The organism is Alkaliphilus hydrothermalis, from assembly GCF_016908555.1.
GTDB classification, from domain to species: domain Bacteria; phylum Bacillota; class Clostridia; order Peptostreptococcales; family Natronincolaceae; genus Alkaliphilus; species Alkaliphilus hydrothermalis.
Genome location: NZ_JAFBEE010000021.1, coordinates 1 through 50,340 on the forward strand (window position 1 = coordinate 1; position 50,340 = coordinate 50,340).

A 50,340-nucleotide genomic window follows, 5' to 3' on the forward strand; every position below is an offset into this window, starting at 1 on the left:
GTTATGTAAATGGTGAAGTGAAGAGCCGGATGCCTTAATAGGGCAAGTCCGGTTCTGTGAGGGGTTGGAATTGCAAGGTTCCAGCCTACTCGATTCTTTGACTCTACCCTATATTTAAACAAGTATTTTAAGAAGTAACCTACGCTTGAGAGACTAAACGTTTAACTATAATGCAAAATTTTAATTTAAAATAATAAAGAAAACCTATAGGACAAGTACTATACTTGATCCTATAGGTTTTCTTTATTTTGTGCAATCCTACAGATTTTTGATTTATTGTATATAAAATTCTTAAAGTGTAAAAATATAGAAGTGTGAAGATTATATAGAAATAATTAGAAAAGCAGGTGAAGAAATGCAAATGTACTTAGAGAGACTAGATGGCTTGTTTAATAGCTTTATTTTATTTGTCATTGTGTCTATTGGTATTATCACATTGCTGGCGGATGTGCCAAAGTTGAAGAGGCGGAAACTTATGAAGGAAGTGAAACTAGCTAGAGGAATAAGCCTGTTTTATATTTTCGGGGGACTATTAAGCTATATTGCACTAAGGATATTGTTGTAGAGGAGAGGGTACCATGGGACTTTGGAAAAAGATATTTGGAGAAAAGAAAAAAGAAGCAAAGGCTGGTAAGACCATGCCCGATAAAAAGCTAGATAAAAACCTCGAGACAATAAAGGCAATGCTAAAGGATTGTGATGATATTGTCTATCGGGAATTTGAAATAGGTGTGGATCAGGATTATAAGGCTGCCCTTGTCTATGTGGACGGGATGGCGGATAAAATTCTGATTAATAATTTTATACTGAGCACATCTATGGTGGCCACAAGAATCGTAGAGCCCACTGCTGAAGAACTCAAACAGCAGTTAAGTCAGCATATGAAGGACCATACTTTTGCTGTGACGGAGGTCAGTGAGCAGGAGACCATGGAGGATGCTGTTAAATTTGCCTTAAGTGGAGATACAATAATACTTCTAGACAACTGCGAAAAAATCTTTACTGTTGGCTCCAAGGGGTTCCCTGCAAGGGGAGTATCGGAGCCTGTGACAGAGGCAGTTATCCGTGGACCAAGGGATGGATTTACGGAGGTCTTTCGATTTAATACAGCCCTGATTCGTAGAAGAATAAGAGATACAAAACTAAAGGTAAAACAGATGCAACTGGGGGCTAGGTCCAAAACCGACGTTGCAATTATGTACATAGAAGATGTGGTGAATGAGGGGGTCCTCAAGGAAGTAAAGAGAAGATTAGATACCATTGATATAGACATAATATTAGACAGTGGTTATGTAGAGCAATTTATAGAGGATGATTGGACATCTCCCTTTCCTCAGATTCAAAATACTGAAAGACCCGACGTGGTGACAGCCGCCCTATATGAAGGTAGGGTGGCAATTGTAGTGGATAACAGCCCCTTTGTTCTAATTGTACCAGGTACCATTAATGCCATGATGCAGTCGGCGGAGGACTATTATGAGAGGTGGAGTATTGCAACAGCTGTAAGACTGTTAAGGTATTTTGCAGCCACTTTGTCTTTGCTTCTACCCTCTTTGTATGTTGCTTTTACCTCCTTTCATCCCCAGATGATGCCTACTCAATTAACTTTGGCGCTGGCAGTAAATCGGGAGGGTGTGCCCTTCCCTGCTATAGTAGAGGCTTTGATTATGGAGACCACTATAGAGATTCTAAGGGAGGCAGGGGTTAGGCTTCCAGGTCCTATTGGGGCCACCATTGGTATCGTTGGAGGTCTTGTAATCGGACAGGCGGCAGTTGAGGCAGGTTTAGTTGCTCCATTGATGGTAATCGTGGTGGCGGTAACGGCAATTTCTTCTTTTGCTATTCCTAGATATAACCTAGCAATAGGTTTTAGATTACTAAGATTTTTGTTTATATTTGCAGCAGGTGCTTTAGGTCTGTATGGCATCATGCTGTCGCTCCTGTTGGTTTTAATTCACTTAGCAAGCTTAAAGAGCTTTGGTGTTCCTTATTTATCACCCTTTGTTACCTTTATTGAAGAGTCAGGGGATATAGGAGATACCTTTGTGAGGGCCCCCCTCCTTTCTATGAATAATAGAAATGCCCACGTAAATCCAAACAATAGAAATCGTATGGATGATCGTAGAAGAGAAAATTTCGGTGATAAGGAGGAGAAATAAATGAACTTTAACAATAATAAAGTTTCTGCCCCCCAGCTGGGGAGTATCATTCTGTTGACGGTTGTTGGGACTGGAATATTGACTCTGCCTAGAGCCTTAGCAGAGAATGTTGGATCAGATGGATGGCTCCTCATTCTTTTAGGAACCCTCCTCAGTGCTGCTGTGGTGTTAATCCATAGTCACATCGTTAAATCCTTCCCCAACAAAGGGTACATGGAGATTATATCCACTTGCCTTTCCAAGCCGGTGGCATATATCGTAGTTGCCCTACTGGTGGTTTATTTTATAATCTTAAATGGTTTTTTAGTAAGATTATTCGCAGAGGTTGTAAAGCTTTTTTTATTACTACGGACCCCTATAGAGATTATTATATTTAGTTTATTACTATTGGGGGCATATTTAGCTAGACAAGGAATTGAGACCTTGGGAAGACTGGCAGAGTTATTAATCCCCATTGTTCTTGTTCCATCGCTAATTTTATTTTTATTATCCCTTGAGGGGGGAGACTTAGGAAATCTCTACCCGATATTAAAGACACCCATACCTAATATATTAAAGGAGATGCCTACTATTTTGTTTAGTTTTTTAGGGTTTGATGTGCTATTGATTTTTGGTTTGTATGTTAATAAACCTCAGAAAATAGCAAAGTCAGCCACTAGAGCAATTCTTTTCATAGGAGCCTTGTATCTAGTACTAAACTTGTCAGTAATTGTAAAATTTGGCGTGCCACAAACTACTCACCTAATATGGCCGACTATTAGTTTATTTAAAACCATAGACTTTCCCGGTCTTTTTATAGAAAATGTAGAGGGGGTAGTGATGGGAATATGGGTATTGATTGTATTTATGTCCATTGCCCCCATATTATTGGTAAAGGTTATTTTGTTGCAGGATTTGTTCAGTGTAAAGGACAATAAATGTTTTGCTCTACCCCTACTACCACCCTTATACTTTGTTGCCCTTTGGGGAGCCAGTTTAGCAGAGTCATATGCCTATCTAGACAAATTTGTTACCTATACAGCTCCTATTGTCACACTGGGGATACCGGGCTTGATTCTAATCGTAATGACATTCAAGAAGAAAAACAAGAAGGAAGGTGAGCCAAATGCATAGGAGGAAAGTAAAATGTATGATGCTTACTTTGATCATAACCTTATCCATGTTTTTGACCGCCTGCTGGGACAAAACGGAAATAAATGACCGGGCCTTTGTGTTGGCCCTTGGAATAGACCATATACCTCCTTCAGAGCAACCCAAAGAGGATCGAGAGCATAAGGCGTTGGAGAAGGTGCTAGGGGAGCACGCCCCCCACTATCGGATGACCTATGCATTTCCAAAGCAGATGTTGGCGGGGGGAGAACCCACTGTAGAAAATATCATCATGAGTAGTGTTGGCGAAAACATCTACATTAATGAAAGACAAATGAAGGCTAGAGTTGATAATCAATTATTTCTAGGACATCTCAAATCAGTGGTGCTGGGGGAAGAAGTGGTCAAGACCCCCCAAATGTTCCGTGAAGTGTTGGATGCCTTAGAGAAGGACCCCCTCATCAGTAGAAAGGTAAACCTTGCAATTGCAGTAGGAGAAGCTAAGGAGGTACTAAATGTTGAACCAAAGCAAGAATCCATCTCTGGACAGTTTATAACAGATTTATTTATGGGGGAAGACCGTACCAATCGTGCGCCTGTAGCAGATTTAGACCAGTTGTTTATCTCCCTTCATGACAATAGTAATGCGGCCATCCCCCGATTAACCGGTGCTGAGGAGGAACTAAAGCTGGGGGGAGCAGCCATTATCAAAAACTATGAGTTTGTGGGCTGGATAGGAGAACTAGAATCCATGGGGTTAATGATTTTAAAAAATGAGACGGACATTTTTGTAGTAACCATTAATGCAGACGGTATTAATATTCCCTACCAAGTCACTGAAATTAAAACGGTTTATACTATACAGCAGAAGGATAAGGAAATAAAAATGCTTATCGAAATTGAAGCAGAGGGAGATATTGTGCAGTATTTCTTTGACCCAGAAGAAGATGTGCTAGATCCAGCCCTGTTAGAAAAATTAGAACAGGAAGTTGAGAAGAAGCTACAGGGTATTGTGATGCATACGGTGGAAAAGCTTCAAAAAGACCTAGAGACCGACGTCCTAGGGTTTGACACCTACATTAAAAGACATAATCCAGACCTTTGGGCTCAAGTAGGTAAGGATTGGGTGGAAATCTTCCCTACGGTAGAAGTAGAAGTCGTGGTGGATGCGAAAATCAGAAGAGTCGGATTAACTAAATAAGGCAATATAAATACCATAAAATTACATTTTTATCATTAAAGAAAATGTTATATGAATTGTATATTTTTTCCCCTGCTTGTACATAATGAGAATATAAGAATGAACTGGAGATTGAGGGGGAAAAAAAATGTATAGAAAATTACTAATGATGGTTTTGGTGGCAGTGATCACTCTAGGAAGTTTAAGTATCTTTAGCTCAGGGGAGGATTTAACCCTTCAAGCTCAACAGGAGAATAACTTGATACGTTTTCATGTATTAGCAAATAGTGATTCTCCAGTGGATCAAGCCTTAAAGCTAAAGGTAAGGGACCGTATCATGAAGGATATGGCTGAGATTCTAGAGGATGTTGCCAGTATCGAAGAAAGTAGAAATTTAATTATTGAGAATATAGATAGAATACAAGAAATCGCATTAGAGGAATTACAACTGAATGGTTCTGACTATCCAGTAAAGGTTGTATTGAAGGAACATGTTTTCCCAACAAGACGGTATGGTAATATGGTGTTTCCTGCTGGAAAATATGAAGCATTGAGGATTTTAATCGGAGAAGCAGAGGGGCAAAACTGGTGGTGTGTAATGTTCCCACCCCTTTGCTTTATAGACGTGAAGAGTGGATTGGTGGATGAGGGGACCAAGCAGAAGTTGAAGGGTGCCCTATCGGAGGAAGAGTATCAATTAATCTATGCAGAAGTAGAACAGCAGGAGGAGATTCCTCTACAATTGAGATCAAAAATATTTGATTTCATCAAGTATTCTAAAAATCATATCAACAAAATGGCATCAATTTTTTAATAATGCTTATTTTCGACCCCTTTAAATAGATTGCCCCCCATCATATAGCTAATATGCTGGGGGGCATTTTTACTCTACTTAAATATTTTTTAAAAGTTAAATTTGCCCAGTTGGCAGTAGGTGTTATTAGTTCAAAAGGATATAAATGGTAAATCAAGGGGAGAAATTAAAATTAATTACAAGGAAATAAATAATAGTTGTGGATAAAAGTTGAATAATACTATCAACAGGAGTAGAATATTAATAGTATTAATGAAAGTAGGTGAGAAGATGAAGAAGCTAAATGTTTTGGTGGTTTTCGGAGGGAAATCTGGAGAGCATGATGTTTCCTTAATGTCAGCAGCTTCAATTCTGCGGGCCATCGATCAAGAGAAATATAATCCAATTCCCGTAGGTATTACAAAGGATGGAACATGGAAATTGTGTAACTGTACCATAGATGAGATAGAATCTGGTAGTTGGGAGGGGGAGTCTAACCTTCTAGCAGAAAATATGAAAGAAACCCCTAAGATTTCATTGCTCCCCACTGAAAAAGGGGGAGGGTTTATTCAAACTCCAAATGGAAGTGTTGAAGAAATCGATGTCGTATTCCCTGTGCTCCATGGCCCCTTTGGGGAGGATGGAACACTACAGGGCTTGATGGAGATGATGGACCTTCCATATGTGGGGGCAGGTGTGTTGGCTTCTGCAGTGGCGATGGATAAAGGAATGGCTAAGAAATTATTCGAAGCAGATGCAATTCCCCAAGCAAAGTATGTATTACTTAATAGGAAAAGATACTTTACTGAACCAGACCGGGTGCTGCAGGAAGTGGAAGAGGCCTTTGGATATCCTGTGTTTGTGAAGCCTGCAAATCTAGGCTCCTCTGTTGGAATCTCAAAAGCAAAGGATCGAGGGCAATTGATGGTGGCAATTGAAGAGGCGGCAAAGTATGATAGACGAATCGTCGTTGAAGAATTTATAAATTGTCGAGAGATTGAATGTGCAGTACTAGGAAATGATGAACCAATCGCTTCTCTTCCAGCAGAAATTATTCCTTCCCATGAATTTTACGATTATCGAGACAAATACTTTGATGGAACTAGTCAATTTGTGATTCCTGCTGAGATTTCAGAGGAAATGATAAATACAATTAGGGAAATGGCAATCGAAGTATATGGCCTATTGGATTGTACAGGACTGGCAAGGGTGGATTTTTTTGTGGAGAAGGAAACAAATCGAATCTTAGTAAATGAGGTTAATACAATGCCAGGATTTACTAAAATTAGCATGTATCCTAAAATGTGGGAAGTCACAGGATTGCCCTATAAAGAATTGATTAGTCGTTTAATTGAATTGGCAATGGAGCGATATGAGGATAGAAAATAACAATAAAAAATGTAAAGGTTGAGGGAAGATGGAAAAGCGAATGATTAAGGTGCTGGGGACTCAAACGGACCTAAAAGGAGAAAAAAATACAATAGAACTCACTACAGAGGGGAAAGTCTACGAAAAGAACAACCATATGTATATCGTATACGAAGAGACGGAGATTTCAGGTATGGAGGGGGCAACCACCACCCTTAAAATTGAAGGGGATCATAAAGTATCCATGAAAAGATATGGAGGAATGGATTCCCAACTTGTATTTGAAGAAGGTAAACACTTCACCAGCCAATACAAAACCATGTTTGGAAACTTTAGAATGGATGTAAAGACTAGCACCCTAAAGGTGAATCTATCACGACAAAATCAAAAAGGTAAGATAGAGATCGTCTATGATGTAGTGATTTCTGGCTTGACGGAGACAAAAAACACGCTGGAAATCAGTGTGATGTAGTTAGGTGGAGGATCAGGATGGTACTGGAAAAACTTAAAAAAGAGATGTATGGATTATTAACACAGAAAATCGATGTTTCCTTTGGAATTAAGTATACGGATTTTACCATTACTAAAAATCAAAAAGAAGGCTATGGGGATTTTACTTCCACCGTAGCCTTTTCCTTAAGTAAGGTATTGAAAAGACCCCCAATTGAAATCGCTGAAAAATTGACTGTGGAAGAAATTACAACACAATCCCTAAAGCTACGGATAGAAGCAGTGGCACCTGGTTTTCTAAATATATACCTTCTGCAGGACTGGAGGTTGATGTTGGTTGAGGGTATACAGAGGGGGAACTTTAAAGCAGAACAGCTCCACGACCTTCTAAATACCAGTGGGGAGGATTGTTCTGTCCTAAAAAACAAAATGGAATATATTGTCTTCCGTACTAAATGGGTCTTGGAGGTACTTGAGGGGGAGGGTATTGAAGCTGACATGTATTTAAGTAGGGGGAACTATACTCCTACTTGTTTGGAAATGGCTTTGGTTGATGGAATGGTATCCCTGTTGGAATTACAAGAACCAGCAGTTCTTCAACAGATGGTGGAGACTTTTGAGAGATATCAAAATGCTATTGTTCTTAGGAAGTTGGAGGGACATTATAGGTCATTTGTATTAGGGTTATTTTTAGCTATAAATAATTTATTTTCATATTTAATTGGGTAAAATAAATATAACTGATAAATAATAGGGATTATTGTGAAGATGATATGAAGGGGGGATTTAAATGGAAGAAATAAAAAGAAGAATAGACATAGCTGCCGGTAGAATAAAACCTCAGTTGGTACTAAAGGGCGGTAAAGTCATCAATGTCTTCAGTGGAGAGGTTTACGAAGGAGATGTGGCGATTGATAATGGTAAAATTGTAGCCATTGGCGAGTATGAAGGGGAAAAGGAAGTTAATGTAATCGGCAAGATTGTCGCTCCTGGTCTAATTGATGGACATTTACATATTGAATCAGCAATGGTAACCCCCCCACAGTTTGCACGGGCTATTGTACCCCACGGCACCACCACCATCATAGCAGACCCCCATGAAATCGCCAATGTTTGTGGACAAGAGGGAATCAAATACATATTAGAGGCAAGAAAAGGACTACCATTAAATATCTATGTGATGTTACCCTCCTGTGTACCCTCCACCTCCTTCGAAAGCTCTGGGGCTGTCTTGACAGCAGTAGAGCTGGGGGAAATGATTGGGGAGGATGGGGTACTGGGATTAGGAGAGATGATGAACTACCCAGGGGTAATCCATAAGGAGGAAGATGTCATTGCAAAATTAGAGATGGCAAAGGGTAAAATCGTCGATGGTCATGGACCGGAGCTGGTGGACAAAGATTTAGCAGCCTACGTAACGGCTGGGATCAGAACAGAACATGAGTGTTCTACGGTAGAAGAAATGCAAAGTCGTCTGAGGGCTGGGATGTATATCCTGATTCGAGAGGGGTCAGCCGCTAGAAACCTAAAGGAACTAGTCAAAGGAGTAAAGAAAGAAAATGTTCGTCGTTGTCTTTTCTGTACAGATGACAAGCATCCAGAGGATTTATTGAGGGATGGACATATAGACCACAATATCCGTTTGGCCATCGGTGAGGGGATGGACCCCATCATGGCGATTCAAATGGCTACAATTAATGCCGCCGAATGCTATGGGCTAAAAAATTTAGGGGCTATTGCACCAGGATATGATGCTGATTTGATTGTAGTAGATGGGCTGGAATCCTTCAATGTAGAAAAGGTGTTTAAAAAGGGTGAGCTGGTGGCGGAAGATAGCAAACCTTTATTTGATGTTGTAAAGTCTGACTATAGCAGGGTGGTTGATACCGTCAGGATTAAACCTGTGTCGGTGGAGGATCTAAGAATTCCTCTGGATTCCGATATTGTTAATGTCATCCGTCTCCTACCCCATAGTCTATTGACTGATGCAGTGGTAAGGAGGGTGTTGAAAAAGGATGGGTGCTTCCAATTCCATCCTAGCTTGGACATTTTGAAGATGGCGGTGGTGGAAAGACACAATGCCACAGGTAATATAGGGCTAGGGTTAGTAGAGGACTTTCAATTAAAGGGCGGTGCTATTGCCTCCACCATTGCCCATGACTCCCACAATATCATTGTGATTGGTGATAATGACGGGGATATGCTAACCGCCATCAAGGAAGTATCAAACCATCAAGGTGGAATTGCGATTGTATCTAAAGGTAAGGTGTTGGAGAGCCTACCATTGCCAATAGCAGGGCTAATCTCCTTTGAAAACATGGAGGTGGTAAACCAACAACTTAATAGGATGTTAAGAATAGCCTACGAAGAGTTGGGGGTTAATCAAAATATTGATCCTTTTATGACCCTATCCTTTTTAGCTCTACCCGTAATTCCAGAGATTAAGCTGACGGATCAGGGATTGTTTGATGTTAGTCAGTTTAAGTTTAAATCTTTGGAGGTTTAATTTTACATCCTACGATCATCATAGCTAGTACCGTCTAATCTGAATGAATTTGTATAGATTGGATATAAATAATATACATACTTATTATTAAACGTATTGCTACAAACCAATAGAAGGAAGGTGTATATAATGAAGAAAATACTGAGTTTGCTATTAGGGATTTTTTTATCGGTAAATATATTGGGATGTCAGCCCAAAAATGAGGCAACTCCAACACCACCAGTAGATAATCCTCCTGTAGTGGCGGAGTATCCCTATGACAAATTACAGGAAGGGGATATAACAGGGGTTGAAGTGCTAAAAAATGGTGAAAAGAGCAAAGTGATAGAAGATGAAGTGGTCCTTCAAGAGATTGTTAGTCTTATTCAAGATGCTGAGTTTTTTGAAGTCAATAAAGACCAACCAGGAGAAGTGCAGTTGGGTATGGTTTTATATCTCCAACAAGAAATTCTTGAAAGTAATCAGATAAGTGTATCTTATGTTGGTGGAGGTAACAAGTTAGCTATTGGACCCAATGGACAGGAATATTTAATAGAGTCGCAGGAATTGGTGAACTATATTCAAGACTATCAGCTAGGTAAAATTGTAATGGTAGAGGAAAAGGATATTTCTGAGGGGGCTAGGGCTTGGTTTGGTCAATTCCTACAGGAAAAGGGAGCCTATATTTATCAGCACCCCGATGCCACCTATGTTAAGGTGGTAACAGAGCAAAAGCCTACAGGGGGGTATCGTATTCACCTCAGAGCTTTTGAAGAGGTTGAGTATCCTCGACAAATAATAATTGAGATCAAAAAGCCAGGGGCCAATGAATTGGTGACGGAAGCCATTACTTTCCCAACAGCTTATTTTAAGATTGAATCCGATCAGGCGGACCAATATGAGATAAAAACCACAGATGGAGAAGTGTATCAATCAGAAAACAAGTTGATTTTTGCAGGTTTGGAAGCCCCACAAGAAAATTCAAAGATTGATAACCCTGTAAGGATGAAGGGGAAAATTATAGCCTTTGAGGGCGCCTTTGTGGTAAGGATATTGGATAAAGATGGAAAATTAATCCATGAAGAAAATCTACAGGCGGATCATGGGGGGCCTAACTGGGGCACCTTTGATGTAGAAATTGGCTACCCTGAGCCAACAACCCCCCAAGGAAGTATAGAATTAGGGGAGTATAGTGCGAAGGACGGAACTTATCAGCTACGGGAAAAAATTGAGGTGAGATTTAAGTAGTGTTGGTGGATTTATCAAAGAACTAAAGAGGAAGGGGCTTGGATATCTCCAATAGCTCCTTCCTTTTTTAGTTTAAGATAAAGTCTCCTGTAATTGACTGGAGTTTTATTTTAGCTTTATTTGACTCTATGTTTGTGGAAGAACCAATCGGGAAAGAAGTGTTGAACTTTCCTGTGATGGTTTGGTGGGATAACGATATTTCCTCCTTAACATGTCCTTTGATTTCAGTATTGCCTGTTGTTGAGGAGATGTGAAGGTCTTTGAAATCCCTGTTCAGGTTGATTTTTATATCCCCAGAAATGGTTTCTATTTTAACGCTTCCCTTTGCTTCTTCAACCTCAACTTTACCTGATACAGACTTAATAACGCTAGTCTTTGCTAATAGCTGGTGTAGGTGGAGGTCACCAGAGATCCCCTCTAGATAAAGTTCTCCTGCATTTAACTCCTTAATCTTAACAGGACTACAAATAGTTTGTAGATTGATTTTTTTCTGATAGCTGTTGGGTATGAAGAGACTAAAACTAAGATTTTCGATGTGGCCATATCCCAAGCCCTCTAGATGAAGAAGATTAGATGTCAGCATACCATCCTTGAATGAAGCGACTTTGATTGCAGGAAGATCTGGGTCTGTGTTAGTAAGGGCCCCCTTGAGTCTAATTAAGAGATCATCCCCTGTTGTAGAGTATATCTCTATTTTGCTTCTTCGAGCATTGATGGAAATCTCTTGAATGTTTTTGATAGAATAATGTTCCTCGACGTCTACTAGGTGATTGTAAATAATTCTTTCAATGACGTCGGTGGGGACTGCCCCAGAGGAATTCTTAACAAAGGGTAAAGATCTCTTTTTCTTGTTTTGATTAACATGGATATCCATTAAAATAAGCCTCCATTATACTATATTCTAGGTAATCTTTGAAAAAATCTTTCTTTCATCACTGTAAATATCAATATCCCTACGTTTATATATACTCAGAGTCGTTATAAACTATTGTGCTACCGTTCCTTGGCTGATGTATTATATATTAGAAAAAAAGTAGTAAATTCCTGCTTAATTAATGAAAAATATTCTCTTACGCTGTTATTTACTGTATTTATGCTGTAGGACATTCGTCTGCTACCTTCATTGTTTTCTCTTGTACCATAGAAAACTTCTGATATAATAAAACATAGTAGATTAACGATAGGAGGATATTTATGGATCAAGAAAGAAAAGAACATATTTTAAAGTCCTATAGCTTAGGAAGAAAACGATATATATTTGTACATGGGGTTTTTAATTGGGGATTGAGTACTGCGTTGATTTATAGGGCCTTCATACTGGTTGCAACCCATGGATGGTCTTTGGGAGAAGTTGCAAGGGGTATATTTACGTGGGAAACACTAAAGGCAATAGGTCTATTTGGATGGGTAGGACTGCTGTTTGGTCACTTTATGTGGAAATGGATTGAAAAGCAAGCTAACGCCATACAATCAGAAGCTGCTAGTGGAATTAAAAAAGAAGCTAGAGGCCTAAAAGGTAAGAATAAAAAGAAACAATAAAAAGGTGTCCTTAAGGACACCTCTATATATTGTAGTTACAGGAACCGTTATTGAAGGAAGTTGGAGAAGAGAGAGATGATTCCTGAGGATGTTTATTCTTATTCTCTTGATAAATACTATATACAGTAATGGCTAATAATAAAATTAAGGTAAATATAAATAGTCGAACTTTATCTTGTTTCATAATCAGCCTCCAATCTTTCTATTCTAGAATATAGTGATTTAGATATGTATACGACGATAGAGGTGGAAATATACGTATAAAAACATTATAACTTACATAAGGGAGATAAAAAAGGAAAAATATACTACAATATAAGACACAAAACAACAATTAACTGCAAAAATAGGAGGAACAGTATGGATAAAATACAATTGATTGCTACAGCTGCCTTTGGATTGGAAGCAGTGGTGGCAAGGGAAATCAAAGATTTAGGTTATGAGGACGTACAAGTAGATAACGGAAAAGTCACCTTTACGGCAGACTTAATGGGGATTTGTAAAAGTAACCTATGGTTAAGAACTGCTGACCGTGTCCTATTAAAGGTGGGGGAATTCAAAGCTAGAACCTTTGATGAATTATTTGAAAAGACAAAAGCCCTACCTTGGGGAGATTGGATTCCAGAGGATGGGGAATTTCCTGTAGATGGAAAATCCATCCGCTCTCAGCTTGCCAGTGTACCCGACTGCCAAGCCATTGTTAAAAAAGCAGTGGTGGAGAAAATGAAGCTAAAATACAAAAGGGATTGGTTTGAAGAGACTCAGGGAAGATATCGTATCGAAGTAGCGTTATTAAATGATATTGCAACATTAACCATCGACACCAGTGGAGCAGGACTACATAAACGGGGATATCGTACTCTATCAAATAAAGCACCTCTAAAGGAAACCCTAGCGGCGGCACTAATTATGTTAAGCTATTGGAATCCTGACAGGGTTTTAATAGACCCCTTCTGTGGCTCGGGAACAATACCTATCGAAGCAGCCATGATTGGAAAAAATATCGCTCCAGGAATGAATCGTTCTTTCTCGGCGGAGGAATGGCCGGTGATTCCAAAGGAATTTTGGAGGGACGCAAGAAAAGAAACCCATGACTTAGCTGAGTGGGATAGACCTTTAAGAATTTATGGTTCAGATGCAGACGGTGAAGTTTTAAAACTTGCGAGATATCATATTGAAGAAGCCATGTTGGAGGATGAAATACATGTACAAAAGCTACCTGTACAGGAACTAGCCTCCCGTTTTGAGTATGGATGTATTGTATGTAATCCCCCTTATGGAGAACGTCTTGGGGAAAGGGAAGAGGTAGAAAAGCTTTATCGCGACATGGGCAAGGTCTTTGGAAAGATGGACACTTGGTCCCACTACATCATCACCTCCAACCCAGAATTTGAAAATCTATATGGAAAAAAAGCAGACAGAAGAAGAAAACTCTACAATGGTCGTATTGAATGTACCTATTATCAGTACTATGGTCCAAGACCACCGAGACAGACTAAGAAGGAAGATGGGGAAGAGTAACGTAGGACTAAAAAAGAAACATTGATAAATAATGAAAGTTTTTTAAAAACACTCTATTGATATTATTCGGTAGGGTGTTTTTATGTGGGGCAAATGAAAAAGGATAGATTATAGAGGAAATTGGAAATATTTATAGAATTTTACTAAAAGCACTTTGGAAAATGGGAAATTATTCTATAGATAGAAGGAGCTAATGATATGAATTGCAAGCAGTTGGATAGATGGAGAAAAATACGTGAAAAAGGAAAGGTGAAGTATATACTTCAGCATGGCATTTTATATTGGGGAATCCCTATGGGGATATTTATTGTATTCTTTAGCACAATCAAAGATGATGGAATCCAATATTTCAGCAGTTGGATAATTATTGCAGTACACTTTATAATTGGTATCCTATATGGTTTAATAATTGGAACAGTCTATGGTTCTTTTTCATGGAGATTAAATGAGAAAGAATGGCTTAAGAAAATAAAATATTAGCAATGGATGGTACAGCTTGTTTTAATATAAAACCGAAGTATTTATTATACTAAAGGGGGAAATCAAATGGATTTATACAACACATCAGCACTATTCAATCAAAATATGTCTAAAGAGCAACAGGACAAATTTCAAGAGTTCTACAAAAAAGTATTCAGTGAATATGACATCACCACCATTCACGATTGCTCTGTCGGGGCAGGGGGGACTACCATACCCTTTGCAAGACTTGGATATCAAGTATCAGGTTCTGACTTAAGCGAAAACCTACTAAACAAAGCAAAGGAAAACTTTAAAAGAGAAGGATATGATGTGGAACTTTTCCCATGTGATTTTAGAAAACTGGGGGAGGTATTACCCAATACATACGATTGCATCATTTCAACGGGAAATTCTTTGCCCCATGTGAATAATCAAGACGTGCATGAGTTTATTAAGAATATTGCTACCAAAATCAATAAAGATGGGCTTTTATTCTTGGACATGAGAAACTGGGATAAGATTCTGAAGGAAAGACCAATATTCAGTGCAAGGGACCCATTGGTGATGACGGCTGAGGAGCATGTAAGTCTTTATCAAATATGGAATTGGCATGACGATCTATCCGTGGATTTTATCTTCGTCTCTTCTACAGATAGACAGGGGAAGCATGAAAAAACATCCATCTTGAGTGCACCCACCTACTATCCGTTGAAGTTTGAGGCTTATGAGAAGATGCTAAATGATAATGGATTTGAAGTAAAGAGTTGCTTTGATGTTGATGGTCTATGGTTTAAGCCTCAAAATGAAGAAATGAAGACGGGAAATTTTCAAGAGGATTTTGATAACATTGGTTGGTATGCCGTTCTTGCACAAAAAGTGAAGTGATAATTTGTAAGTAATCGACATAAAGGAGACGATATGCAATGATTACGAATATCTATTTTGTTAGACACGCCCATTCCACCTATACACCAGATGAGTTAAATAGACCCTTATCGGAAAGTGGATTAAAGGATGCTAGAAAAGTTACTCAATTGCTTTCAGAAGAGAACATAACCCATGTTGTATCCAGTCCCTACAAACGGGCTATTCAAACTGTTGAAGGGATAGCAAAAGAACTGGGATTAAATATTTTAATAGAGGATGACTTTAGGGAACGAAGGTTGGCGGATCATTCGGTTGATCATTTCGAAGAGGTAATCTTAAGGTATTGGGAGGATTTTAATTTTCACCTTTCTGGTGGGGAGTCAGGCTATGGGGCTCAAGAAAGGGGTATAAAGTCTCTTGAATCTATTTTGGATAGTTATCGTGGAGGCAATATCGTTATTGGAACCCATGGCAACATTATGGTATTAATGATGAACTATTACGACCCACAATATCATTATGATTTTTGGAGAAATTTAGATATGCCCGATATATACAAGTTGAGTTTTGAAGATAAAAAGCTCTTGGAAGTAAAACGTATTTGTACTTAAAAACCAAGCCCCTACGACAAGCAAATTACTCGTAGGGGTCTTTAGTACCCTAAATTATTTTATTTTTTTATAGAGCTTATATCCTAATAAAAATAGAAAAATAATTAACAATGTATTAATCACTTGCAAAATAAAATTTAATATAACATATCTCTCCATATAAATCCCTCGCTTTTCCTACAGAAAAACCCCTTCAATTTCCTTAAAACAATCAATAATATAATCAGGATTTTCTTCCTCTAATTCTTTTCTAGTATTAGAACCAGTCGTAATAGAAATCACCTTTGCCCCTAGATGTCTAGCTGTTCTAATATCCAGTAGGGTATCACCAATAATATAAAGCTCATCATATTGGTCTTTGAAATGGGCCTTTGCTTTTTTCAATGCTGTCTCAGCAATATCAAATCTCCTTAGACCATCTTCACCAAAACCCCCCACAGGGAAATGCTTCCACACCCCTATTTTCTCCAGCTTATATTCAGCCCCAATGCTGAGTTCCCCAGAGATTAAAGAAAGCTTGTGGTCGGTTTTAGACAGCTTTTGAATAAACTCCACTGCATCTGCATTTTCCCGCCATACATCTGTTGATTTAAAATCCTCCAGCTGTTGTCGATACAGTTCTAAAAATTCATTCCACTTTTCTTCTGTATATTCTTCATTATATTTCTCCAGTACCTCAATAAATACGTCCTGGTCAGAACGGGCAGAGGTGTCTACCCCCTCCATAGCATTATCTTTATCTAGGAAAAGATCTACCGCCCTTTGGTAGGGGATGTCTGTACGGGAATCCCTCTTAATAATCGTGCCATTAATATCAAAAAATATCAGCGCTGCCATGTGATTTCCTCCTTGTAGATTTTATCATGGAAACAATATTCCCTATTTAGTCCTATTCTAACACAGTTCACATATATTTTAAGAGGGAAAAGTCCCAAAATATTCAACAGGGTATAAAAAAAGATCACAAGGAAATAATTACAAAAAATAGCATGGGGTGATGATAAATGGAAATTAATGAAGCCACAATCAAAGAAATTATCGTGGTAACCGATGGACAATCCAATATCGGAGGTAATCCAGTGGAGGCAGCTAGAAAAGCCTTTAGGAAAGGAATTACCGTCAGTACCATTGGAATCATAGATCAAAAAGAACAACGGGAAGCACCTTTTCAGGAGGTTGTAAATATGGCTGAGGCAGGGGGCGGGCATTATGAATACACATATATTGATAATCTATCCCAGACAATCCACACCCTTAGTCATAAAACAGTGACCTCTACTTTGCAGGAGGCAGTAAATAAGCAGTTAAAGCAATTGATGGGGAACGAGCTGAATCAAATGCCCCCCGAATCCAGAAGTAAATTACTAAATTACATAGACAAGTATTCCGACGAGGTGGGGGTATGCTGTTGTATTTTACTGGACTGCAGTGGTAGTATGGCCCACAAAATTCAATCGGCCCGCCATAGTATATTGGATCTGCTGGACTCTTTTGGAAATCGAAAAGGAAGAATAGATATAGCGGTGGTAGCATTCCCGGGGGAACAGGCGGATACCTGTAGGGTGCTGCATCATTTTAATGACGATTTAAATCAGATGGAAAGAAATCTTCACCGGATGAAACCAAAGGGTGGAACCCCCACAGCAGTAGCAATAGATTATGCTACAAAGCTCATTGAAGATTTTTACAGTGTAGGAAGAAATAAAGAAAGAATAACGGCCCTAGAAGAGTATGTCGTATAGGTGGGGGCATCCATCCCTACCTATTTTTATCTGTTTATTAGGCAGTAGGGAGGGAATATAATGCAAGAGTCCCTAAAGGATATTGGAGGACACATCACAGGTAAATGGAACAACAACAGTTATCGTATCGTCAGAAAACTTGGGACAGGTGGCACTGCCGAGGTTTTTCTAGTGGAGGGAGAAGGGAAAAAACGCTACGCCATGAAGGTCAGTCAGGATAGCCTATCCCTTAATAGAGAATATCAGCTTATCAAGAAATTTTCAGATATTGAATTTGTGGTCAATGTATATGAAATGGATGATTTCCATCGAGGGGGATGTATTTATCACTTTCTTTTGCTAGACTATATCCAAGGGGATAATCTAAAGGTATATACTGAAAAAAAGCAGCTACAACGAACCACTATACTAGGAATGATACTGATTTTACTTAAGGTATTAGAATCTTTTCATCAAAAAGGATATATTTTAGGAGATCTTAAATTAGAAAATATCATGTTTGATCAAAAGCAAAAGGCCATCAGATTGATTGATTTAGGTGGAGTGGTGGAAATAGGAGCCACTGTAAAGGAATATACACCAGCCTACGACCGAGGGGCGTGGCGCTGTGGGAAGAGAAGGGCTGAAGTTTCCTATGACCTTTTTACCCTTAATATGATGTTAATTCTTTTGTTAATTGGAGAAAAGTTAAACCCATTAAAACAAAAGAAGGAAGATATCTTTCAGAAGGTCAGAAATTTAGAAATAAGTGAAGAGCTAAAGGGTCTAGTCATTGATATGATGTTGAATCAGTGCTACAATAGTAGCCAGTTTGCAAAGAAAATTAATGAGTTATATAATAAAGAGAAGCTGAATCTAGTGAAGATGAGTAAAGTTCGAGGGGATGCTTTAATTAGCAATATCTTTAGAATTAGCTTAGGATTTTTTATCGCTACAGGTTGTCTAATATTAATAACCCATTGGTAAAATACACATGAAATTATGGGTTTATAAGAGGAATATTTACATACGTGGAGAAATAGTTTAAATAAAAGAAAAAGGGATGACATCATGCAAGTAATAGACAAAATAAAAAGAAGAATAGTAGAAGACAAATTAATCGAAGATGGAGACAAAGTTGTCGTAGCAATCTCAGGAGGCCCTGACTCTGTGTGTCTACTCCACGGACTTAGTCAGCTACAAGAGGAGTATCATCTTCAGTTATATGGTGCCCATCTCAATCATAACTTTAGAGGGATAGAGGCATTGAAGGATGCCCAATATGTGACAAAATTATGTGAGAGACTGAATATAATGAGCTTTGTAAAGAGTATAGATGTAGCAGAATATGCAAAAAATAATCATCGGTCCCTAGAGGAAGCTGGTAGGATACTAAGATATGCCTTTTTCGATGAAGTAGCTGAAAAAGTAGGGGCAACAAAAATTGCCGTGGCTCACAACCAGAATGATCAAGCAGAAACGGTCTTAATGAGACTGCTTAGGGGGACGGGTCTGCAAGGATTGACAGCCATACACCACAAAAGGGGAAAAATCATTAGACCTTTGTTAGATATAACAAGGGATGAAATAGAGGGGTATTGTATTACACATCAATTGCAGCCAAGGATAGACCTAACTAACCTAGAGCCAATCTATCATCGCAATAAAATTCGCCTAGAATTAATTCCGATGCTGGAAAAGGAGTACAACCCTAACTTAATAGAGGCCCTTTCAAGGATGGCTGAAACCCTAAAGGCAGATCATGACTTTATTCAACAGCAGGCACAAGACATTTATGGACTGTTAGCCCAACGGGAAGACGCCAATACAGTTATCTTACCTGTCCATGGTATCAATAAGCTCCCTAGGGCTCTTTTTGTGAGGGTTATTAGGTGTTCTGTAGAGGCACTGGTGGGAAAGGGTGAAATATTAGAATACCGTCATATTGAAAACCTACAACATCTGGTGAACAACAGTGAAACTGGCCAAGCTATTCAATTACCGATGGGGATTACAGCTAAAAAAAGCTATCATAAAATCATTCTAACTACTAATACTGATAAAGGAGTAAAATCTTTTAATTATGAAGTAAAAGATTTGGGTATCATTCCTATAGAAGAAATACATGGGGTGTTTGAGTTTAATGTATTGGATATCGAAGACTTAGAGGAAATCCCAAGGACAGCATATGTTAAGGTCTTTGATTGGGATCAAATCTCCCGTCAGCTGATTATTCGTAACAGACGGGATGGGGATCGGTTTATGCCCCTAGGATTGAAGGGGTCTAAAAAGCTAAAGGATTTCTTCATTGACAGAAAAGTTGAACGGGAAGAAAGGGATCGAATACCACTGGTGTGTGACGGAAGCGAGGTCATGTGGGTGGTTGGATATCAAATGAGTGATAAGTATAAGGTAACTAATAATACTAAGCAAATTTTAAGCATAGAATTTAAAAGTGACTTAAGAAAAAGTTAAGAAAATTCTATGATTGGAATGGAGAGGATAAGTTGTTTTTAAAAGGATAGTATGGTAAAATTGTAAAATGCAATAAAAGTAAGTAAGCATGAATGAGAGGAGGACTTTTGTTGAGGAAATTTTTCCGAGGAGCTAGTTTTTACATTTTAGTCTTTATCGTTTTACTTATTCTTGTAAATCAATTTGCAGGAACAACTCAGCAACCAGTAGAAATAGAATTCTCTATACTATATAAAGAGCTTGTAGAAGAGAAGGTTAAGGAAATAAACATTGTAGACCGTTCTATAGAGGGGATTTTGCTAGTTAATAATGAAAAGAAGCCCTTTAAATCATATATACCACAGGTATATAGTGAAGAGCGATTTACAGAAATTATAGATGAACAGATTGAAAAGGGATTAATTGTCAAAGGTGAACCGATTCCTGAGACCCCATGGTTTATCGATCTTTTACCTTCCATCTTTATGGTATTAGTTTTTGTAGTCTTCTGGTTTGTGTTTATGCAACAATCCCAAGGTGGCGGGAATAGAGTGATGTCCTTTGGAAAGAGTAGGGCAAAACTACATAAGGAAGATGAAAGAAAGAAAGTTACCTTTGATGATGTTGCTGGACTTGATGAGGAAAAAGAAGAACTTCAAGAGTTGGTAGACTTCTTAAAGAATCCCAAAAAATATATCGAACTAGGAGCAAGAATCCCTAAAGGAATTCTAATGGTTGGACCTCCAGGTACAGGTAAAACCTATTTGACCAAAGCAGTTGCAGGGGAAGCAGGGGTACCATTCTTTAGTATTAGTGGTTCAGACTTCGTAGAAATGTTTGTAGGGGTAGGGGCTTCCCGTGTGAGGGACTTATTCGAGCAAGCAAAGAAAAATGCACCATGTATTATCTTTATAGATGAGATTGATGCAGTTGGTAGAAGAAGAGGGGCTGGCCTTGGGGGCGGTCACGATGAAAGAGAGCAAACCCTAAATCAATTATTAGTTGAGATGGACGGTTTTGGCATCAATGAAGGAATCATCATTGTAGCAGCCACCAACCGACCTGATATACTAGATCCAGCATTACTTCGACCTGGTAGATTTGACAGACAGGTATTAGTTGGGGCACCAGATATTAAAGGTAGAGAAGCGATTCTGAAGGTTCATGCCAAAGGTAAGCCTCTGGCAGAGGATGTTGATTTAACGGTATTAGCAAGAAGAACACCAGGGTTTACACCTGCTGATATCGAGAACCTCATGAATGAAGCAGCTTTGTTAACTGCTAGAAAAAATGACAAGAAAATTCATATGGCAACCATCGAAGAAGCTATTACCAAAGTAATCGCTGGGGTTGAGAAGAAAAGTAAAGTAATCAGTGAAAAAGAACGTAAGCTTACGGCTTACCACGAAGCAGGTCATGCGGTAGTTGCAACCTTAACACCAAACGTAGACCCTGTCCATCAAGTAACGATTATTCCACGGGGTAGGGCAGGTGGATTCACCATGATTCTACCAAAGGAAGATAAATACTATACAACTAAGGGTGAAATGGAATCCCATATTGTTCATCTCTTAGGTGGTAGAGTGGCTGAAAAACTTGTTTTAGATGATATCAGTACAGGGGCTTCCAATGACCTTCAAAGAGTATCCGCTATTGCTAGGGCGATGGTTACTCAATATGGTATGAGTGAAAAAATAGGCCCTATGGCATTAGGTGGTGGGGACGAAGAAGTATTTTTAGGAAGAGACATTACTTCCAAGAGAAACTACTCTGAAGAAGTTGCTTCTGAGATTGATCATGAAATCAGAAGAATCGTCTACGATGCTTATGAATTAACCGTGAAGTTATTGGCTGATAATATGGATAAACTTCATGTGGTGGCAAAGGCATTGTTAAAAGTAGAAACCCTAGATGCTGAAATGTATGATATGATCTTCACTGGTAAACTTATCATCAATGACGAGGATACAATCGAAGAAATCGACAAGAGATATAAAGAACTAAAGGAACAAGCTAAAAAAGATCAAGATGACAGTCAGCTTTAATAACCAATGGCCTTGAAGAAATACTTTCAAGGTCATTTTGTCGTGCAAAAATGATTAGTAAATTAAACCAGCAGATCTATGGAGGGAAAAATATGCGAAGAATAGAGTGGGAAAGTATAGTCAAAGAAGTGGAAAAACTTTGTATCCACATGAATATCTATGTGGAGGAGGATTTAAAGGAACTGATGGAGAAGGCATTATTAGAAGAGGACTCGCCATTGGGAAAAACGGTACTAAAGGATTTGTTAGAAAATCAAGAGGTTGCCCGTAGGGAGATGCTACCGATCTGTCAAGACACAGGTATGGTGGTGGCATTTGTTGAAGTGGGACAGGATCTTCAAATTGCAAATGGGAGTTTAACGGAGGCAATTAATGAAGGGGTGAGAAGAGGCTATGAAAAAGGATACCTTAGAAGGTCTGTTGTAGCCTGTCCATTACAAAGAAAAAACACCGGAGACAATACCCCAGCCATCATTTACTATGATTTGGTTGAAGGGGATCAATTGAAGATTACTTTAGCTGCAAAGGGCTTTGGAAGTGAAAACATGAGTGGTGTCAAAATGCTAAAGCCCATCGATGGGGCTGAGGGAGTAAAGAATTTTGTATTAGAAACCATTCAAAAAGCTGGTGGAAATTGTTGTCCTCCTATAATCGTTGGCGTTGGCATAGGTGGCACCTTTGATAAAGCAACACAAATAGCAAAGAAGGCCCTCTTAAGAAAAGTGGGAAAAAGAAATGATGATGGAGGGATCGCTTCCTTAGAAGAAGCGTTATTAAAAGAGATAAACAACCTAGGGATTGGACCTCAAGGATTTGGTGGGAAAACCACCGCCTTAGCAGTTCATGTAGAAACCTTCCCCACCCATATAGCAGGATTACCTGTGGCTGTAAATATTAATTGTCATGCCTCTAGACATGGGGAAATTATATTATAAATTTCACTATTTAAAATTTATGATTACATTTAAACACAACAAATTATCCCAATCGTTTGATTGAAAGATAAATTAGAAAAATCACCTATAATAATTATACATTTACCTTCAAATAACTAATAAGGGAGGATCATAAAAATGAAAACCCATAGGATTACAACTCCGTTAAAAACAGAGGATATTGAAGAACTAAAGGTAGGAGACAAAGTACTATTAAGTGGTTACATCTACACGGCGAGGGATGCAGCCCACCAAAGATTAATTGATCAAATAAAAAATAATGAAGAATTACCCTTTCAACTGGAGGGACAGGTTCTGTACTATGTAGGTCCAACACCAGCTCCAGAGGGAAAGGTGATTGGTTCAGCAGGCCCCACCACCAGTTTGCGGATGGACAGACCTACCCCTACCCTATTGGATCTAGGGTTAAAGGGGATGATTGGAAAAGGAGATCGGAGTATAGAAGTGGTAGAAAGTATCAAAAAGAACGGATGTGTGTACTTTGCTGCCCTGGGGGGCGCGGGGGCATTAATTGCAAACTCAATTTTGACAGCGGAGGTCATTGCTTACGAAGACTTGGGGACAGAGGCCATTAGAAGACTTGAGGTAAAGGAGTTGCCTGTTGTGGTGGCAATAGATCAGCAGGGAAACAACTTGTATCATATCGGACCTGATAACTACAAAAAAGATTTAGCGAAAGTTAAAACGATTTAATGCTATCACAGAGTTTTCCCTGTTTTTTTAGGATGTTTAGTTGTAAGATATGGATGCTGAGTTTTGATGTAATATTAGGAAATGGCTAGATACTAGCAATCATTTCTTTGTTTGTAGGTATGATAGGAATATATATTGGGTATATAATAGGAAGATACGTTTTTAGATTGAATTGGATTATGCTGGCTGGAGCTGTCTATCTATTTGCTTTGCTTGGGATAGTATTGTTTACTATTCTTTTACATAAGCTACCAATGTAAAGAAGGAAAGTAGTGGAATTGTAAGTGCGGTGGGGTAGATTGAGTAAATTGTTTCAAAATTGTATAATTATCAAAAAAGATGTTAAAAAAATACCTAAATCCAAGAAAGATGGTTGCAGGAATCAGCAAAAAGCTGTAGAATATCTGTAGGGTTGCAATAGAAATTTCAACGTTTGCAAGTGGTGAAATTTAAATTGCAAAACAAAAAGTTCATCTAAAGACATAAAAGTGACGGAGAGTATTATAAAATGGAGTAACTGGAGGATATAAGAGAATGTATATTGTTTAATAGTAGATATTAAATTGAAGGATTCTATTTGTATACTTCATAAGGTAAAATATGGCTTCATAAACTTACAATCTCGAAGGAGGAAGTAAAATGTTTGACAAGGAAAAACTAGACAAAATCAAGCAAGACCAAGCAAACTGGAACGAAAACAAAGTGGGTAAAGCTTTAAGCAAGTTTCCTGAAAGAAAGAAGCAATTCGTAACAGGCTCAAATCAAGAGGTGGAAAGATTATATACACCAGCAGATGTGGCTGAACTGGATTACGACAATGATTTAGGTTACCCAGGACATTTTCCATACACAAGAGGGGTTCAACCAACCATGTATAGAGGGCGTTTCTGGACAATGAGACAATACGCTGGATTTGCCACTGCTGAAGAATCCAACAAGAGATATAAGTACCTTTTAGAGCAAGGCCAAACTGGTCTATCAGTAGCATTTGACCTTCCAACACAGATCGGATACGACTCAGATCATTCCTTATCTGAAGGTGAAGTAGGTAAAGTAGGGGTTGCTATTGACTCTTTAAAGGATATGGAAATCCTGTTTGACGGAATTCCACTGGACAAAGTAAGTACTTCAATGACAATCAATGCACCTGCATCTGTATTATTAGCAATGTACATTGCAGTAGGTGAAAAGCAAGGTGTATCTTCAGATCAATTAAGAGGAACAATCCAAAATGATATCTTAAAGGAATATATCGCTAGAGGTACGTACATATTCCCAACAAGACCATCTATGAGATTAATTACAGATATATTTGAATACTGTTCAAAGGAAGTACCAAACTGGAACACAATCAGTATCTCAGGTTACCATATTCGTGAAGCTGGTTCATCAGCTATCCAAGAAGTTGCATTTACACTGGCAAATGGTATTGCTTATGTTGAAGCTGCCATCAAGGCTGGATTAGATGTAGATACATTTGCACCTAGATTATCCTTCTTCTTCAATGCCCACAATGACTTATTAGAAGAAGTAGCGAAGTTTAGAGCGGCAAGAAGACTATGGGCTAAAATTATGAAGGAAAGATTCAACGCTCAAAGTCCAAAGTCAATGCAATTAAAGTTCCATACTCAAACAGGAGGATCAACTTTAACTGCTCAACAACCTGACAACAACATCGTAAGGGTAGCAATCCAAACTTTAGCGGCTGTACTTGGAGGAACACAATCTCTTCATACAAACTCTAAGGATGAGGCATTGGCTTTACCTACTGAAGATTCAGTACGTGTTGCTTTAAGAACTCAACAAATCGTTGCCCATGAAAGTGGTGTAGCTGAAACGATTGACCCATTAGCAGGTTCTTACTACGTAGAGAACTTAACTAATACAATTGAAAAAGCTGCAATGGAATACATCAACAAGATTGATACACTTGGTGGTTCTGCTGAGGCAATCGAAAAAGGATACATCCAAAAAGAGATCATGGATAGTTCTTATGAATACCAAAAGCAAGTTGAAAGCAATGAGCGTATCGTTGTTGGTATGAATAAGTTCCAAATCAAAGAAGAAGCTCCAAAGGGATTATTAAGAGTAGATCCATCTGTAGGAGAACTTCAAAAACAAAAGATTAATGAACTAAAGGCAGAAAGAGATAACAAGCTAACAGAAGAAAAATTAGCTGTTCTAAAAACTGCTGCTGAAGGAACTGACAATTTAATGCCTTATATTATAGATGCAGTTAAGGCCTATGCAACATTAGGAGAAATCTGTGGCGTGTTAAGAGAAGTATTCGGTGAGTACCAACAAAGCGTTATTCTTTAAACTATTGATGAATATAAGGGAGGATTAAGATATGGCAAGACCAATTAGAGTTTTAGTAGCAAAACCAGGACTAGACGGTCATGATCGTGGAGCAAAGGTTATTGCAAGAGCGTTAAGAGACGCTGGAATGGAAGTTATTTATACAGGATTAAGACAAACACCTGAGCAAATAGTTGCAGCTGCAGTACAAGAAGACGTTGATGTTGTTGCCCTAAGTATTTTATCAGGTGCCCACAATCACTTGCTTCCAAAGGTAGTTGAATTATTAAAGCAGGAAAACGTATATAATGAAACACTAGTAATCGGTGGTGGTGTAATTCCAGATGAAGATATTCCAGGTTTAAAGGAAAGTGGTTTAGCAGAAATCTTCACTCCCGGAACACCAACTCAAGTAACAATCGACTTTATTAAAGAAAACCTTAAGAGATGTTTATAGTCTTATATAAGTAAAATGGGGGTGGGGACCTCACCTACATTTTAAATATCAGCTCAATAGGTGGTGGGACAGTGAGTTTAAAAGAAGGTATTTTAAACAAAGATAAACGTGCTGCAGCTAGATTAATTTCTATGATGGAAAATAATGATCCAGAGGCAATTAAAATAATCTCTGCGCTATACAGTCATACAGGCAAAGCTAAAGTCGTTGGAATCACAGGCCCCCCCGGGGCTGGCAAAAGTACACTTACCGACAAATTGGCTAAGAAATTACGTCAGGAAGGTAAAACTGTGGGCATTATTGCTGTTGATCCCACCAGCCCCTTCACTGGCGGTTCAATTTTAGGGGATCGTGTACGTATGACAGATCTATATACTGATCCAGGGGTGTTTATCAGAAGTATGGGAACCCGTGGGCATTTAGGTGGACTTTCAAAGGCAACCTTGGGGGCAGTAAAAGTACTGGATATCTACGGCTGTGATTACATCTTCATTGAAACGGTTGGAGTAGGTCAGTCAGAGGTGGACATTGTAAAGGCAGCCGACACTGTATTACTGGTTATGGTTCCTGGATTAGGTGATGATATTCAAGCTATTAAAGCTGGCATCATGGAAATCGGAGATGTTTTTGCAGTGAATAAGGCGGATCGAGACGGAGCCGACAGAACGCAAGTAGAAATCGAAATGATGTTGGATTTCAATCACAGCGAATGGAGACCACCAATATCAAAAGTGGTGGCCTTATATAATAAAGGGATCGATGAGCTATACGATAATATGAATAAGCATTGGTACTACTTAGAAAATAGCGGTAAACTAATGGAAAAACGTATTAGAAATATTCAGCTTGAAATCATTGACTTAGTTCAAAGGGAGCTAATGGACCGATTAGTAGGCAATGAAGAAAAAAAGGCGATGATTTTAAAAATGGCTGAAAAGGTAGCCCATCGAGAAATGGACCCCTATACAATGAGCAATGATTTGGTGAATAAAGTAATTCTTAAGAACTCATAAGGAGGAACAAATAATGAAGGCTTTGAAATTAGACCATATCGGTATTGCAGTTAAAAACTTAGATGAAACCCTAAAGTTCTATCAAGAAATGTTAGGGCTTGAGTGTGTAGGTACAGAAGTAGTAGAGGAGCAAAAAGTTAAGGTTGCTTTCTTACCAGTGGGAGATACTGAGGTAGAGCTATTGGAGTCTACTGAAGAAGACGGTCCTATTGCTAAATTCATTGAGAAAAAGGGCGAAGGAATCCAACATATGGCTTTTAGAGTAGAGAATATCGAAGAAGCTATTGAGGAAATGAAGGCAAAGGGTGTTAGGATGATTGATGAGAAGCCAAGATATGGAGCAGGTGGAGCAAAGATTGCCTTCTGTCATCCAAAGAGTACTAATGGGGTTCTAATCGAATTAAGTGAAAGACAAGACTAGGTTTGACACCTAAAGAGGTTATGTTATAATAGTCCTGAGTTTAGCATTATTTAATAGGAGGGTTAAGAATGGCCGTAAACAAAATAGAAGAACTGCGCCAACGCAAAGCGAAAATCGAGCTTGGAGGCGGAGAAAAAAGAATTGCCAGCCAACATGAAAAAGGTAAATTGACAGCAAGAGAAAGAATCAATCTGTTGTTTGACGAAGGAACATTTGTTGAAATCGACGCTTTTGTTAATCACAGATGCGTTAATTTTGGTATGGAAAAAGTAGAATCTCCTGGTGAAGGGGTTGTTACTGGATATGGTCAAGTTGACGGTAGACTAGTATATGCTTATGCCCAAGACTTTACAGTTGTTGGGGGTTCTTTAGGAGAAATGCATGCTGCTAAAATCGTTAAAGTTCAAGATATGGCATTAAGAATGGGAGCTCCAATCGTAGGGTTAAATGACTCTGGTGGAGCGAGGATTCAAGAGGGTGTAGATGCTTTATCTGGATACGCTAAAATATTCTACCGTAACACAATTTCTTCAGGTGTTATTCCTCAAATTACTGCAATCATGGGACCTTGTGCTGGAGGTGCGGTTTATTCACCAGCCTTAACTGACTTCATCTTCATGGTGGACAAAACTAGCCAGATGTTCATTACTGGGCCACAGGTAATCAAGACGGTTACAGGAGAAGAAGTATCTGCTGAAGAATTAGGTGGAGGTATGACCCACAATAGAACAAGTGGTGTTGCCCACTTCTTATCAGCAAATGATGAGGCTTGTATCGCTGATATCAGAAGATTACTAAGCTTCTTACCATCAAATAACTTAGAAACAGCACCTGTTTTCCAAACAGCAGATGATGTGAATAAGATTATTGCAGAGTTAGACGAAATCGTTCCAGAAAACCCAAACAAGCCTTATGATATGAAAAAAGTGATTGAGTTAATTGCAGATGATGGAGACTTCTATGAAGTACAACCTTACTTTGCAATGAATATGCTTACAGGTTTCATTAGAATTAATGGACAATCTGTTGGGATTATTGCTAACCAACCTAAGGTTTTAGCAGGTTGCTTAGATATCAATGCTTCTGACAAAGCAGGAAGATTCATCAGAACTTGTGATGCTTACAATATTCCAGTATTAAATATTGTAGACGTACCAGGATTCTTACCAGGAACTACTCAAGAGTATGGCGGAATTATCCGTCATGGTGCTAAGATGCTTTATGCTTATAGTGAAGCAACAGTACCAAAGATCACATTGATCGTTAGAAAAGCCTACGGTGGCGCTTACATCGCAATGTGCTGTAAGGACCTTGGAGCGGATATGGTATTAGCTTGGCCAACAGCTGAAATCGCAGTTATGGGTCCAGAGGGAGCTGCAAACATTATTTTCAGAAAAGAAATTAGTGATTCAGATAATCCTCAACAAACAAGAGTTGAACTAGTAGAAAACTATAAGAAGGAATTTGCTACTCCATATAAAGCAGCGGAGAGGGGCTATGTTGATGATGTGATTGAGCCATCTGCAACAAGACCAAGATTAGCAGATGCTTTAAATATGTTAGCCAGCAAGAGAGAAACAAGACCAGCAAAGAAACATGGTAACTTGCCAGTATAGACGGAGGAAACTAATAAAGAGGTGATCGTTAATGGGTCTAATTGATAAATTGAAAAACTCTATTGATACAATGTCTATGGGTGAAAAACTTCTTGCAGGTCTTCAGGTTACGGCTATAGGACTAGTAATCGTTTTCATAGCTCTAATTGTTCTTTACTTTGGAATTCAATTAATGAGTAAAGTGTTAGGCAATGTTGATAAAAAGTCAGCAGAAAAGAAGACGAAGGTTGCTCCTGCTCCTGTAGTTAAAGAAGAAGTTGTAGAAGAGGAAGTTGTAGATGATGGTGAACTAGTAGCGGTAATCGCTGCAGCAGTAGCAGCCAGTCTCCATACATCAACCCATAATATAGTTGTTCGTAATATCGTTCGTGTTGGTGATGATACCCCAGCATGGGCTAAAGCAGCAAGAATGAACTAATCAAACTAATGAAATCGATTGAAAACCAAACCGCTATTTTAAGGAGGAAGAATGATCATGAAGAAATTTAATATAACTGTAAATGGTGTAAGTTACGAAGTAGATGTAGAGGAAATTAAAGATGGAGCAGCTCCTGCCCCAAGAGCAGCGGCTCCAGCACCAAGACCAGCAGCACCAGCGGCTCCAAAGGCAGCTCCAGCAGCTAAGCCAGCGGCAAAGCCAGCAGCACCAGTAGCATCTCCAGCGGGTGCAACAACTGTAGAAGCTCCAATGCCAGGAAACATATGGAAAATAGAAGTTAAAGAAGGTCAAGCGGTTAAGGAAGGTCAGGTATTACTTATTCTCGAAGCGATGAAGATGGAAAATGAAATCATGGCTCCAGCTGATGGTACAGTTGCAGCAATCCATGTATCAGAAGGTGCATCAGTTAATGGTGGAGATGTACTAGTATCTTTAAAGTAATAGTTGTTGACCACTTTAATCGAAAGGAGATGCACAAATGCTAAGCGTACTTACAGAGTTTTGGCAGAGCACTGGATATGCATTAATGACGTGGCAACAAGCATTAATGCTAATCATTGCTTGTCTTTTACTATATCTTGCCATAGGCAAGAAATTTGAACCATTATTATTGGTACCAATTGCTTTTGGTATGATGTTGACTAACCTTCCACTGGCAGGACTAATGGAAGGGGCGTCAACTTTGATTAAATCTGTTGACCCTGAATCCGCATCTATGCTAATGGAACCAACGGCAAAAGCCTTGGAATCGGGAATACCTATTGAAATTTATACTGAGACTCCAGGTGGACTACTACAATATTTTGGAAAAGGTGTAAAACTAGGGATTTTTCCTCCACTTATTTTCTTAGGGGTAGGGGCGATGACGGACTTTGGTCCATTAATTGCTAACCCCAAGAGTTTATTCTTAGGGGCAGCGGCCCAAGCAGGAATTTTCTTTACATTTATTGGAGCGATATTGTTAGGATTTAATGCTCAAGAATCTGCATCAATTGGAATTATTGGAGGAGCCGATGGACCAACGGCAATTTTCCTTACTTCACAATTGGCTTCTCATCTATTGGGACCAATTGCAGTGGCGGCATACTCTTATATGGCACTTGTACCAATCATTCAACCGCCTATTATGAAGATGTTTACTAATAAGCAGGAGCGAATGATTAAGATGCAACAGTTAAGGGTTGTATCTAAAACAGAAAAGATAGTATTCCCTGTACTAGTTACTCTTATAGTTTCTTTATTATTACCATCTGCTTCTGCTTTAGTAGGTTTACTGATGTTGGGTAATTTATTAAAGGAATCTATGGTAACAGATCGTCTGTCAAAGACAGCTCAAAATGAGTTAATGAATATCGTAACAATTCTATTGGGAATCTCTGTTGGTGCAACAGCTCAAGCAGAATACTTCTTAAAACTTGAAACTTTAAAAATCATTGTTCTTGGGATTGTAGCCTTCGGTGTTGGAACGGGGTCAGGAGTATTGCTGGCTAAGTTAATGAACAAGATGATGGGTGGTAATGCCATCAACCCTTTAATCGGTTCAGCTGGAGTATCGGCTGTACCAATGGCAGCAAGGGTATCTCAAGTAGTAGGGCAAAAGGAAAACCCAAGCAACTTCCTATTAATGCATGCTATGGGACCAAACGTTGCAGGGGTAATCGGGTCAGCTGTTGCAGCTGGGGTATTATTAACCCTATTTAATTAATAAATATATTGAACTATAATAAAGAGAGGGCACTAGATGGTGCCCTCTTTGCATGTTGAAAAACCCTCATATTCTTTGTGCTACATAATTTCAGTACCCTCTACATATTTCTGTATACATTTACACATTGTTGGATTAATCGTCTTCTTCATTAAATAAAAAAAGTTGAAGAAGGAGAGGGAAATTATATCAAATAAAGTCTACCAAAATTCACTCGAGGTCTTTGTTTTTTTGCTATAAATTAGTATACTAGTAATAGATGATTAGTAATTCAGAAAATAGATACGATTACATTACTTATGATCATTTAATAATAAGACAATAGCATTATAATAAATAAAGACAATAGTTAATGTAAACAGGAGATGCAGGTATGAAAGAAAAAATACTAAAGGTACTATATGAAAGCAAGGGGCAGTATAAGTCAGGAGAGGAACTGGCTGAACTATTCGGCGTTTCTAGGACAGCCATCTGGAAGCAAATCAACTCCCTCAAAAAGGAAGGTCATATCATTGAAACTGTCAATAAAAAAGGATATCAGTTGATGGAAAATGATAATCTACTGGTCCCTGTAGAACTACAATCAATGCTGGATACCGAAGAAATTGGACATCATATCATCTACTTTGACTCCATCAAATCCACCAACACTTACGCAAAGGAAATAGCCCATGAAACACCCCATGGAGTTGTTATTATTGGAAATGAACAGACAGAAGGCAGAGGTCGAATGGGGAGGGGGTGGACATCTCCAAAAGGAAAAGGAATTTTCATGTCTATCATTCTGAAGCCCCAAATACCTCCAACAGAGGGGGCTAAAATGACCCAAATTGCCGCTGCTGCCACGTGTCTAGGGATTAGGAGTATCACAAGCCTAGATGTACTGATTAAATGGCCAAATGATGTTATTATAAATGGTAAAAAGGTATGTGGAATATTAACGGAGATGTCGGGGGAATTAAATCAAGTAGCCTACATAATTGTTGGCATTGGAATCAATGTTAATACAGAGGAATTCCCAGAGGATTTAAGGGAGAAAGGTACATCTTTATTGATAGAGGGTAAAAAGCATTATTCTCGTAAAGAGATGATTGTTGCAATTCTAAATGAATTTGAAAAACTTTATCAGGATTACATCAAGAGTGGTAGTTTGCAGAGTACGATAGAAATCTGTAAAAAATATTCTGCAATGCTTGGAAAGGAAATCCGTATTATCCAAGGTAACAAAGAAACAATTGCCAAAGCTGTGGATATAACAGAAGAAGGATTGCTGAAGATAGCTCAAGAAGGAGGTAAAGAAGATTTGGTCTTTTCGGGGGAGGTTTCTGTCCGAGGGAAAGACGGATATATCTAAATTCACATTATTGAAGATTCAGCCACTATTCTTGCAACACTATTCTTACTTATTCATTAAGGAGATACTGACATAGTATTATAGTTATTAATTTTTCTGTATTCTATGTTAGATGGCATGATATTTGCAATGATAATTATTATAAATAACTATATAAATATAGAAGGAGGATACTAAAAATGAAGGAAATTGTTATAGCAAGTGCAGTTAGAACAGCAATAGGAAATTACGGTGGTGCTTTAGCAGATGTATCAGCTGTTGATTTAGGGGCTCTAGTTATTAAAGAAGCATTAAATCGTGCAAATGTTAAACCAGAGCAGGTGGATGAAGTATATATGGGCTGTATTCTACAGGCTGGACTAGGGCAAGGGGTTGCAAGACAAGCTTCTATAAAGGCAGGCATACCATCAGGCATACCAGCAACCACTATCAACATGCTTTGTGGATCAGGGTTAAGGACAGTATCTTTGGCAGCTCAAACAATTATAGCGGGAGATAATGATATAGTAGTAGCAGGTGGAACAGAAAACATGAGCCAAGCTCCATACCTTTTACCAAAGGCAAGATGGGGAATGCGTATGGGACATGGTCAAGTGATGGATTCAATGATTCATGATGCTTTAACTGATGCCTTTAATGACTACCACATGGGAATTACTGCTGAGAACTTAGTAGAAAAGTATGGACTAACGAGAGAAGAACAGGATCAATTTGCAGCTGAAAGTCAAAACAAAGCTGAAAAAGCTATAGCAGAAGGAAAGTTTAAGGAAGAAATCGTACCAGTAAGTATTCCCCAAAGAAAAGGCGATCCAATCATCTTTGATACTGACGAGTTCCCAAAGGCAGGAGTAACGGCTGAAAAATTAGGCAAATTAAGACCAGCCTTCAAGAAGGATGGAAGTGTGACTGCTGCAAATGCATCTGGAATTAATGATGGAGCAGCAGCACTAGTAATCATGACGAAAGAAAAAGCTGATGAATTGGGAATTAAGCCATTGGCAACCTTAGTATCCTATGGCAATGCAGGAGTAGAACCATCAATAATGGGTATTGGGCCAGTTCCTGCAACTCAAAAAGCTTTAGAAAAGGCTGGACTTAAAATAGAAGATATGGACTTAATCGAGGCAAATGAAGCCTTTGCAGCTCAAGCTCTAGCAGTAGGCAAAGAATTAAACTGGGTTGCTGAGAGAGTAAATGTGAATGGGGGAGCAATCGCACTAGGACATCCAGTCGGAGCCAGTGGGGCAAGAATCCTTGTAACCCTATTACATGAAATGCAAAAGAGAGAGTCTAACTATGGATTAGCCACATTATGTATTGGTGGTGGAATGGGTACAGCCGTCATCGTTAAAAGATAGCTTAATAAAACATATATATATATAGCAAAGGATCCTTAGTCGATTCTTTGCTGTTTTTATATTAATAAAAAACACAAATCTCAAATCATAGCAATATTATCAAAGTTCTTAAGAAAAATAATCCCTAGGGGGTGAATCCAATTAACCGTGAAGAAAGAAGACAAAAGTATATAGACTTGAATTTTATTAATCGTCTACATGAGAAAGCGGAAGACAAGTTGGAGGATATAGAGTTTCTATTAAATCTATATAAGGACATTTTTAATATAACCTATAACTGGATGGTGGTGGTAGATCCAGATGGCTATATTATTATGATTAATAAACGTTATTGCGACTTTATTGGAATTAGTCAGGAATCAGCAATTGGACAGCACGTAACGGAAGTTATAGAGAATACAAGAATGCATATTGTAGTTAAGACGGGGCAAAAAGAAATTGGAGATATACAAGAAATAAAAGGAAATCAGATGATTGCAGACCGTATACCCATCTATAGGGAAGGTAGGATTATAGGAGCGGTAGGGACGGTTATTTTTAAAAATCTAGTTGAATTTGATGTCTATGTAAAGAACATTTTGAAGATGGAAAAACAACTGGAATTCTATAAAAGAGAACTGAAGAAGGCCCTTGGAGGGGAATATACCTTTGAAAGTATTGTGGGCAACAGTGATGAGATTATGAGGGCTAGGGAACTTGCCCACAAAGTTGCTTCTAGTAAATCTAATGTCTTATTATTAGGAGAGAGTGGTACGGGAAAAGAACTCTTTGCCCATGCTATTCATAACGCTAGTGTACGGGGGGAATATCCTCTTATTAAAGTAAACTGTGGAGCTATACCAGCAGAATTAATCGAGTCTGAGCTTTTTGGTTACGAACAAGGGGCCTTTACTGGGGCTAAAAAGGGTGGAAAACCTGGGAAGTTTGAATTGGCTAATAAGAGTACTATTTTTCTTGATGAAATTGGTGATCTACCTTTAAACATGCAGGTTAAGATATTGAGAGTAATACAGGAGCGGGAAATAGAGAGAATAGGTGGAGTAAAGAGTCAAAAGATAGACGTTAGAATTATAGCAGCTACAAATAGAAATCTACAAGAAATGGTTGAACAGAAAACATTCAGAGAAGATTTATATTATAGGTTGAACGTAATCAGTATAAATATTCCACCCCTAAGGGAGAGGAGCGGGGACGTGCCACTAATTACTAACTACCTGCTTAAGAAGCTGGCAGGAGAAATGGAGCGACATGTAACCGAAATATCTCCGTCTGCTATGGAGGCACTCAAAACCTATCATTGGCCTGGGAATATTAGGGAGCTAGCTAATTTGATTGAAAGAGCTTTAAACTTAGTGGAGAAGGAGGCTATGATTACTATAGAACACCTTCCCTACTATATTCGCAAGAATTTTCAGGACCATAAAATTATTAATTTGGAGCCAAAAGAGGTTAAACTTGAAGGGAGTCTCAAGGAAATTATTGAAGAAATTGAACGTAAAGCTATTACTCAAGTGTTAACTGAAACCGATGGGAATAAATTACAAACTGCAAAGTCCTTAGGAATAAGTCGTACAAGCCTATATGAGAAGATTAAAAGATACAATTTAGATTTATTAGTAAAGTAAGTTTAGTGTGTAATACAAAAGCTTGTAATAGTTCATAAACTGTAAACAGAATACACATTGTAAACAGAGTGAATATTGCAAATAAAATGTACACTGTAATTAATATGAACACAATGAATAATAATCATTATTGGTTAAGTACAAGTATTATGTTTTCAACATTCACACCATTTGATGCCATCTCAACATGAGTCAAATCCAAAGTTAGTGCACAAAAAATGAACAATGCTCAAGAATGTTAAAATAAAGCCATCCTCTAGATTTCAAATACAATGCAAAAATACTCATGTCTTTTCTAAGGCCATAAAGGTGGCATGAGTATTGCATTATATTATGGACAAATAAAACTGGAGGGAGGCTTTTATTTTGGCACTTAAATTTTTAACAGCAGATGAAGCAGTAAAACTAGTAACATCTAATAGCACAATAGCAACAGGAGGATTCGTAGGGAATGCCGTTCCAGAAGAATTAGAGATCGCGCTGGAAAAAAGATTTGTAGAGACTAACGAACCTCAAAACTTAACTTTGGTTTATGCGGCAGGACAAGGAGACGGAAAAGACAGAGGGCTAAATCACCTAGGACATGAGGGTCTATTAAAGCGGGTTATCGGAGGTCACTGGGGTTTAGTTCCTAAAATTCAGAAATTAGCATTTGAAAATAAGATTGAGGCATATAACTTTCCTCAAGGATCAATCTCTCATTTATTTAGAGATATAGCAGCTAACAAGCCAGGAACCGTAACGAAAGTAGGCTTAAAAACCTTTGTTGACCCAAGGGTAGATGGTGGAAAATTAAATGATTCAACAAAAGAGGATATGGTTGAACTAGTCAATTTATTGGGAGAGGAATACTTACTATACAAAGCATTTCCAATAGATTTTGCATTTATCAGAGGGACTTATGCTGATGAAAATGGAAACGTTACCATGGAAAAGGAAGCAGGTTCACTGGAAGTACTTTCTATTGCACAAGCTTGTAAAAACTCTGGTGGAAAAGTGATTGTTCAAGTAGAGAAGGTAGTTAAGAAGGGAACTCTGGACCCAAAGTTAGTAAAGATACCTGGAATATATGTAGATACAATCGTAGAAGTACAAGATATGAAAAATCATATGCAGACCTTTGCTGAGGCTTATAATTCTAGCTATACTGGGGCTACTAGAGTGCCAGTAAACTCAGTGAAACCGATGGCTCTAGATGAGAGAAAAATTATTGCAAGAAGAGCTGCTATGGAGCTAGTGCCAAATGCAGTGGTCAATTTAGGAATAGGAATGCCTGAGGGAGTGGCTATTGTTGCCAACGAAGAAGGCATCGGTGAGCAAATGGTATTAACTGTAGAACCAGGACCAATCGGTGGTATTCCTGCTGGTGGTTTAAGTTTCGGTGCCGCGATTAATCCAGAAGCGATTATTGATCAACCTTATCAGTTTGATTTTTATGATGGTGGTGGATTGGATGTAGCTTTCCTAGGATTGGCACAATGTGATGGAGAGGGAAATATTAACGTAAGTAAGTTTGGTCCAAAGATAGCAGGAGCAGGTGGCTTTATTAACATTACTCAAAATGCTAAAAAAGTAATCTTCTGTGGAACTTTTACTGCTGGGGGCTTAGATATTCAAGTTAATGATGGTAAGCTTGTGATCAACCAAGAAGGAAAGGTTAAAAAATTAATCCCTAGAGTAGAACACATTACTTTTAGCGGTGATTATGCTTTAGAAGTAAAGCAACCAGTAATATATATTACTGAGAGGGCAGTATTCACTTTAAACGAAGAAGGAATCACGCTAACTGAAATTGCTCCTGGTGTTGACCTACAGAAGGACATATTAGATCAAATGGAATTTGTTCCAAAAATCAGTAAAGATTTAAAAGAAATGGATTCTAGAATTTTTACTAATGAAAGAATGGGTTTAGTAATTTAAAGTGGGAGGGATATTAAATGTTAGGTATTATTATTGGATTAGTATTGTTGATGTACTTAGCCTACAGAGGGATGTCCATTATATGGATTGCTCCTATCTGTGCATTGATTGTTGCAGGTTCTGGTGGATTAGAATTGTTACCAGCTTACTCAGAAACATATATGGGTGGTCTTGTAGGTTTTGCTAAGGCATGGTTCCCGGCATTTTTATTGGGAGCGATTTTTGGTAAGGTGATGGATGAATCAGGTGCCGCTCGTTCCGTTGCATACTATATGACAAAGCTAATTGGTACAAAATATGCTATAGCAGCAGTAGTGGCAGCTTGTGGAATCTTAACTTACGGTGGAGTTTCTCTATTCGTAGTAGTATTTGCCATTTATCCATTGGCTGTTGCTCTATTCAGAGAGGCTAACATCTCTAGAAAGCTTATTCCAGGGGCTATCGCATTAGGATCTTTTACATTCACAATGACTGCATTACCAGGAACACCACAAATTCAGAACTTAATTCCCATGACTTATTTCGGAACTACACCAGTAGCTGCGCCAATTATGGGGGTCGCTGGAGCGCTTGTAATGTTTGGGGTCGGTCTCCTTTGGTTAAGTTATAGACAAAGAAAATTAACTGCTGCAGGAGAGGTTTTCACTGAGCTTGAAAAGAAAGTAGACGAAATTAATGCTTCTAAATTACCAAATCCATTTTTATCAGCAATACCTCTAATCCTTGTTATTGGTGTCTTAAACTTATTTACAAAGGAACTACCAGCTGCTCAACAGGTAATTCCTCCTTTAGTAATTGGTATTATTGCAGCTATTGCACTTAACTTCAAGAGATTACCAAAATTAATTGAAACGATCAATGCCGGAGCTGCGGGTTCAGTATTAGCAATTCTAAATACAAGTGCAGCGGTTGGTTTTGGTGCAGTAGTAAGAGCGGTACCAGGATTTGAGACATTAACTAGTATGGTATTGGCAATTCCAGGAAATCCCCTTATCTCACTATCGGCTGCAGTAAACGTGCTGGCAGGAGCTACAGGTTCAGCATCAGGTGGTATGGGTATAGCATTAGCAGCTTTAGGTGAAAAATATATGCAGTTAGCTGCTTCAACGGGTATTCCACCAGAGGCATTCCATAGAGTAGCATCTTTATCCAGTGGTGGATTAGATACACTACCTCACAATGGTGCGGTATTAACATTATTAGCAGTTACAGCTATGACCCATAAGGATTCTTATAAAGATATCTTTATGGTAGGAACAGCGATTCCAATTCTTTCGGTAATAGTAGCTATTGTATTAGCAAGTATTGGGCTTGTATAGCATACTGAGGAATAGTACTGGTTTTATCCTAATAGAATCAAAGTGCTACTGAAGTAAATTAGACAAGTTTAATGAAAAATAATGTGTAATATTAATTTATAAGTTAGCTTTTTCAATGATAAGTTAGAAGTAAGCGTAATGAACATAGGAGGTAATGTAAATGAGATTAAAGGATAAAGTAGCAGTTATTACAGGATCTACATCGGGAATAGGTAAAGGATCAATCAAAAGATTTGCAGAAGAAGGAGCAAAGGTAGTTATTTGGGGGATGCACAAAGAGGAAGTAGATGCAGCGGTTAACGAAATAAATGCAACTGGTGCAGAGGCTTTTGGAGTTGTAGCTAATGTAGCTAAACAAGAAGAAGTTAATTCAGCCATTGAACAAGTAATGAATAGATTTGGAAGAATAGATATCTTAATTAATAATGCAGGAATCACTGCTGATGCCCAATTAGTAAAAATGACAGAAGACCAATTTGATAACGTTATTGCTGTAAACCTAAAAGGAGTATATAATTGCGGTCAAACTGTTGCTAAAATAATGGCAGAGCAAATGAGTGGAGTAATTATCAACGTATCTTCAATTGTTGGTCTTTATGGAAACTTTGGTCAAACAAATTATGCTGCAACAAAGTTTGGTGTGATTGGTATGACTAAAACTTGGGCTAGAGAGTTGGGTAGAAAAGGTGTTAGAGTAAATGCTGTAGCACCAGGTTTTATTAATACTGAAATGACAGCTAAAATGCCAGAAAAGGTATTAGAAATGATGAAGGGTAAATCTCCATTAAACTCATTAGGAGAAGTTGATGATATAGCAAATGCCTTCTTATATCTAGCATCTGATGAAGCTAAGTTTGTAACTGGAGCAGTATTATCTGTAGATGGCGGTGCTGTTTTATAAAATAGTATGATGACCACTTAATGAACACTGTATTAATTTCCTACAGTGGGAAAGATATTGATTAACTGATATAAACCTAGAAAACTTAATAGTTAGCATATCCAACAGAAAAACTGTACATTTAATGTACAGTTTTTCTGTTGGATATGGTTAAATAATAAACAAACGAAATCAAAATGTTATTCTTGTAAAAAATAGAAAATTAAAAGATTAAGAACATCCAAAGCGTTAAATGCAAGGTTTGATGTAAATAAGATTGACAATAAAATATCAGGAATACAAATGTGGCACGATATTTGCGACAATTATTAGGCGTAATTAAAATTAAAGGGGGTAATATTGTGAAAGGAAAAACAATACATGAAATAAAATTAGGAGATAAGGCTTCGTTTCAAAAAACCATTACCGAGACAGATGTATATTTGTATGCCGGGATTACTGGAGATCTTAATCCAGCCCATATTAACGAAAGTTATGCTAAGGAGACTTTTTTTAAAGGAAGAATCGTTCATGGGATCCTTACTTCAGGATTAATATCAGCTGTGTTAGGCACTCAGTTGCCAGGGCCAGGTACCATCTATTTATCTCAAGATTTAAAGTTTCATGCCCCTGTTAGATTTGCTGACACGATTTCTGCCGAGGTTGAGGTTGTTGAAATTGCTTCAGAAAAGAATAGAGTAAAATTAAGCACTATATGCAAAAACCAAAATGATGAAGTTGTTCTTTCGGGTGTTGCTACAGTAATGCCCCCAAAATAATATAAACCACTACTGTAAGGAGGTAATAAGGATGAATTTTAATTTATCAAATGAACATGTTATGCTTCAAAAATTATATAAAGAGTTTGCTGAAAAGGAAGTTAAACCCCACGCTGAGGAAGTGGATGAAAAAGAAGAATTTCCAGTAGAGACAGTTAAAAAGATGCAAAAGTATGGATTTATGGGAATACCCTTTCCTAAGGAATATGGAGGTGCTGGTGGAGATATTATCGCCTACGCAATGGCGGTGGAGGAATTATCGAAGGTATGTGCGACTACAGGAGTAATCGTATCAGCCCATACATCCCTATGTGCAGCCCCTATTTATGAGTTTGGTACAGAAGAGCAAAAACAAAAATATCTTGTACCTTTGGCAAAGGGAGAGAAATTAGGAGCTTTCGGATTAACAGAGCCTAATGCAGGAACAGATGCCTCTGCTCAACAAACCACTGCTGTATTAGATGGAGATCATTATGTTCTAAATGGTTCAAAGATATTCATCACCAATGCTGGATATGCAGATATTTATATTATTTTGGCCATGACTGACAAGAGCCAAGGCACCAGAGGAATTTCAGCATTTATTGTAGATGCTGATACAGAAGGCTTCACCATCGGAAAGAAAGAAGCAAAACTAGGGATTAAAGGATCTGCCACATGTGAGCTAATTTTTGAAAATTGCAGAGTCCCAAAAGAAAATCTTCTTGGTAAGCTAGGTAAGGGCTTTGGAGTAGCCATGAAGACACTAGATGGAGGGCGTATTGGAATTGCTGCTCAAGCATTAGGGATAGCTCAAGGGGCTTTAGATGAAACAGTTGGTTATGTAAAAGAAAGAAGACAATTTGGCAAACCTTTATCCTTCTTCCAAAACACTCAATTTCAGTTGGCTGATATGCATACAAAGGTAGAGGCATCAAGATTACTGGTATATAAAGCTGCTTTTAATAAGGGTAACAACCTGCCATATTCAAAGGAAGCTGCAATGGCAAAGCTATATGCAGCAGAAACAGCAATGGAGGTAACGACAAAGGCAGTACAACTTCATGGAGGATATGGTTATACAAGAGAATATCCAGTAGAGCGAATGATGAGGGATGCAAAAATTACGGAAATCTACGAGGGAACATCTGAGGTTCAAAGAATGGTAATCTCTTCCCAGTTATTAAAATAAAGGAGGACTAATAGATGAAGATAATTGTATGTATAAAACAAGTACCAGATACAACTGAAGTTAGATTAGATCCTAAAACAGGAACATTAATTCGAGATGGAGTGCCAAGTATCATAAATCCTGACGATAAAAGTGGACTTGAAGCAGCACTTAAACTTAAGGATGAACTAGGGGCAACAGTTACAGTATTGACTATGGGACCACCCCAAGCAGAGGTTGCCTTAAGAGAAGTACTTGCTATGGGAGCGGACAGGGGAATTCTTTTAACCGATAGAGCCTTTGCAGGAGCAGATACATGGGCTACCTCTTGTACTTTGGCAGCTGCTATAAATAATATAGATTATGATCTGATAATTGCAGGTCGACAGGCAATTGATGGAGACACGGCTCAGGTAGGGCCACAAATTGCTGAACATCTAAAATTACCACAGGTAAGCTATGTTGAAGATTTAAAAGTTGATGGAGAGACTCTAATTCTAAAAAGAATGTTTGAAGATGGTTACCATATGGTTAAGGTAAAGACTCCTTGTTTAATTACTACGCTGAAGGAAATGAATGAGCCTAGATATATGTCTGTTGGAGGTATATTTGATGCTTATAGAGAAAAAGAAATAGAAGTATGGAACTTGAAGGACATTGTGGTAGATCCAACAAACTTAGGGTTAAAAGGATCACCAACGAAAGTGAAGAAGTCTTTTACAAAGGGAGCAAAGGTAGCTGGCAAGCTATATGAAGTAGATCCTAAGGAAGCAGCTAAAATAATCGTTGATAAATTAAAAGAAAAATATATTATCTAGATTGGAGGGATACCATGAGTATTTTAGAGCATAAGGGAGTTTGGGTTTTTGCAGAGCAAAGGGCAGGAGAAATTCAAAAAGTATCTTTAGAGTTATTAGGTAAAGGTAGAGAATTGGCAGATACCCTAGGTACGAAGTTAACAGCAGTTCTATTAGGGAATAACGTAAAAGAGATGGCCTCAGAACTGATTTATTATGGTGCGGATGAAGTAATCCTAGTAGAAGATGAACTATTAGATGTTTATATTACCGAGACCTATACAAAGGTAATGTCGAAGATTATAAAAGAAAAAAAGCCTGATATTATACTAATGGGAGCAACTGCCCTTGGAAGAGATTTGGCTCCTAGGGTTTCGGCAAGAGTTCATACGGGTTTAACAGCTGATTGTACAACCCTTGAGATAGATGAAGAGTCAAAGCATCTATTGATGACGAGACCTGCTTTTGGTGGGAATATCATGGCAACTATTATTTGCCCAGATCATAGACCTCAAATGTCCACTGTAAGACCTGGGGTAATGATCAAGCAGGAAAGAAATGAAGAACGACAGGGAGAAATAATTGAGTTCCCTTCTGGATTAGCAAAAGAAGATGTAAATGTAGAAGTTATTGAAATCGTTAAAGAAGAAAAGCAAAAAATGAAGATTGAAGAGGCGGAAGTATTGGTTTCTGGTGGTCGTGGAATGAGGAAAAAAGAAAACTTCCAGACGCTAGAATTACTAGCTAAAGAGCTTGGGGGACTAGTGTCGGGTTCCCGTGCTGTAGTAGACGCTGGTTGGATGGATCGAGAGCACCAGGTTGGGCAAACGGGTAAAACAGTAAGACCAAATCTTTATTTAGCTTGTGGAGTTTCTGGGGCAATACAACACGTAACAGGTATGGAAGAGTCAGATTTAATCGTTGCTATTAACAAAAACCCTTCTGCTCCAATTTTTGAATTGGCCGATGTTGGAATTGTAGGTGATGTTGAAAAGGTAATTCCTAGTTTGATTGATGAATTAAAATCAGTTAAGGTCGCTAAGGAAAAAAAATAGGACAGTAAATTCTAGTCTTGATAATACACTTGGCCCCTTATAGGGGTCTTTTGTATTTGCTAAAGACTTTTCGGTGGAGTTTTCACAGAGCTTTACAACAAAAGGGAGTTAAATTAAGTAAAATTTCATAAACTAATTGCGTAAACATTTATAAACTGTTAAAATGGTACGGTAAAAAAAGCTAGTATCTTTAGAACTAGACTTGGATATCAGGGAAAAAATTATAAACAATGTCCGGTATCAAATTGAACTGGAACGGAGGTGTGTAAAATGGAGAATCTATTTCTAAACTCAAAGACGAAAAGACTTGCTGTAGCAGGGATGCTGGGGGCCTTTTCAGTTGTATTAAGCGTAACTCCCTTTCTAGGCTATATTCCAATACCCTTTTTAGTTGGGGTAAATGCAACCACTATGCATATTCCAATAATCATTGCAGCTATTTTAATGGATGCTAAGGTAGCCACTTTTGTAGGATTCATTTTCGGGGTATCAAGTTTTCTCAGGGCTACACCAGCATTTTTTAGTGACCCACTAGTATCGATCTTACCACGACTACTTATAGGAGCGGCTACGTATTATGCTTATAAAGCAACTAAAAGTAGTGTTTTCGCAGCAGTTATAGGTACAATCACCAATACTGTAGGGGTACTGACAATGATTTACCTAAGGGGATATCTTCCTTTGAAGATAGTAGGAGTGATAGCTGGAGTCAATGGAACTGCAGAAGTGATTATATCGGCTATCATTGTCTACTCAATTATGAAGATATTAAAAAGCAAAAATAATTTATAAGAAGGTGACCAGATGATATTGGTGTTTGATGTAGGAAATACAAATATTGTTTTAGGTGTTTACGAAGGTAAAGAGTTAATAGATTTTTGGAGGATTGCTACAGACAAGAATAAAACATCGGATGAATATGGAATGCTGATTTATCAGTTGTTTCAACATAGTGGTTTGGAAACAAAGGATGTGAAGAATGTAATTATATCCTCTGTAGTGCCTAATATTATGTATTCCCTAGAGCATGCGGTTAGAAAGTTTTTTGAAGTAGAGCCTCTAGTTGTAGGTCCTGGAATAAAAACTGGCATGAATATTAAGTATGATAATCCAAAACAAGTTGGAGCTGACCGAATTGTAAATGCAGTAGCAGCATATGAAAAATATGGTGGGCCACTGATTATTGTGGACTTTGGAACTGCAACTACCTTCTGCGCCATTGCAGAAAATGGAGACTATCTTGGAGGAACCATATCTCCGGGGATTAAAATTTCCAGTGATGCATTGTTTCAACAGGCCGCAAAACTACCAAGGGTAGAACTAATTAAGCCTGGAAAAGTAATCTGTAAGAATACAGTAAATAGTATTCAGTCTGGGATAATTTATGGCTATGTTGGGCTGGTGGAATATATCATCAAGAAAATGATGCAGGAGTTCAAGAGTGACAATGTAAAGGTAATTGCTACTGGGGGATTATCGACTTTGATTGCCAGTGAAACCGAATATATCCACAAGGTAGACAAGTTCTTAACGCTAGAGGGCTTGCGTATTATATATGACTTAAATAAAGATGACAAAGCTAAACGGACGATAGATAGAAGTCAGGAATAACCTGGCTTTTATTTTTAAATATAAATACTTATATTTAGGTACAATATATACATAGGAGATTAGAAGTGTCTTGGAGGTGGAATGATGAAGTTCGGTAACGTTGAATTAGATAATAATGTTTTCTTAGCCCCCATGGCTGGCGTAACAGACCTTCCTTATCGATTGATTTGTCGTGGGATGAATTGTGGGATGGTGTACACGGAAATGGTTAGTGCTAAAGGGCTTTATTATCATGATCAAAAAACAGAAGAGTTACTTAGGATAGAAGAAGCTGAAAAACCTGTTGCTATTCAGATATTTGGTTCTGATCCTGAAATCATGGCAAGGGCTGCATATCAGTTGAATGATCGAGAGAACTTAATATTAGACATTAATATGGGATGTCCAACTCCCAAAATCACCAAAAATGGTGATGGTAGTGCCCTTATGAGGAATCCAAAGCTGGCTGGGGAAGTAATTGCTGCCGTAGTAAGGGAATCAGTGAAACCCGTGACTGTAAAGATAAGAAAAGGGTGGGATGAAGATAATATAAACGCTGTTGAAATGGCAAAAGTGATAGAGGCTAATGGTGGAGAAGTGGTTACCATTCACGGGAGAACGAGGGAACAATTCTATACTGGTAAAGCAGACTGGGATATTATTAAGGCGGCTAAAGAAGCTGTCAGCATACCTGTTATAGGAAATGGTGATGTCTTCTCTATTGAAGATGCAATAAGACTCTTGGATTATACAAAGTGTGATGGTATTATGATTGGCCGTGGAGCACAGGGCAATCCATGGATATTTAATCGGGTAGATCATTACATGAAAACAGGTGAGGTGCTGACTGAGCCAACCCTAAAAGAACGTATAGATATGATTATTAAACATCTAAATTTAGTTATTGAGATTAAAGGGGAGTATATTGCGATAAGGGAAATGAGAAAGCATATATCTTGGTATATGAAGGGCTTTCCAAAAACTGCTCAATTAAGAAATGAGATTAATCATATGAACTCTAGAGGGGCAATGGAAGAGTTACTATTGGATTATTACCACTCAACAATTAAGATTTAAAAGTATAAGCCTATTTCTTTGGACAATAATACACATATATTGTTGAAATAGGAGGATAAATCCATGAAACGAATTGTTAGTATAAGTATTGGCAGCTCAAAACGAGACCATCAAGCTGTGGTTGAAATTACGGGACAAGAATACCAAATAGAAAGAATTGGGACTGACGGTAGCTTGACGGAAGCAGTCAATAAGATTAAAAGCCTCGATGGTAAGGTTGAGGCCTTTGGCATGGGGGGCATTGATTTATATATTTGGGCTGGGAAGAGGCCTTATGTCATAAGAGAAGCTCTTAAACTTAAAAATGCTGCCATAAAAAGCCCTATAGTTGATGGCTCTGGACTAAAAAATACCCTTGAGCGTAGAGTCATAAGTTATCTACAAGATAATAAAATTATTGACTTTAATAATAAACAGGTACTAATAACTTCTGCCATGGATCGCTTTGGGATGGCTGAGACTCTAGATAAACTAGGTGCAAATCTGACCATTGGAGACCTAATATTTGGACTAGGGATTAATAAACCAATATATTCGTTAAAACAATTGGCTGTAATTGCTAGGGCGGCAGCTCCTATAGTATGTAAATTGCCCTTTAAGTGGTTGTATCCAACTGGTAGCCAACAGAACGATATTATTAAAGGAAGATTTGATGAATACTATCAAAAAGCTACCATTATAGCAGGTGATTTCCATTATATCAAACGATACATGCCATTGGATTTGAAGGATAAGATAATCATTACGAATACATTGACCAATGGAGATTTAGTAGACCTTAAGTCAAGAGGGGTAAAGATCTTAGTTAGTACCACTCCTGAGCTACATGGAAGATCTTTTGGTACGAATGTTATGGAGGCGCTTTTAGTCTCGATTTTGAAGGAAAGAAGGGTAAAGGTATCACCAGAGAATTATGATGGATTAATAGATGAATTGAAGTTTATGCCTAGGGTAGAATTTTTACAAGAAAATCCAAGGGTAAATAAAAGTTCCTAGCTGGAGGGTTTTTATTGATATCGGCGGATGGTAATAATGGGCTAAGTTTGGTTATTTAACTTGACAATTAATACCTACTATTTTATAATATCTACAACATATAGGGAGGAAAGCACTGATTTAAACCAGTGCTTCTATTTTAAATGGGAATAAGCTGTCTAAATTGATGAATAAATTTAGTCATAGCACATATATTATTTATCATCCTACATATATATAGGGAATGGATCATCAATAGACGAGAGTAAAGTCATTATAAACTAAAATCAGGGAAAAGGAGAGGGGTATATAGATGGAAAAGGAAGTCGTATTAACCGTCAACGGATTGAAAAAGATTGAGGACGAGCTAGAGCAGTTAAAGACAGTAAGAAGAAAGGAAGTTGCTGAGAGGATAAAACAAGCGATTGCCTTTGGAGATATTAGTGAAAACTCTGAATACGATGAAGCTAAAAATGAACAAGCTCAAATGGAAGAAAGAATATTAAAGCTTGAAAGTATGCTTAAAAAGGCTAGAGTTATTGATGAAGATGATATTACTTTAGATGTAGTTAGTGTTGGAGTAACAGTACAAGTTAAAGATCTTGAATTTGACGAAGAGGTAGAATATACGATAGTTGGTTCTGCAGAGGCTGATCCGTATGAATTAAAAATTTCAAACGAATCTCCGGTTGGTAGATCTCTATTGGGTAAGAAGGTTGGAGATATCGTAGAAGTGCAAATTCCAGATGGAATCACTAAGTATGAAGTATTAGAGATTAAAAGATAGGGAATTATAAAAAATGTAGTTTGGAGGTATACCGGATGACAAATGGAGAACAGAGTTTGAATGAACTCCTTCAGATAAGGCGTGATAAGTTAAAAAATCTTCAAGAAATGGGGAAGGATCCTTTTAAAATTGAAAAGGTATATGTAACCCACTATAGCGAAGCCATTAAAGTGGAGTTCGATTCTCTAGAAGGACAAGAAGTTACCATTGCTGGTAGAATTATGACTAAAAGAGGTCATGGTAAAGCAAGTTTCATAAATATTCAAGATAAGGATGGTCAAATCCAAGCCTATGTTAGGGAAGATCGAATTGGGGAAGTGGATTATCAATTATTTACTTCCTATGATATCGGAGATATTATTGAAATTAAAGGGGATGTGTTCAAGACTAACAAGGGAGAAATCTCTGTTAAAGCATCCACCGTTAGGTTATTAAGTAAGTCATTACAAATTCTTCCTGAAAAGTGGCATGGCTTAAAAGACCAAGAATTAAGATATCGTCAAAGATATGTAGATTTAATAGTAAATCCAGAAGTTAAGAAAACTTTTATCACCCGATCAAAAGCTATAAAAGCCATTAGAAGTTACTTGGATGATAGAGGTTTTATCGAGGTGGAGACACCGATTTTAGATACAATTGCAGGTGGAGCCAGTGCTAAGCCATTTATTACCCATCATAACACTTTAGACATTGATATGTACTTAAGAATTGCAACGGAGCTACATCTGAAAAGATTAATTGTTGGTGGTATAGACAGAGTATATGAAATTGGTCGTCTATTTAGAAATGAAGGAATGTCTATTAAGCACAATCCTGAATTTACAACTATTGAGTTATATCAAGCTTTTGCCGATTACAACGATATGATGGATATTACAGAAAATATTGTTGCTTATGTGGCTGAGCAGGCTTTAGGAACAACAAAAATCAATTATCAAGGAACTGAAATTGATTTAACACCACCTTGGAAGCGAATTTCAATGACAGATGCATGTAAAGAATATGCAAGTGTTGATTTTAGTGATGTTAAGACTGATGATGAAGCTATTGCACTAGCAAAAAAGCTAGGATTAGAAATAAAGGCTGGTATGAAAAAAGGTCATATTATCAATGAAGTGTTTGAAGAGTTTGTTGAAAAACACTTAGTTCAGCCAACGTTTATAACCCATCATCCAGTGGAGGTTTCACCACTGGCAAAACGAAACCCTGATAATCCTGAGATTACTAATCGTTTTGAAGCTTTTGTAAACACATGGGAAATAGCCAATGCTTTTTCGGAGTTAAATGATCCTATTGATCAAAGAGGAAGATTTATGGAGCAACTAGCTCAAAGAGATGCTGGAGATGAAGAAGCCCATATGCTAGACGAAGATTTTTTAAATGCCTTAGAAGTTGGAATGCCACCAACTGGGGGGTTAGGTATAGGAATAGATCGTTTGATGATGATTATTACAAACTCTCCTTCTATTAGGGATGTTCTTTTATTCCCTACTATGAAACCGCTGGATTAAGTAATTACTATATAACTTTAATTTCTCTGACAATCCTGGTGGAAAGTGTGGGGACTATGGGGTTGGGGCATAAGTATATTTAATGAAGATTAAGGACTTGTTTAAGAGCTTTATTTAAGGAGCTCTGTAAATGAGTCCTTTTTGTTTTCATAGTTATACAATTTGATATACATGATTAGGTGTAGTTAAGGAAAACGTATTATGGAATAAATTACAACAATAAATTATTTGACAGAGCTCGTGTTTTTGTGATATAGTATTACTTGTCGTCACGAGCTAATACAAGATAGTACTTCAACCTTCAAGTATTAATTAATATATTATATGATAGAAGGAAGGAGACATTTCATAAACAACTCTTTATAGATTATTATTGTAGATATGAAAAAATAAAAAAGTTGTTGACAGGCGAGTGTGATTATGATATAGTATTTAAGTCGTCGAAAGACGATAATGAAAATTAACATCATTAACATTTAGGTCTTTGAAAACTGAACAGTATAGATTTAAGCCAGCATAATTTTTTACGTCAATGATGTTAAAAATCTCATAGCTAATCTTTATTATATAATG

General features: G+C 37.9%; 48 protein-coding genes. 45 read left to right on the forward strand and 3 right to left on the reverse strand.

Annotated features, from left to right (window positions below):
- Positions 1 to 355: 355 nt before the first annotated feature.
- The 10 genes from JOC73_RS12375 (at position 356) to JOC73_RS12420 (ending at position 10,772) form a co-directional block, all read left to right on the forward strand.
- Complete coding sequence (locus tag JOC73_RS12375; protein ID WP_204403706.1) at positions 356 to 565, forward strand: CLC_0170 family protein; 210 nt, start codon at positions 356 to 358, stop codon at positions 563 to 565.
- A gap of 13 nt (positions 566 to 578) precedes the next feature.
- Positions 579 to 2,159, forward strand: coding sequence for a spore germination protein (locus tag JOC73_RS12380; protein WP_204403708.1), 1,581 nt, complete (start codon positions 579 to 581; stop codon positions 2,157 to 2,159).
- Entirely contained in the window at positions 2,160 to 3,272 is a 1,113-nt protein-coding gene (locus tag JOC73_RS12385) for a GerAB/ArcD/ProY family transporter (RefSeq protein WP_204403710.1), read from the forward strand.
- 16 nt (positions 3,273 to 3,288) lie between these two features.
- Positions 3,289 to 4,449 (forward strand): Ger(x)C family spore germination protein, encoded by a 1,161-nt coding sequence (locus JOC73_RS12390; RefSeq protein ID WP_204403712.1) that lies wholly within the window; start codon positions 3,289 to 3,291, stop codon positions 4,447 to 4,449.
- A 127-nt stretch (positions 4,450 to 4,576) separates the two neighbouring features.
- Entirely contained in the window at positions 4,577 to 5,242 is a 666-nt protein-coding gene (gene spoIIR / locus JOC73_RS12395) for a stage II sporulation protein R (protein WP_204403714.1), read from the forward strand.
- 270 nt (positions 5,243 to 5,512) lie between these two features.
- Entirely contained in the window at positions 5,513 to 6,610 is a 1,098-nt protein-coding gene (locus JOC73_RS12400) for a D-alanine--D-alanine ligase (RefSeq protein ID WP_204403716.1), read from the forward strand.
- 28 nt (positions 6,611 to 6,638) lie between these two features.
- On the forward strand, positions 6,639 to 7,061 hold the full coding sequence (locus JOC73_RS12405; RefSeq protein ID WP_204403718.1) for a DUF1934 domain-containing protein: 423 nt from the start codon (positions 6,639 to 6,641) through the stop codon (positions 7,059 to 7,061).
- Positions 7,062 to 7,078: 17 nt separating this feature from the next.
- Entirely contained in the window at positions 7,079 to 7,768 is a 690-nt protein-coding gene (locus JOC73_RS12410; RefSeq protein ID WP_204403720.1) for a hypothetical protein, read from the forward strand.
- A 61-nt stretch (positions 7,769 to 7,829) separates the two neighbouring features.
- Complete coding sequence (gene ade / locus JOC73_RS12415) at positions 7,830 to 9,545, forward strand: adenine deaminase (protein ID WP_204403722.1); 1,716 nt, start codon at positions 7,830 to 7,832, stop codon at positions 9,543 to 9,545.
- A gap of 129 nt (positions 9,546 to 9,674) precedes the next feature.
- Positions 9,675 to 10,772 (forward strand): Gmad2 immunoglobulin-like domain-containing protein, encoded by a 1,098-nt coding sequence (locus JOC73_RS12420; RefSeq protein WP_204403724.1) that lies wholly within the window; start codon positions 9,675 to 9,677, stop codon positions 10,770 to 10,772.
- Between the two features lie 67 nt (positions 10,773 to 10,839).
- Here JOC73_RS12420 and JOC73_RS12425 read toward each other — a convergent pair whose 3' ends face one another.
- The gene (locus JOC73_RS12425) at positions 10,840 to 11,646 is read right to left on the reverse strand and encodes a DUF4097 family beta strand repeat-containing protein (RefSeq protein WP_204403726.1); all 807 of its coding nucleotides are present in this window, start codon (positions 11,644 to 11,646) and stop codon (positions 10,840 to 10,842) included.
- 320 nt (positions 11,647 to 11,966) lie between these two features.
- Here JOC73_RS12425 and JOC73_RS12430 point away from each other — a divergent pair, with 320 nt between their 5' ends.
- Positions 11,967 to 12,311: a hypothetical protein gene (locus JOC73_RS12430; protein ID WP_204403728.1), complete on the forward strand. Its 345-nt coding sequence runs from the start codon at positions 11,967 to 11,969 to the stop codon at positions 12,309 to 12,311.
- Between the two features lie 22 nt (positions 12,312 to 12,333).
- Here JOC73_RS12430 and JOC73_RS12435 read toward each other — a convergent pair whose 3' ends face one another.
- Positions 12,334 to 12,495 carry a hypothetical protein gene (locus JOC73_RS12435; RefSeq protein ID WP_204403730.1) on the reverse strand — a complete coding sequence of 54 codons (162 nt, stop codon included), beginning with the start codon at positions 12,493 to 12,495 and terminating at the stop codon, positions 12,334 to 12,336.
- A gap of 176 nt (positions 12,496 to 12,671) precedes the next feature.
- On the opposite strand from JOC73_RS12435, the gene JOC73_RS12440 reads away from it, so the two are divergent.
- The 4 genes from JOC73_RS12440 to JOC73_RS12455 all read left to right on the forward strand — a co-directional run bounded on the left by JOC73_RS12440 (position 12,672) and on the right by JOC73_RS12455 (position 15,772).
- Positions 12,672 to 13,832 (forward strand): THUMP domain-containing class I SAM-dependent RNA methyltransferase, encoded by a 1,161-nt coding sequence (locus JOC73_RS12440; protein WP_204403732.1) that lies wholly within the window; start codon positions 12,672 to 12,674, stop codon positions 13,830 to 13,832.
- A gap of 198 nt (positions 13,833 to 14,030) precedes the next feature.
- Positions 14,031 to 14,312 carry a hypothetical protein gene (locus JOC73_RS12445; protein ID WP_204403734.1) on the forward strand — a complete coding sequence of 94 codons (282 nt, stop codon included), beginning with the start codon at positions 14,031 to 14,033 and terminating at the stop codon, positions 14,310 to 14,312.
- Positions 14,313 to 14,378: 66 nt separating this feature from the next.
- Positions 14,379 to 15,179 (forward strand): class I SAM-dependent methyltransferase, encoded by an 801-nt coding sequence (locus JOC73_RS12450; RefSeq protein WP_204403737.1) that lies wholly within the window; start codon positions 14,379 to 14,381, stop codon positions 15,177 to 15,179.
- 38 nt (positions 15,180 to 15,217) lie between these two features.
- A complete protein-coding gene (locus JOC73_RS12455) occupies positions 15,218 to 15,772 on the forward strand; it encodes a histidine phosphatase family protein (RefSeq protein ID WP_204403739.1) in 555 nt (184 codons plus the stop codon).
- A 177-nt stretch (positions 15,773 to 15,949) separates the two neighbouring features.
- On the opposite strand, the gene JOC73_RS12460 is transcribed toward JOC73_RS12455, so the two are convergent.
- Positions 15,950 to 16,609 carry an HAD family hydrolase gene (locus tag JOC73_RS12460; RefSeq protein WP_204403741.1) on the reverse strand — a complete coding sequence of 220 codons (660 nt, stop codon included), beginning with the start codon at positions 16,607 to 16,609 and terminating at the stop codon, positions 15,950 to 15,952.
- 167 nt (positions 16,610 to 16,776) lie between these two features.
- Here JOC73_RS12460 and JOC73_RS12465 point away from each other — a divergent pair, with 167 nt between their 5' ends.
- The 30 genes from JOC73_RS12465 to lysS all read left to right on the forward strand — a co-directional run bounded on the left by JOC73_RS12465 (position 16,777) and on the right by lysS (position 49,767).
- Positions 16,777 to 17,514 (forward strand): vWA domain-containing protein, encoded by a 738-nt coding sequence (locus JOC73_RS12465; RefSeq protein WP_204403743.1) that lies wholly within the window; start codon positions 16,777 to 16,779, stop codon positions 17,512 to 17,514.
- 60 nt (positions 17,515 to 17,574) lie between these two features.
- Positions 17,575 to 18,480, forward strand: coding sequence for a protein kinase domain-containing protein (locus JOC73_RS12470; protein WP_204403746.1), 906 nt, complete (start codon positions 17,575 to 17,577; stop codon positions 18,478 to 18,480).
- A gap of 84 nt (positions 18,481 to 18,564) precedes the next feature.
- Positions 18,565 to 19,968 carry a tRNA lysidine(34) synthetase TilS gene (tilS, locus tag JOC73_RS12475; RefSeq protein WP_204403748.1) on the forward strand — a complete coding sequence of 468 codons (1,404 nt, stop codon included), beginning with the start codon at positions 18,565 to 18,567 and terminating at the stop codon, positions 19,966 to 19,968.
- A gap of 110 nt (positions 19,969 to 20,078) precedes the next feature.
- Positions 20,079 to 21,992 carry an ATP-dependent zinc metalloprotease FtsH gene (gene ftsH, locus JOC73_RS12480; RefSeq protein WP_279381062.1) on the forward strand — a complete coding sequence of 638 codons (1,914 nt, stop codon included), beginning with the start codon at positions 20,079 to 20,081 and terminating at the stop codon, positions 21,990 to 21,992.
- A 92-nt stretch (positions 21,993 to 22,084) separates the two neighbouring features.
- Complete coding sequence (locus tag JOC73_RS12485) at positions 22,085 to 22,927, forward strand: fumarate hydratase (RefSeq protein WP_204403752.1); 843 nt, start codon at positions 22,085 to 22,087, stop codon at positions 22,925 to 22,927.
- Positions 22,928 to 23,065: 138 nt separating this feature from the next.
- Entirely contained in the window at positions 23,066 to 23,641 is a 576-nt protein-coding gene (locus JOC73_RS12490; protein WP_204403754.1) for a Fe-S-containing hydro-lyase, read from the forward strand.
- A 639-nt stretch (positions 23,642 to 24,280) separates the two neighbouring features.
- The gene (locus tag JOC73_RS12495) at positions 24,281 to 25,960 is read left to right on the forward strand and encodes an acyl-CoA mutase large subunit family protein (protein WP_204403765.1); all 1,680 of its coding nucleotides are present in this window, start codon (positions 24,281 to 24,283) and stop codon (positions 25,958 to 25,960) included.
- Between the two features lie 31 nt (positions 25,961 to 25,991).
- On the forward strand, positions 25,992 to 26,396 hold the full coding sequence (locus tag JOC73_RS12500; RefSeq protein WP_204403767.1) for a cobalamin B12-binding domain-containing protein: 405 nt from the start codon (positions 25,992 to 25,994) through the stop codon (positions 26,394 to 26,396).
- A 71-nt stretch (positions 26,397 to 26,467) separates the two neighbouring features.
- A complete protein-coding gene (gene meaB / locus JOC73_RS12505) occupies positions 26,468 to 27,409 on the forward strand; it encodes a methylmalonyl Co-A mutase-associated GTPase MeaB (protein ID WP_204403769.1) in 942 nt (313 codons plus the stop codon).
- 13 nt (positions 27,410 to 27,422) lie between these two features.
- Positions 27,423 to 27,830 (forward strand): methylmalonyl-CoA epimerase, encoded by a 408-nt coding sequence (gene mce, locus JOC73_RS12510; protein ID WP_204403771.1) that lies wholly within the window; start codon positions 27,423 to 27,425, stop codon positions 27,828 to 27,830.
- 68 nt (positions 27,831 to 27,898) lie between these two features.
- The gene (mmdA, locus tag JOC73_RS12515; RefSeq protein WP_204403773.1) at positions 27,899 to 29,446 is read left to right on the forward strand and encodes a methylmalonyl-CoA decarboxylase subunit alpha; all 1,548 of its coding nucleotides are present in this window, start codon (positions 27,899 to 27,901) and stop codon (positions 29,444 to 29,446) included.
- 31 nt (positions 29,447 to 29,477) lie between these two features.
- A complete protein-coding gene (locus JOC73_RS12520) occupies positions 29,478 to 29,864 on the forward strand; it encodes an OadG family protein (protein ID WP_204403775.1) in 387 nt (128 codons plus the stop codon).
- A 57-nt stretch (positions 29,865 to 29,921) separates the two neighbouring features.
- Entirely contained in the window at positions 29,922 to 30,326 is a 405-nt protein-coding gene (locus tag JOC73_RS12525; protein WP_204403777.1) for a biotin/lipoyl-containing protein, read from the forward strand.
- A gap of 37 nt (positions 30,327 to 30,363) precedes the next feature.
- The gene (locus JOC73_RS12530) at positions 30,364 to 31,590 is read left to right on the forward strand and encodes a sodium ion-translocating decarboxylase subunit beta (RefSeq protein WP_204403779.1); all 1,227 of its coding nucleotides are present in this window, start codon (positions 30,364 to 30,366) and stop codon (positions 31,588 to 31,590) included.
- A gap of 373 nt (positions 31,591 to 31,963) precedes the next feature.
- Positions 31,964 to 32,944 (forward strand): biotin--[acetyl-CoA-carboxylase] ligase, encoded by a 981-nt coding sequence (locus JOC73_RS12535; RefSeq protein ID WP_204403781.1) that lies wholly within the window; start codon positions 31,964 to 31,966, stop codon positions 32,942 to 32,944.
- A 179-nt stretch (positions 32,945 to 33,123) separates the two neighbouring features.
- The gene (locus tag JOC73_RS12540; protein ID WP_204403783.1) at positions 33,124 to 34,302 is read left to right on the forward strand and encodes an acetyl-CoA C-acetyltransferase; all 1,179 of its coding nucleotides are present in this window, start codon (positions 33,124 to 33,126) and stop codon (positions 34,300 to 34,302) included.
- A 131-nt stretch (positions 34,303 to 34,433) separates the two neighbouring features.
- Entirely contained in the window at positions 34,434 to 35,927 is a 1,494-nt protein-coding gene (locus JOC73_RS12545) for a sigma-54 interaction domain-containing protein (protein WP_330613195.1), read from the forward strand.
- Between the two features lie 366 nt (positions 35,928 to 36,293).
- Positions 36,294 to 37,847: an acyl CoA:acetate/3-ketoacid CoA transferase gene (locus tag JOC73_RS12550; protein ID WP_207755107.1), complete on the forward strand. Its 1,554-nt coding sequence runs from the start codon at positions 36,294 to 36,296 to the stop codon at positions 37,845 to 37,847.
- A gap of 17 nt (positions 37,848 to 37,864) precedes the next feature.
- Positions 37,865 to 39,166: a GntP family permease gene (locus JOC73_RS12555; protein WP_204403785.1), complete on the forward strand. Its 1,302-nt coding sequence runs from the start codon at positions 37,865 to 37,867 to the stop codon at positions 39,164 to 39,166.
- A gap of 160 nt (positions 39,167 to 39,326) precedes the next feature.
- A complete protein-coding gene (gene fabG / locus JOC73_RS12560) occupies positions 39,327 to 40,067 on the forward strand; it encodes a 3-oxoacyl-[acyl-carrier-protein] reductase (RefSeq protein ID WP_204403787.1) in 741 nt (246 codons plus the stop codon).
- A 341-nt stretch (positions 40,068 to 40,408) separates the two neighbouring features.
- Positions 40,409 to 40,825, forward strand: a complete 417-nt coding sequence (locus tag JOC73_RS12565) for a MaoC family dehydratase (protein ID WP_204403789.1) — start codon at positions 40,409 to 40,411, stop codon at positions 40,823 to 40,825.
- Positions 40,826 to 40,856: 31 nt separating this feature from the next.
- Positions 40,857 to 41,996: an acyl-CoA dehydrogenase gene (locus JOC73_RS12570; protein WP_204403791.1), complete on the forward strand. Its 1,140-nt coding sequence runs from the start codon at positions 40,857 to 40,859 to the stop codon at positions 41,994 to 41,996.
- Between the two features lie 14 nt (positions 41,997 to 42,010).
- Complete coding sequence (locus JOC73_RS12575) at positions 42,011 to 42,793, forward strand: electron transfer flavoprotein subunit beta/FixA family protein (RefSeq protein ID WP_204403793.1); 783 nt, start codon at positions 42,011 to 42,013, stop codon at positions 42,791 to 42,793.
- Positions 42,794 to 42,807: 14 nt separating this feature from the next.
- Positions 42,808 to 43,827, forward strand: a complete 1,020-nt coding sequence (locus JOC73_RS12580) for an electron transfer flavoprotein subunit alpha/FixB family protein (protein ID WP_204403795.1) — start codon at positions 42,808 to 42,810, stop codon at positions 43,825 to 43,827.
- A gap of 270 nt (positions 43,828 to 44,097) precedes the next feature.
- Positions 44,098 to 44,619 (forward strand): ECF transporter S component, encoded by a 522-nt coding sequence (locus JOC73_RS12585; RefSeq protein WP_204403797.1) that lies wholly within the window; start codon positions 44,098 to 44,100, stop codon positions 44,617 to 44,619.
- Positions 44,620 to 44,631: 12 nt separating this feature from the next.
- Entirely contained in the window at positions 44,632 to 45,438 is an 807-nt protein-coding gene (locus JOC73_RS12590) for a type III pantothenate kinase (RefSeq protein ID WP_204403799.1), read from the forward strand.
- An 84-nt stretch (positions 45,439 to 45,522) separates the two neighbouring features.
- Positions 45,523 to 46,494 carry a tRNA dihydrouridine synthase DusB gene (gene dusB, locus JOC73_RS12595; protein WP_204403800.1) on the forward strand — a complete coding sequence of 324 codons (972 nt, stop codon included), beginning with the start codon at positions 45,523 to 45,525 and terminating at the stop codon, positions 46,492 to 46,494.
- A gap of 63 nt (positions 46,495 to 46,557) precedes the next feature.
- Positions 46,558 to 47,490 carry a quinate 5-dehydrogenase gene (locus JOC73_RS12600; RefSeq protein WP_204403803.1) on the forward strand — a complete coding sequence of 311 codons (933 nt, stop codon included), beginning with the start codon at positions 46,558 to 46,560 and terminating at the stop codon, positions 47,488 to 47,490.
- Between the two features lie 292 nt (positions 47,491 to 47,782).
- Positions 47,783 to 48,256, forward strand: coding sequence for a transcription elongation factor GreA (gene greA, locus JOC73_RS12605; RefSeq protein WP_204403805.1), 474 nt, complete (start codon positions 47,783 to 47,785; stop codon positions 48,254 to 48,256).
- 35 nt (positions 48,257 to 48,291) lie between these two features.
- On the forward strand, positions 48,292 to 49,767 hold the full coding sequence (gene lysS / locus JOC73_RS12610) for a lysine--tRNA ligase (RefSeq protein ID WP_204403806.1): 1,476 nt from the start codon (positions 48,292 to 48,294) through the stop codon (positions 49,765 to 49,767).
- Positions 49,768 to 50,340: the final 573 nt, after the last annotated feature.

What these genes read in the sequence shown, in the direction of transcription:
- JOC73_RS12540 (WP_204403783.1), top strand. Translation starts at nt 33,124, where the DNA reads ATGAAGGAAATTGTTATAGCAAGTGCAGTTAGAACAGCAATAGGAAAT.
- JOC73_RS12485 (WP_204403752.1), top strand. Translation starts at nt 22,085, where the DNA reads ATGCGAAGAATAGAGTGGGAAAGTATAGTCAAAGAAGTGGAAAAACTT.
- JOC73_RS12455 (WP_204403739.1), top strand. Translation starts at nt 15,218, where the DNA reads ATGATTACGAATATCTATTTTGTTAGACACGCCCATTCCACCTATACA.
- JOC73_RS12410 (WP_204403720.1), top strand. Translation starts at nt 7,079, where the DNA reads ATGGTACTGGAAAAACTTAAAAAAGAGATGTATGGATTATTAACACAG.
- JOC73_RS12490 (WP_204403754.1), top strand. Translation starts at nt 23,066, where the DNA reads ATGAAAACCCATAGGATTACAACTCCGTTAAAAACAGAGGATATTGAA.
- JOC73_RS12400 (WP_204403716.1), top strand. Translation starts at nt 5,513, where the DNA reads ATGAAGAAGCTAAATGTTTTGGTGGTTTTCGGAGGGAAATCTGGAGAG.
- JOC73_RS12585 (WP_204403797.1), top strand. Translation starts at nt 44,098, where the DNA reads ATGGAGAATCTATTTCTAAACTCAAAGACGAAAAGACTTGCTGTAGCA.
- JOC73_RS12535 (WP_204403781.1), top strand. Translation starts at nt 31,964, where the DNA reads ATGAAAGAAAAAATACTAAAGGTACTATATGAAAGCAAGGGGCAGTAT.
- JOC73_RS12380 (WP_204403708.1), top strand. Translation starts at nt 579, where the DNA reads ATGGGACTTTGGAAAAAGATATTTGGAGAAAAGAAAAAAGAAGCAAAG.
- JOC73_RS12430 (WP_204403728.1), top strand. Translation starts at nt 11,967, where the DNA reads ATGGATCAAGAAAGAAAAGAACATATTTTAAAGTCCTATAGCTTAGGA.
- JOC73_RS12390 (WP_204403712.1), top strand. Translation starts at nt 3,289, where the DNA reads ATGATGCTTACTTTGATCATAACCTTATCCATGTTTTTGACCGCCTGC.
- JOC73_RS12450 (WP_204403737.1), top strand. Translation starts at nt 14,379, where the DNA reads ATGGATTTATACAACACATCAGCACTATTCAATCAAAATATGTCTAAA.
- greA (WP_204403805.1), top strand. Translation starts at nt 47,783, where the DNA reads ATGGAAAAGGAAGTCGTATTAACCGTCAACGGATTGAAAAAGATTGAG.
- JOC73_RS12465 (WP_204403743.1), top strand. Translation starts at nt 16,777, where the DNA reads ATGGAAATTAATGAAGCCACAATCAAAGAAATTATCGTGGTAACCGAT.
- JOC73_RS12460 (WP_204403741.1), bottom strand. Translation starts at nt 16,609, where the DNA reads ATGGCAGCGCTGATATTTTTTGATATTAATGGCACGATTATTAAGAGG.
- fabG (WP_204403787.1), top strand. Translation starts at nt 39,327, where the DNA reads ATGAGATTAAAGGATAAAGTAGCAGTTATTACAGGATCTACATCGGGA.
- ade (WP_204403722.1), top strand. Translation starts at nt 7,830, where the DNA reads ATGGAAGAAATAAAAAGAAGAATAGACATAGCTGCCGGTAGAATAAAA.
- JOC73_RS12520 (WP_204403775.1), top strand. Translation starts at nt 29,478, where the DNA reads ATGGGTCTAATTGATAAATTGAAAAACTCTATTGATACAATGTCTATG.
- JOC73_RS12435 (WP_204403730.1), bottom strand. Translation starts at nt 12,495, where the DNA reads ATGAAACAAGATAAAGTTCGACTATTTATATTTACCTTAATTTTATTA.
- JOC73_RS12375 (WP_204403706.1), top strand. Translation starts at nt 356, where the DNA reads ATGCAAATGTACTTAGAGAGACTAGATGGCTTGTTTAATAGCTTTATT.
- JOC73_RS12405 (WP_204403718.1), top strand. Translation starts at nt 6,639, where the DNA reads ATGGAAAAGCGAATGATTAAGGTGCTGGGGACTCAAACGGACCTAAAA.
- JOC73_RS12385 (WP_204403710.1), top strand. Translation starts at nt 2,160, where the DNA reads ATGAACTTTAACAATAATAAAGTTTCTGCCCCCCAGCTGGGGAGTATC.
- JOC73_RS12445 (WP_204403734.1), top strand. Translation starts at nt 14,031, where the DNA reads ATGAATTGCAAGCAGTTGGATAGATGGAGAAAAATACGTGAAAAAGGA.
- JOC73_RS12570 (WP_204403791.1), top strand. Translation starts at nt 40,857, where the DNA reads ATGAATTTTAATTTATCAAATGAACATGTTATGCTTCAAAAATTATAT.
- JOC73_RS12580 (WP_204403795.1), top strand. Translation starts at nt 42,808, where the DNA reads ATGAGTATTTTAGAGCATAAGGGAGTTTGGGTTTTTGCAGAGCAAAGG.
- spoIIR (WP_204403714.1), top strand. Translation starts at nt 4,577, where the DNA reads ATGTATAGAAAATTACTAATGATGGTTTTGGTGGCAGTGATCACTCTA.
- JOC73_RS12530 (WP_204403779.1), top strand. Translation starts at nt 30,364, where the DNA reads ATGCTAAGCGTACTTACAGAGTTTTGGCAGAGCACTGGATATGCATTA.
- dusB (WP_204403800.1), top strand. Translation starts at nt 45,523, where the DNA reads ATGAAGTTCGGTAACGTTGAATTAGATAATAATGTTTTCTTAGCCCCC.
- JOC73_RS12590 (WP_204403799.1), top strand. Translation starts at nt 44,632, where the DNA reads ATGATATTGGTGTTTGATGTAGGAAATACAAATATTGTTTTAGGTGTT.
- JOC73_RS12440 (WP_204403732.1), top strand. Translation starts at nt 12,672, where the DNA reads ATGGATAAAATACAATTGATTGCTACAGCTGCCTTTGGATTGGAAGCA.
- JOC73_RS12525 (WP_204403777.1), top strand. Translation starts at nt 29,922, where the DNA reads ATGAAGAAATTTAATATAACTGTAAATGGTGTAAGTTACGAAGTAGAT.
- JOC73_RS12575 (WP_204403793.1), top strand. Translation starts at nt 42,011, where the DNA reads ATGAAGATAATTGTATGTATAAAACAAGTACCAGATACAACTGAAGTT.
- JOC73_RS12500 (WP_204403767.1), top strand. Translation starts at nt 25,992, where the DNA reads ATGGCAAGACCAATTAGAGTTTTAGTAGCAAAACCAGGACTAGACGGT.
- JOC73_RS12425 (WP_204403726.1), bottom strand. Translation starts at nt 11,646, where the DNA reads ATGGATATCCATGTTAATCAAAACAAGAAAAAGAGATCTTTACCCTTT.
- JOC73_RS12600 (WP_204403803.1), top strand. Translation starts at nt 46,558, where the DNA reads ATGAAACGAATTGTTAGTATAAGTATTGGCAGCTCAAAACGAGACCAT.
- mce (WP_204403771.1), top strand. Translation starts at nt 27,423, where the DNA reads ATGAAGGCTTTGAAATTAGACCATATCGGTATTGCAGTTAAAAACTTA.
- JOC73_RS12555 (WP_204403785.1), top strand. Translation starts at nt 37,865, where the DNA reads ATGTTAGGTATTATTATTGGATTAGTATTGTTGATGTACTTAGCCTAC.
- tilS (WP_204403748.1), top strand. Translation starts at nt 18,565, where the DNA reads ATGCAAGTAATAGACAAAATAAAAAGAAGAATAGTAGAAGACAAATTA.
- JOC73_RS12495 (WP_204403765.1), top strand. Translation starts at nt 24,281, where the DNA reads ATGTTTGACAAGGAAAAACTAGACAAAATCAAGCAAGACCAAGCAAAC.
- lysS (WP_204403806.1), top strand. Translation starts at nt 48,292, where the DNA reads ATGACAAATGGAGAACAGAGTTTGAATGAACTCCTTCAGATAAGGCGT.
- JOC73_RS12420 (WP_204403724.1), top strand. Translation starts at nt 9,675, where the DNA reads ATGAAGAAAATACTGAGTTTGCTATTAGGGATTTTTTTATCGGTAAAT.
- JOC73_RS12470 (WP_204403746.1), top strand. Translation starts at nt 17,575, where the DNA reads ATGCAAGAGTCCCTAAAGGATATTGGAGGACACATCACAGGTAAATGG.
- mmdA (WP_204403773.1), top strand. Translation starts at nt 27,899, where the DNA reads ATGGCCGTAAACAAAATAGAAGAACTGCGCCAACGCAAAGCGAAAATC.